General features: G+C 72.5%; 54 protein-coding genes (2 of these 54 running past the window's edge). 21 read left to right on the top strand and 33 right to left on the bottom strand.

The annotated features are described in order from the left end of the window. Positions 1–1,175 carry the 5' portion of a proline--tRNA ligase gene (locus ACFP2E_RS18120; protein ID WP_378524254.1) on the bottom strand. Its footprint begins 601 nt before the window's first position, so the window shows 1,175 of its 1,776 coding nt (coding positions 1–1,175); its start codon is at positions 1,173–1,175; its stop codon lies beyond the left edge, outside the window. A 132-nt stretch (positions 1,176–1,307) separates the two neighbouring features. On the opposite strand from ACFP2E_RS18120, the gene ACFP2E_RS18115 reads away from it, so the two are divergent. Further along, the gene (locus ACFP2E_RS18115) at positions 1,308–2,303 is read left to right on the top strand and encodes a hypothetical protein (protein WP_378524255.1); all 996 of its coding nucleotides are present in this window, start codon (positions 1,308–1,310) and stop codon (positions 2,301–2,303) included. A 24-nt stretch (positions 2,304–2,327) separates the two neighbouring features. After that, positions 2,328–3,305 carry a hypothetical protein gene (locus tag ACFP2E_RS18110; protein ID WP_378524256.1) on the top strand — a complete coding sequence of 326 codons (978 nt, stop codon included), beginning with the start codon at positions 2,328–2,330 and terminating at the stop codon, positions 3,303–3,305. Positions 3,306–3,363: 58 nt separating this feature from the next. On the opposite strand, the gene ACFP2E_RS18105 is transcribed toward ACFP2E_RS18110, so the two are convergent. Then, positions 3,364–4,209 carry a GNAT family N-acetyltransferase gene (locus tag ACFP2E_RS18105; protein WP_378524257.1) on the bottom strand — a complete coding sequence of 282 codons (846 nt, stop codon included), beginning with the start codon at positions 4,207–4,209 and terminating at the stop codon, positions 3,364–3,366. A gap of 516 nt (positions 4,210–4,725) precedes the next feature. On the opposite strand from ACFP2E_RS18105, the gene ACFP2E_RS18100 reads away from it, so the two are divergent. Then, positions 4,726–6,108, top strand: coding sequence for an HNH endonuclease (locus tag ACFP2E_RS18100; protein WP_378524258.1), 1,383 nt, complete (start codon positions 4,726–4,728; stop codon positions 6,106–6,108). Between the two features lie 190 nt (positions 6,109–6,298). Here the strand turns inward: ACFP2E_RS18100 and ACFP2E_RS18095 are convergent, their stop codons facing one another. From ACFP2E_RS18095 to ACFP2E_RS18075, 5 genes are read right to left on the bottom strand one after another with little or no spacing between them, the layout of a single operon-like run. Then, complete coding sequence (locus ACFP2E_RS18095) at positions 6,299–6,799, bottom strand: SHOCT domain-containing protein (protein ID WP_378524259.1); 501 nt, start codon at positions 6,797–6,799, stop codon at positions 6,299–6,301. 3 nt (positions 6,800–6,802) lie between these two features. Beyond that, on the bottom strand, positions 6,803–7,954 hold the full coding sequence (ispG, locus tag ACFP2E_RS18090; RefSeq protein ID WP_378524260.1) for a flavodoxin-dependent (E)-4-hydroxy-3-methylbut-2-enyl-diphosphate synthase: 1,152 nt from the start codon (positions 7,952–7,954) through the stop codon (positions 6,803–6,805). After that, complete coding sequence (locus tag ACFP2E_RS18085) at positions 7,951–9,525, bottom strand: hypothetical protein (RefSeq protein WP_378524261.1); 1,575 nt, start codon at positions 9,523–9,525, stop codon at positions 7,951–7,953. The genes ispG and ACFP2E_RS18085 overlap by 4 nt, the downstream gene beginning before the upstream one ends. A gap of 53 nt (positions 9,526–9,578) precedes the next feature. Continuing rightward, positions 9,579–10,946, bottom strand: a complete 1,368-nt coding sequence (locus ACFP2E_RS18080; RefSeq protein ID WP_378524262.1) for a M50 family metallopeptidase — start codon at positions 10,944–10,946, stop codon at positions 9,579–9,581. After that, the gene (locus tag ACFP2E_RS18075; RefSeq protein ID WP_378524263.1) at positions 10,943–12,052 is read right to left on the bottom strand and encodes a 1-deoxy-D-xylulose-5-phosphate reductoisomerase; all 1,110 of its coding nucleotides are present in this window, start codon (positions 12,050–12,052) and stop codon (positions 10,943–10,945) included. The genes ACFP2E_RS18080 and ACFP2E_RS18075 overlap by 4 nt, the downstream gene beginning before the upstream one ends. A gap of 93 nt (positions 12,053–12,145) precedes the next feature. Between ACFP2E_RS18075 and ACFP2E_RS18070 the strand changes: the two genes are divergently transcribed. Further along, a complete protein-coding gene (locus ACFP2E_RS18070; protein WP_378524264.1) occupies positions 12,146–13,573 on the top strand; it encodes a polysaccharide deacetylase family protein in 1,428 nt (475 codons plus the stop codon). Positions 13,574–13,576: 3 nt separating this feature from the next. Here the strand turns inward: ACFP2E_RS18070 and gabT are convergent, their stop codons facing one another. The 4 genes from gabT to ACFP2E_RS18050 form a co-directional block, all read right to left on the bottom strand. After that, entirely contained in the window at positions 13,577–14,938 is a 1,362-nt protein-coding gene (gene gabT, locus ACFP2E_RS18065; RefSeq protein ID WP_378524265.1) for a 4-aminobutyrate--2-oxoglutarate transaminase, read from the bottom strand. After that, on the bottom strand, positions 14,935–16,164 hold the full coding sequence (locus ACFP2E_RS18060; RefSeq protein WP_378524266.1) for a saccharopine dehydrogenase family protein: 1,230 nt from the start codon (positions 16,162–16,164) through the stop codon (positions 14,935–14,937). Before ACFP2E_RS18060 ends, gabT begins: the two co-directional genes overlap by 4 nt. Before the next feature lie 10 nt (positions 16,165–16,174). Then, a complete protein-coding gene (locus ACFP2E_RS18055) occupies positions 16,175–17,608 on the bottom strand; it encodes a gamma-aminobutyraldehyde dehydrogenase (protein WP_378524268.1) in 1,434 nt (477 codons plus the stop codon). A 132-nt stretch (positions 17,609–17,740) separates the two neighbouring features. Next, positions 17,741–18,943 (bottom strand): MFS transporter, encoded by a 1,203-nt coding sequence (locus ACFP2E_RS18050; RefSeq protein ID WP_378524269.1) that lies wholly within the window; start codon positions 18,941–18,943, stop codon positions 17,741–17,743. A 152-nt stretch (positions 18,944–19,095) separates the two neighbouring features. On the opposite strand from ACFP2E_RS18050, the gene ACFP2E_RS18045 reads away from it, so the two are divergent. Then, positions 19,096–19,599 (top strand): MarR family winged helix-turn-helix transcriptional regulator, encoded by a 504-nt coding sequence (locus tag ACFP2E_RS18045; RefSeq protein ID WP_378524270.1) that lies wholly within the window; start codon positions 19,096–19,098, stop codon positions 19,597–19,599. On the opposite strand, the gene ACFP2E_RS18040 is transcribed toward ACFP2E_RS18045, so the two are convergent. Next, entirely contained in the window at positions 19,569–20,591 is a 1,023-nt protein-coding gene (locus ACFP2E_RS18040; RefSeq protein ID WP_378524271.1) for a patatin-like phospholipase family protein, read from the bottom strand. The genes ACFP2E_RS18045 and ACFP2E_RS18040 overlap by 31 nt on opposite strands. A 42-nt stretch (positions 20,592–20,633) precedes the next feature. Beyond that, entirely contained in the window at positions 20,634–22,250 is a 1,617-nt protein-coding gene (locus tag ACFP2E_RS18035) for an amidohydrolase (protein ID WP_378524272.1), read from the bottom strand. Positions 22,251–22,363: 113 nt separating this feature from the next. On the opposite strand from ACFP2E_RS18035, the gene ACFP2E_RS18030 reads away from it, so the two are divergent. Further along, positions 22,364–23,752: an aspartate aminotransferase family protein gene (locus tag ACFP2E_RS18030; RefSeq protein WP_378524273.1), complete on the top strand. Its 1,389-nt coding sequence runs from the start codon at positions 22,364–22,366 to the stop codon at positions 23,750–23,752. A 125-nt stretch (positions 23,753–23,877) separates the two neighbouring features. Here ACFP2E_RS18030 and ACFP2E_RS18025 read toward each other — a convergent pair whose 3' ends face one another. Genes ACFP2E_RS18025 through ACFP2E_RS18005 form a run of 5 tightly spaced genes read right to left on the bottom strand, consistent with a single transcriptional unit; the run spans position 23,878 to position 29,489 of the window. Further along, positions 23,878–25,392, bottom strand: a complete 1,515-nt coding sequence (locus tag ACFP2E_RS18025) for a CoA-acylating methylmalonate-semialdehyde dehydrogenase (protein WP_378524274.1) — start codon at positions 25,390–25,392, stop codon at positions 23,878–23,880. After that, on the bottom strand, positions 25,389–26,195 hold the full coding sequence (locus ACFP2E_RS18020) for an ABC transporter permease (RefSeq protein ID WP_378524275.1): 807 nt from the start codon (positions 26,193–26,195) through the stop codon (positions 25,389–25,391). The genes ACFP2E_RS18025 and ACFP2E_RS18020 overlap by 4 nt, the downstream gene beginning before the upstream one ends. Next, the gene (locus ACFP2E_RS18015) at positions 26,192–27,106 is read right to left on the bottom strand and encodes an ABC transporter permease (protein WP_378524276.1); all 915 of its coding nucleotides are present in this window, start codon (positions 27,104–27,106) and stop codon (positions 26,192–26,194) included. The genes ACFP2E_RS18020 and ACFP2E_RS18015 overlap by 4 nt, the downstream gene beginning before the upstream one ends. Continuing rightward, positions 27,103–28,248: an ABC transporter ATP-binding protein gene (locus ACFP2E_RS18010; RefSeq protein WP_378524277.1), complete on the bottom strand. Its 1,146-nt coding sequence runs from the start codon at positions 28,246–28,248 to the stop codon at positions 27,103–27,105. Before ACFP2E_RS18010 ends, ACFP2E_RS18015 begins: the two co-directional genes overlap by 4 nt. Further along, on the bottom strand, positions 28,248–29,489 hold the full coding sequence (locus ACFP2E_RS18005; RefSeq protein ID WP_378524278.1) for a PotD/PotF family extracellular solute-binding protein: 1,242 nt from the start codon (positions 29,487–29,489) through the stop codon (positions 28,248–28,250). Before ACFP2E_RS18005 ends, ACFP2E_RS18010 begins: the two co-directional genes overlap by 1 nt. A gap of 183 nt (positions 29,490–29,672) precedes the next feature. On the opposite strand from ACFP2E_RS18005, the gene ACFP2E_RS18000 reads away from it, so the two are divergent. The 5 genes from ACFP2E_RS18000 to ACFP2E_RS17980 all read left to right on the top strand — a co-directional run bounded on the left by ACFP2E_RS18000 (position 29,673) and on the right by ACFP2E_RS17980 (position 34,515). Next, positions 29,673–30,146 carry an Lrp/AsnC family transcriptional regulator gene (locus ACFP2E_RS18000; RefSeq protein WP_378524279.1) on the top strand — a complete coding sequence of 158 codons (474 nt, stop codon included), beginning with the start codon at positions 29,673–29,675 and terminating at the stop codon, positions 30,144–30,146. Next, positions 30,131–31,501 carry an NAD(P)/FAD-dependent oxidoreductase gene (locus ACFP2E_RS17995; RefSeq protein WP_378524280.1) on the top strand — a complete coding sequence of 457 codons (1,371 nt, stop codon included), beginning with the start codon at positions 30,131–30,133 and terminating at the stop codon, positions 31,499–31,501. The genes ACFP2E_RS18000 and ACFP2E_RS17995 overlap by 16 nt, the downstream gene beginning before the upstream one ends. Positions 31,502–31,543: 42 nt before the next feature. After that, on the top strand, positions 31,544–32,305 hold the full coding sequence (ddaH, locus tag ACFP2E_RS17990) for a dimethylargininase (protein WP_378524281.1): 762 nt from the start codon (positions 31,544–31,546) through the stop codon (positions 32,303–32,305). A 160-nt stretch (positions 32,306–32,465) separates the two neighbouring features. After that, positions 32,466–33,386, top strand: a complete 921-nt coding sequence (locus ACFP2E_RS17985) for a serine protein kinase RIO (RefSeq protein ID WP_378524283.1) — start codon at positions 32,466–32,468, stop codon at positions 33,384–33,386. Positions 33,387–33,408: 22 nt separating this feature from the next. Next, the gene (locus tag ACFP2E_RS17980; RefSeq protein ID WP_378524284.1) at positions 33,409–34,515 is read left to right on the top strand and encodes an LOG family protein; all 1,107 of its coding nucleotides are present in this window, start codon (positions 33,409–33,411) and stop codon (positions 34,513–34,515) included. A 51-nt stretch (positions 34,516–34,566) separates the two neighbouring features. Here the strand turns inward: ACFP2E_RS17980 and rlmN are convergent, their stop codons facing one another. Beyond that, a complete protein-coding gene (gene rlmN / locus ACFP2E_RS17975; protein WP_378524285.1) occupies positions 34,567–35,730 on the bottom strand; it encodes a 23S rRNA (adenine(2503)-C(2))-methyltransferase RlmN in 1,164 nt (387 codons plus the stop codon). A gap of 70 nt (positions 35,731–35,800) precedes the next feature. Continuing rightward, on the bottom strand, positions 35,801–36,157 hold the full coding sequence (locus tag ACFP2E_RS17970) for a hypothetical protein (RefSeq protein ID WP_378524286.1): 357 nt from the start codon (positions 36,155–36,157) through the stop codon (positions 35,801–35,803). Positions 36,158–36,202: 45 nt separating this feature from the next. On the opposite strand from ACFP2E_RS17970, the gene ACFP2E_RS17965 reads away from it, so the two are divergent. Continuing rightward, positions 36,203–37,183, top strand: coding sequence for a CorA family divalent cation transporter (locus ACFP2E_RS17965; RefSeq protein WP_378524287.1), 981 nt, complete (start codon positions 36,203–36,205; stop codon positions 37,181–37,183). Here ACFP2E_RS17965 and ACFP2E_RS17960 read toward each other — a convergent pair whose 3' ends face one another. The 7 genes from ACFP2E_RS17960 to ACFP2E_RS17930 all read right to left on the bottom strand — a co-directional run bounded on the left by ACFP2E_RS17960 (position 37,184) and on the right by ACFP2E_RS17930 (position 43,951). Continuing rightward, the gene (locus ACFP2E_RS17960) at positions 37,184–37,696 is read right to left on the bottom strand and encodes a histidine phosphatase family protein (RefSeq protein ID WP_378524288.1); all 513 of its coding nucleotides are present in this window, start codon (positions 37,694–37,696) and stop codon (positions 37,184–37,186) included. A gap of 11 nt (positions 37,697–37,707) precedes the next feature. Then, positions 37,708–38,571: a phosphatidate cytidylyltransferase gene (locus ACFP2E_RS17955; protein ID WP_378524289.1), complete on the bottom strand. Its 864-nt coding sequence runs from the start codon at positions 38,569–38,571 to the stop codon at positions 37,708–37,710. A gap of 22 nt (positions 38,572–38,593) precedes the next feature. Beyond that, the gene (frr, locus tag ACFP2E_RS17950; protein ID WP_378524464.1) at positions 38,594–39,148 is read right to left on the bottom strand and encodes a ribosome recycling factor; all 555 of its coding nucleotides are present in this window, start codon (positions 39,146–39,148) and stop codon (positions 38,594–38,596) included. Between the two features lie 42 nt (positions 39,149–39,190). After that, entirely contained in the window at positions 39,191–39,907 is a 717-nt protein-coding gene (pyrH, locus tag ACFP2E_RS17945; protein WP_378524290.1) for a UMP kinase, read from the bottom strand. 151 nt (positions 39,908–40,058) lie between these two features. Further along, positions 40,059–40,871 carry a translation elongation factor Ts gene (gene tsf / locus ACFP2E_RS17940; RefSeq protein ID WP_378524291.1) on the bottom strand — a complete coding sequence of 271 codons (813 nt, stop codon included), beginning with the start codon at positions 40,869–40,871 and terminating at the stop codon, positions 40,059–40,061. Positions 40,872–40,961: 90 nt separating this feature from the next. After that, positions 40,962–42,074, bottom strand: a complete 1,113-nt coding sequence (gene rpsB, locus ACFP2E_RS17935) for a 30S ribosomal protein S2 (protein ID WP_378524292.1) — start codon at positions 42,072–42,074, stop codon at positions 40,962–40,964. A gap of 356 nt (positions 42,075–42,430) precedes the next feature. Then, entirely contained in the window at positions 42,431–43,951 is a 1,521-nt protein-coding gene (locus ACFP2E_RS17930; RefSeq protein ID WP_378524293.1) for an LVIVD repeat-containing protein, read from the bottom strand. A 169-nt stretch (positions 43,952–44,120) separates the two neighbouring features. Between ACFP2E_RS17930 and ACFP2E_RS17925 the strand changes: the two genes are divergently transcribed. Then, on the top strand, positions 44,121–44,807 hold the full coding sequence (locus tag ACFP2E_RS17925) for a DUF305 domain-containing protein (protein ID WP_378524294.1): 687 nt from the start codon (positions 44,121–44,123) through the stop codon (positions 44,805–44,807). A 118-nt stretch (positions 44,808–44,925) separates the two neighbouring features. Further along, positions 44,926–45,516: a M23 family metallopeptidase gene (locus ACFP2E_RS17920; protein WP_378524295.1), complete on the top strand. Its 591-nt coding sequence runs from the start codon at positions 44,926–44,928 to the stop codon at positions 45,514–45,516. 16 nt (positions 45,517–45,532) lie between these two features. On the opposite strand, the gene ACFP2E_RS17915 is transcribed toward ACFP2E_RS17920, so the two are convergent. The 4 genes from ACFP2E_RS17915 to ACFP2E_RS17900 all read right to left on the bottom strand — a co-directional run bounded on the left by ACFP2E_RS17915 (position 45,533) and on the right by ACFP2E_RS17900 (position 49,717). Continuing rightward, positions 45,533–46,429 (bottom strand): tyrosine recombinase XerC, encoded by an 897-nt coding sequence (locus ACFP2E_RS17915; RefSeq protein WP_378524465.1) that lies wholly within the window; start codon positions 46,427–46,429, stop codon positions 45,533–45,535. 125 nt (positions 46,430–46,554) lie between these two features. Beyond that, the gene (gene dprA / locus ACFP2E_RS17910; RefSeq protein WP_378524297.1) at positions 46,555–47,745 is read right to left on the bottom strand and encodes a DNA-processing protein DprA; all 1,191 of its coding nucleotides are present in this window, start codon (positions 47,743–47,745) and stop codon (positions 46,555–46,557) included. Next, on the bottom strand, positions 47,742–49,331 hold the full coding sequence (locus tag ACFP2E_RS17905; RefSeq protein WP_378524298.1) for a YifB family Mg chelatase-like AAA ATPase: 1,590 nt from the start codon (positions 49,329–49,331) through the stop codon (positions 47,742–47,744). The genes dprA and ACFP2E_RS17905 overlap by 4 nt, the downstream gene beginning before the upstream one ends. Further along, complete coding sequence (locus tag ACFP2E_RS17900) at positions 49,331–49,717, bottom strand: YraN family protein (RefSeq protein WP_378524299.1); 387 nt, start codon at positions 49,715–49,717, stop codon at positions 49,331–49,333. The genes ACFP2E_RS17905 and ACFP2E_RS17900 overlap by 1 nt, the downstream gene beginning before the upstream one ends. A 251-nt stretch (positions 49,718–49,968) precedes the next feature. Here ACFP2E_RS17900 and ACFP2E_RS17895 point away from each other — a divergent pair, with 251 nt between their 5' ends. From ACFP2E_RS17895 to ACFP2E_RS17865, 7 genes are all read left to right on the top strand, one after another. Then, positions 49,969–50,397: a TadE/TadG family type IV pilus assembly protein gene (locus ACFP2E_RS17895; protein ID WP_378524300.1), complete on the top strand. Its 429-nt coding sequence runs from the start codon at positions 49,969–49,971 to the stop codon at positions 50,395–50,397. After that, a complete protein-coding gene (locus ACFP2E_RS17890) occupies positions 50,394–51,815 on the top strand; it encodes a pilus assembly protein TadG-related protein (protein WP_378524301.1) in 1,422 nt (473 codons plus the stop codon). The genes ACFP2E_RS17895 and ACFP2E_RS17890 overlap by 4 nt, the downstream gene beginning before the upstream one ends. Positions 51,816–51,854: 39 nt before the next feature. Further along, the gene (locus tag ACFP2E_RS17885; RefSeq protein ID WP_378524302.1) at positions 51,855–52,676 is read left to right on the top strand and encodes a mechanosensitive ion channel family protein; all 822 of its coding nucleotides are present in this window, start codon (positions 51,855–51,857) and stop codon (positions 52,674–52,676) included. 129 nt (positions 52,677–52,805) lie between these two features. Further along, on the top strand, positions 52,806–52,964 hold the full coding sequence (locus ACFP2E_RS17880; protein WP_378524303.1) for a hypothetical protein: 159 nt from the start codon (positions 52,806–52,808) through the stop codon (positions 52,962–52,964). Continuing rightward, a complete protein-coding gene (locus ACFP2E_RS17875) occupies positions 52,964–53,563 on the top strand; it encodes a PRC-barrel domain-containing protein (protein ID WP_378524304.1) in 600 nt (199 codons plus the stop codon). The genes ACFP2E_RS17880 and ACFP2E_RS17875 overlap by 1 nt, the downstream gene beginning before the upstream one ends. Next, positions 53,563–53,994 carry a PRC-barrel domain-containing protein gene (locus ACFP2E_RS17870; RefSeq protein WP_378524305.1) on the top strand — a complete coding sequence of 144 codons (432 nt, stop codon included), beginning with the start codon at positions 53,563–53,565 and terminating at the stop codon, positions 53,992–53,994. The genes ACFP2E_RS17875 and ACFP2E_RS17870 overlap by 1 nt, the downstream gene beginning before the upstream one ends. Before the next feature lie 42 nt (positions 53,995–54,036). Beyond that, a complete protein-coding gene (locus ACFP2E_RS17865) occupies positions 54,037–54,426 on the top strand; it encodes a YccF domain-containing protein (protein ID WP_378524306.1) in 390 nt (129 codons plus the stop codon). Between the two features lie 7 nt (positions 54,427–54,433). On the opposite strand, the gene ACFP2E_RS17860 is transcribed toward ACFP2E_RS17865, so the two are convergent. After that, positions 54,434–54,706 carry a hypothetical protein gene (locus ACFP2E_RS17860; RefSeq protein ID WP_378524307.1) on the bottom strand — a complete coding sequence of 91 codons (273 nt, stop codon included), beginning with the start codon at positions 54,704–54,706 and terminating at the stop codon, positions 54,434–54,436. Between the two features lie 31 nt (positions 54,707–54,737). After that, on the bottom strand, positions 54,738–55,576 hold the 3' end of the coding sequence (locus ACFP2E_RS17855) for a pilus assembly protein TadG-related protein (protein ID WP_378524308.1). It continues 982 nt past the right edge of the window; 839 of the gene's 1,821 nt are visible here — the last part of the coding sequence; the start codon falls outside the window, past its right edge — the gene reads right to left on this strand; it ends in the stop codon at positions 54,738–54,740.

Genomic DNA, 55,576 nt, shown 5'->3' with positions numbered 1-55,576 from the left:
GCGACCAGGTCGATGACGTGGCTGCCGTCGACGTCGGCGCCGGTGACCCAGCGGGTGCCCTCGACGACGCGCGGGTCGACGAGGTAGCGGATGCCGGTGGCGTTCTTCTCCCCCAGCACGCCGGGGCCGATGTAGCCCTTCGTGAGCGCGGGGAACGCGGCGAAGTCCTTCTCGTCGAAGGGCTGCACCTCGGTGGGCTCCATCTGGCCCTCGAGCCGCTTCTGGTCGACCTCGCGGTCACCGGGCAGGCCGATCGCGATGGGCTCGCGGGTGCCGTCGGGGTGCTTGAGCATGACGAGCACGTTCTTGAGCGTGTCCGCCGCCGCCCAGGGGCGGTCCGCGCGCGGGAACTTCTCGTTGAGGTGGTCGACCAGCGTCTCGATGGTCGGGGTGTCCGGCGTCTGCTCGGCGTGCGCGGCGGGCGCGTCGTCGTACGCGATCGGCTGGGGCGCGGGCACCTGGACGGCCTCGACGTTCGCGGCGTAGTCGCAGGAGGTGCAGCGGACGTAGGTGTCCTCGCCGACCTCGGCCTTGGCGAGGAACTCCTCCGACATCGAGCCGCCCATGGCGCCCGAGGTGGCCTTGACGATGACGTACTCGAAGCCGAGCCGGTCGAAGATCCGGATGTAGGCGTCGCGGTGGGCGTCGTAGCTGCGCTGCAGCCCCTCGTCGTCGACGTCGAACGAGTAGGAGTCCTTCATGACGAACTCGCGGCCGCGGAGCAGGCCGGCGCGCGGCCGGGCCTCGTCGCGGTACTTCGTCTGGATCTGGTAGATCGAGAGCGGCAGGTCCTTGTACGACGAGTAGAGGTCCCTCACGACGAGCGTGAACATCTCCTCGTGGGTGGGGCCGAGCAGGTAGTCGGCGCCCTTGCGGTCCTGGAGCCGGAAGATGCCGTCGCCGTACTCCGTCCAGCGGCCGGTCGCCTCGTAGGGCTCCTTCGGCAGCAGCGCGGGGAACGACAGCTCCTGGGCGCCGATCCCGTCCATCTCCTCGCGGATGATGTCCTCGATCCTGCGCAGCACCTTCAGGCCCAGCGGCAGCCAGGTGTAGATGCCGGGGGCGGCGCGGCGGATGTAGCCGGCGCGGACGAGCAGCCGGTGGCTCGGCACCTCAGCGTCCGCCGGGTCCTCCCGCAGGGTCCGCACGAACAGGCTCGACATCCGCATGATCATGCGGAGAAGGGTACGGGTCGCCGTCAGGTGCTCGCGAACCAGTTGCGTGCGGGAGACAACCTTTGTGTCCCGGGTGGCGTCTCAGTGTCGACAGGGCCGGAACGGCCGGCCACGACCTCCTCGGGAGACCCTGTGAAGACGCACCGCCTGCGAGCCACGACCATCGCCCTCACCGCTCTGGTGTCGGCCGGCTCCGCACTGCTCACCGCCCCACCGGCCCAGGCCGCGCCCACGACCGACATCAGGCCGGCGGCCCTCGACCGGGGCGAGCCCGGGCAGGTGGCGCACGTCGACGGCAGCGACCTCGTCATCGGCGACCGGCGCTACGGGTTCGGGGACAAGCAGGTGCAGTTCCTCGGGTACGCGCGCGCCCGTCAGCTCACCCACTACATGGTCGCCGTCCACGGCGCCGGTGGCGAGAAGCGCGACAAGGTCGTCCGGGTGGCGCCGGACGGCGACCGTCGGGTCGTCCTGAGCGGTCGGTCGCTGCACGAGCCGGCCATCTCCTCCGACGGGGTGCACCTGTTCGACGTCGACTACCGCCGCGGCGACCGCACCGTGATCCACGCCTGGAGCTCGCGCGACGGCTCGCCCGTCGCCTCGAAGAGCCTCACCGGCACCGCCAGCGTCCTCGACGCCCACGAGGGGAAGGCGGTCCTCGGCGTCTCCGCGCCGGACCGCACGATCTCGTGGGACCTGTCGTCGGGCGCCACGAAGCAGGTCTCCGGGCGTACCGGCTACCAGGCCAGCATCGAGAAGGACCGCCTCGCGGTCCTGACCGGCGACCCCTACCGGGGCGGGTGCTCGGTGGTCTCCACGCTGCGCCGGCCCGACCAGCAGCTGTGGCGCAGCTGCGAGCAGGGGGTGGCGACGTTCTCGCCCACCGGCGACCGGATCCTGACGACCCACCTTGCCGCCGACGGCCTCGGGCCGAACGAGTACCAGCTGCGGGAGGTGACCGGTGACCTCGTCCGCTCCTTCACGACGTACTACTTCGGTGCGGTGGCGTGGGAGGCCGACGAGGTCCTGCTCCTCGACGCCCACGGCGAGCGGAAGTCGGCCTGGGTGCGCTGCACCGACGCCGGCGACTGCGAGCGCGCCGGGAAGCTGCGAGCGACCAGCAACTGATCCGACCACCCCGGAGGAGGGGCCATGAAGAGGACTATCCTTGGCGGCGGTGCCGCCGTGGCAGCGCTGGCGGCCACGCTGCTCGGGGGGCTGGTCTCCCCCGTCGCGGCGGCCGTGCCCGACACCGAGATCCGCCCTGCGCGGCTGGAGCGTGGCGCGAACGGCGCGGTCCCCCACGTCGACGGCCGGCGGCTGGTCGACGGGGACCTGAGCTTCCGGTTCGGCCGGGCCGAGCTGCGCTACCTGGGTCGCACCGGCGGCGACTACGTCGTCGCCCGGTGGGGCGGGCAGAGCGCCACGAACCGGAAGGTGATCCGGGTCTCCCCGGCAGGGGAGCGCACGACCTTGCTCAGCGACAAGCCGGTCTGGGAGATGAGGCTGTCCGCCGATGGGCAGCACCTGCTCAAGTCCCGGTGGATCAGCCGCGACCACCGGTCGGTCATCCGGCTGTGGAGCGCGGTCGACGGCTCCCCCGCCGGCCGACGCGGGTTCCGCGGCGTCGCCGAGATCCTGGGGGCGGACGCAGGACGGGTGCTGCTGACCATCGCGAGGCCGGACCGGACGCTGTGGTGGGACACCGCGGACGGGTCGACGAGTCGGGTGTCGGACCGGGCGGCGTACACGGCCGACCTCCGCAACGACCGGCTCGCGGTCATGGACGGCGACCCCTACCGGGGTGGCTGCTCGGTCCTGTCGACCATCTCGGACCCGTCGACGACCATCTGGCGCAGCTGCGACCGTGCGGTGGCGGGGTTCGCCCCGGGGGGCGACCGGCTCGTCACCGTCCACCTGCTGTCCGACGGGCTGGGGCCCGGCGAGCTGCAGCTCCACGAGGGTGACGGCACCGCGCTGGCGCGCTACACGGCGTACTGGTTCAGCGGCTGGACCTGGGAGGGCGACCACCTGCTCATGGAGGCGCACAGCCGACGGAAGGTCGCGTGGGTTCGGTGCGTGCTCGACGAGTGCGAGCGGGCCGGACGGCTGCGCGCGAGCAACCCCTGACCACCCGCCCCGAGCGCGGGGAAGGGCCCCGGGTCGCGCCCAGGTGCGACCCGGGGCCTCAGAACATCACGGTTGCGAAGGTGCCCGTCTGCCGGAAGCCGACCTTCTCGTAGACCGCCCGCGCGGCGTCGTTGTAGTCGTTGACGTAGAGCGAGACCACCGGAGCGATCTCCCGTCGCACCATCTCGACGACGGCGGCCATGCCGCCGACGGCCAGTCCCTCGCCCCTCCGCTCCGGCGGCACCCAGACACCCTGGATCTGGGCGGCGTACGGCGTCGCGCACGCGACCTCCGCCTTGAACAGCAGTCGGTCGCCCTCGAACCGGGCGAACGACCAGCCGCGGGCGACGAGCTGGCTCACACGGGCGCGGTAGAGGTCCGCTCCCCCGCCGTACTCCGGGGAGATGCCGACCTCCTCGGTGTACATCGCGACGCACGCCGGGTAGAGCGTGTCGACATCCTCGCGGGTGGTGCGGCGGACCTCGGGGTCCGGCTCCACCCCGGGCGCCTCGCCGATCTCGAGGTGGGGCTGGTCCCAGCGGGTGTCGCGGGGCCGGCCCCAGAGGCCCGCGACCTCCGACCAGAACGCGCGGACGGGGACGGCCGGTCCGACGATTGTCGAGATGGACCGGCCGCGCGCGACCGCCCGCTCGGCGAAGGCGCGGGCGTCGTCCTCGTCGCAGCAGACCGGGACGAGGTTCGCCCCGACATGGCAGGCCGCGACCAGCTCGCCGTCGCGGTAGCGGCCCCAGACCTCGCCACCCAGCCATCTCGGCTCCAGCTGCGTGCTGCACGCGCGGTACTCGGCGAAGGCGTTCACCACGGGGTCGCGGCGCGCCAGCCGCAGGAAGTCGTCCAGGTCGGCCCTGCCGAGGACGCGCACCCCGTGGCGAGTGGAAAGCACGTCTGGAGCCTACGCGGACGCGGCGCACTCCCGCACCGACGTCGCCGGACGCGGCTGGGCTACGCCCATCGAGTTCCCGTGGCACCGGTGGTTGAGGGGCGAGCGCGGCGACCCCACGCCGGTCGAGCCCGTGGAGACCCAGCGACGTGGGCAGCGCAGTGAACCCACGCCGGTCGAGCCCGTCGAGACCCCGAAAGGTACGCAGGGCAACGAGGTACGCCGGTCGAGCTCGTCGAGACCACAGCGGTTCGGTGGTCGAGTAGCGAGCGCAGCCAGCGTGTCGAGACCCCTTGTCGACTCGCGGCTGCTTCGTGCCCCGGTCGCCCTGATCGGGTCACGTGGTCGCCCGCCGCTTCGGTTGCGGTACCACTCGCGCCTGCTTTCTGGCTCGCGGTCTGCTGGGGTCGACAGCTGTGGTTGCGGTCCGAGAATCTTTACCTTTTTGGTTTGTGGAATCGGGCTCAACCGCGGGCTCTTTGGGCCGGTTGTGTCGGTGGTCGCTGCTTGAGTGGACCCATGACAGCGACCACGGTCACCACCGCACCGGGCGACAGCCCGGTCGAGGTGCTGGCCTTCGCCCGCGAGCAGCGGGCGTCGGCGAACCGGTCGGAGGCGAACCTCCTGGTCGCGGCCGTGGAGTGGGCGGTCCAGCATCCCGCGGAGTCGCTGGTCGAGGCGGCGGGGTTCGAGCTCGACGGGTCCGAGACGGCGGTCCCGATCGCCGGCGAGGGCACCCCGCTGATCACCGAGTTCTGCGTCGCCGAGTGGGCCGCCTCGCTCGGCATGTCGACCGACGCCGGTCGCGCGTTCCTGGGTGAGGCGGTCGAGGTGCGCTACCGGCTCCCGCGGCTCTACCGCCGCGTGGTGCGCGGGGACCTGCCGGCCTGGCGGGCCCGGCACGTCGCGCGCCACACCATCGCGCTCAACCCCGACGCGGCGGAGTTCGTGGACCGTCACGTCGCGCACGTGGCGCACAAGATCGGCCTCGCGCGGCTCAAGGACCTGGTCGACGAGGCGATCGCCCGCCACGACCGGGACCTGGCGCAGGAACGCTTCGGCAGAGCGGCCGACCACCGGTCCTTCGACATCCACCTCGACCAGGCCACGCTGGACGGCACCGTCGACGTGCACGGTGTCCTCGACGCCGCCGACGCGATGGATCTCGAGCACGCGGTCGCCGACCTCGCCACCCAGCTCCGCCACCTCGGGTCCGAGGAGTCCCTTGACGTGCGCCGGTCCAAGGCCGTGGGTGAGCTCGCTCGCGGGGCACAGACCCTCGACCTCACCGGCAGCGATGAGGAAGAGACGGAGTCAGGCTCTCCGCGGCGGTTGCACCGACGCCCCACCCGCCGCCGCAGGATCAGCCTCGTCATCCACGTGTCCGAGGACGCCGTGGTCGGTACCGGCCCGCTGGGCCGGGTCGAGGGACTGCGCTGCCCGGTGACGACCGACCAGATCCGGACCTGGCTCGCGGCATCCGACGCCCAGATCGTCGTGAAGCCGGTGGTCGATCCGTCCGGCTGCGCGCCCGTGGGGGCCTACGAGGTGCCCGACCGGCTCGCGGACCTGGTCGACGACCGCGACCACCACTGCGTCTTCCCCTGGTGCACCCGCAAGGCCAAGGGCTGCGACCACGACCACGTCATCCCGCACGGCGAGCGGGGCGGCCCGACGTGCCGGTGCAACCTCGCCGCCCTGTGTCGCAAGCACCACCGGCTCAAGACCCACGGCGGCTGGACCCACACCCACGTCGACGACGGCGTCTTCCTCTGGCGCTCACCGCACGGCCACACCTACCTGCGCGACGAGACCGGCACCCGCGACGTCACCCCCGACCCCGACGCGTGTCGGCAGCGGCTGATCGACGCTCACCGCGCCGGGACTCCACCCGAGCAGTAGCTGCCCCGCCCCACACCCCGCCAGGCACCACTCGGCGGGGACACGGGCATGCCACCACCCCGCCTGCCAGGGGTCTCGACGGGCTCGACCGGCGTGCATCACCGCCCTGCCCCCCTCGCTCCGGAAGTGGCGCCGGGTCTCGACGGGCTCGACCGCCGTGTGGACGCCGCCCCAGGCCGGCGGCAGGTGGTCAGAGGGAGTCGAGGATCGCCCTGCGGCTGGCGGTGTACTCGTCGTCGGTGACCAGGCCCTGGTCACGGAGGCGGCCGAGCTCCTCGAGGCGTTCGGAGACCGTCGCCTTCGCAGACTCAGGGGTGGGCGGGGTGGCGGTCGCGTCCTGCCGTCGCAAGCTCGAGGCGAGATACGTGGCCTCGAGGCCGTCGTCGGTGAGGAGAGCCATGGTGGCCGCGTCGCGCTCGCTCATGCCGGCCTCGCGCGCCATCCGGCTGGCGGTGCTGGCCTTCCAGATCATGCCGCCGATCGCGGCTACGAAGGCGAGCACGAACAGGATGGCGAACGCGCCGCCGGGGTCACCCGGGGTGCCCGGGTAGGACACCTCCCAGCCGCCGTCGTTGGTCTGGGTGCAGGTCGGCAGCTGCCCCTCGTCGTTCATCCGCGCGCACTTCTTGGGCAGGTTGTCCGTCATCCTGCCCACGGACACCGCGCCCGTGCTGTCCCCCGAGATCGTCATGGCCTACGACACCGTGACCGAGGCGCCGGACCCGTCGACGGTCTCCATGCCCTCGGCGATGCGCATGGCCTCCTCGATGAGGGTCTCGACGATCTTCGACTCCGGCACGGTCTTGATGACCTCGCCCTTGACGAAGATCTGGCCCTTGCCGTTTCCGGAGGCGACGCCGAGGTCGGCCTCGCGGGCCTCGCCGGGCCCGTTCACGACGCAGCCCATGACGGCGACCCGCAGCGGCACCTCGAGGCCCTCGAGCCCGGCGGTCACCTCGTCGGCGAGCTTGTAGACGTCGACCTGGGCGCGGCCGCACGACGGGCACGACACGATCTCGAGTCGGCGAGGCCGCAGGTTCAGCGACTCCAGGATCTGCAGGCCGACCTTGACCTCCTCCACCGGCGGCGCCGACAGCGAGACGCGGATCGTGTCGCCGATGCCCTTGGCCAGCAGGTGGCCGAACGCCACGGACGACTTGATGGTGCCCTGGAAGGCGGGGCCTGCCTCGGTGACGCCGAGGTGCAGCGGCCAGTCGCCCGCCTCGGCGAGCATCTCGTAGGCGCGCACCATCACGACCGGGTCGTTGTGCTTCACCGAGATCTTGAAGTCGTGGAAGTCGTGCTCCTCGAAGAGGCTCGCCTCCCACACCGCCGACTCGACGAGCGCCTCGGGTGTCGCCTTGCCGTACTTCTCCAGCAGCCGCTTGTCGAGGCTGCCCGCGTTGACGCCGATCCGGATGCTGGTGCCGCGGTCCTTGGCGGCCTTCGCGATCTCCTTGACCTGGTCGTCGAACTTCCGGATGTTGCCGGGGTTGACGCGTACGGCGGCGCAGCCGGCGTCGATCGCCGCGAAGACGTACTTCGGCTGGAAGTGGATGTCGGCGATGACCGGGATCTGCGAGTGCTGCGCGATCTGCGGCAGCGCGTCGGCGTCGTCCTGGCTGGGGCAGGCCACCCGCACGATGTCGCAACCCGACGCGGTCAGCTCCGCGATCTGCTGCAGCGTGGTGTTGACGTCCGCCGTCAGCGTGGTCGTCATCGACTGCACCGAGATCGGGTGGTCGCTGCCCACGCCGACCTTCCCGACCTTGATCTGACGGGTCTTGCGGCGCGGGGCCAGCACCGGCGGCGGCGCTTCGGGCATGCCCAGGCTGATGGCGGTCATGGGCTCAGGCTACTGGTGCGCCGCGCGGGCCCTGCGGCCTGAGGGTCGGCCTCGCCGCCGGCCGTGGCGCGGGCCACCGCGGCGAGGGTCTCGGCGCCCACCGACTCGTCCACCCACCAGTGCCAGCCCACCGTGCTGCCCACCTCGACGTACCCGTCCGCGAGCGTCGGCTCGAGCCACTCCGGGTCGATCGTGCCGACGGCGATCACGGTGGGCCGGCGCTCCGCGATGTCCTCGGCGAGGCCCGCCAGCCCGCCCGGCCAGGTGTCGTCGACGTAGTCCTCGAGGCCGAGCGAGAACATCTGGTGCGGGTAGGGGTTGGTGGCCCCGGCGAGCACCAGCGGGTGGGGCGCCTCGATCGAGACGATGGTGGCGTCGGCCGGCAGCGCCTCGAGGACGGCCGCGGTCTCCCGCCGCTGGATCTCGAGGATGTCGTCGCGCGTGGTGACGGTGTACTGCAGCGCGGCCCCTGCCGCGACCAGCGACCACGCGACCGCGACGGCGACCGCGGCCCGGTCGCCGGCCCACCGCTGCACCTCGCGCGTGACGACCCCGATGCCGAGGATCGTCGCCGGCAGCACGAAGAAGATGTCCGGGAACCCGTTGAACGCCTTGAGGGACCACAGCAGGCCGGCCACCAGGCCCGCGGCCATCGCGACCACCAGCCACCCCTCGGGCGTACGTCGGGTCGGCCGCACCAGCACGGCGACGGCCGCGACCAGCAGCGCCACGGCGCCGGCCACCATCGACCACAGGAACCGGCCGTAGGCGTCGTTCAGCATCTCCTCGACCGCCTCCCAGTCGGTTCCGATGCCGGGCTGGTCGGTGTACTGCACGTGGATGAGCGCGAAGCAGTCGAGGAAGACCTGCAGCTCGCCGATCGCGGCGTACCAGACCAGGCAGACGGCGAGCGGGACCAGCCCTCCGACGCCGAACCGCAGCAGGGCCCGCACCCGCTCCCCCGACGACAGCGCGACGACGCCGACGACCCCGGCGGCGGCGCCGACGAAGAACGACGGCTGCCACGTCAGCGTCGCCAGCGCGACGAAGGCGCCGGCCCACGCCGGCCGGTGCCGGGCCATCGCCACGAACGCGGCGATCAGGAAGAGCACCAGCGTGGTCTTCTCGCGCGGGCCGTGGGTGGCGTACAGCGCGAAGCCGTGGACCGCGAGCAGCGCGGCCGCGGTCGCCAGCCCGGCGGGACGTGACTGGAGCAGGTCGCGGCCGAGCAGGTAGGCGAGCCAGATGCACCCCGCCGACAGGACCAGGAAGAGCACCCTCATCGTGAGCAGGTCGTCGGTGCCCAGCAGCCGCGCCAGCAGCGCTCCGAGCCCGGGCACCGCGTGGCTGAGCGGACCGGACCGGTTGACCACCCCGACGTACGGCGAGTCGCCCTCGGCGACCTGCTGGCCGGCGTAGGCGTACAGCGCGAGGTCGCGGCTGAGGTAGCCGTCGAAGCCGTTCAGCCAGTAGACGATGACGGCGAGCAGCGCCAGCGCCGGGCCGGCAGGGTCGAGCCGGGCCCCTGTGCGCCGCGTTCGCCGCCGCTCCCCCGTGGGTCGGTCGAGCACGGCGTCCAGTCAAGCGCAGGACGGCCCGCTCGGGAAGGCCTCCCCCGTCGGGGTCAGGTGATGTGCAGCGGGACGACCAGGTCGCCGATGATCAGCACGACGCCCATGACGAGGATCGCGCTCGCCACGACGTAGGCGACCGGCAGCAGCTTGGCCACGTCGACGTACCCGGGGTCCGGCCGGCCGCGCAGCCGGGCGAAGCCACGCCGGAGGGCCTCCCACAGCGCACCGGCGATGTGGCCGCCGTCCAGCGGCAGCAGCGGGATGAAGTTGAACATGCCGATGAAGAAGTTGAAGCCGGCGATCAGCATCAGCAGGAAGACCGCCTTCTCCTTCACGGGGAAGCCCTCGTGGGCGGCGGTCTCGCCGGCGAGCCGGCCGCCGCCGACGATGCTGACCGGGCTCTGCGGGTCGCGCTCCTCGAGGCCGACGATGGCGCGGCCGACGCCGTAGACCTTCACCGGCAGCGTCGCGAGCGCCTCGACGGTCTGCACCGTCATGCCGCCCATCTCCTGCAGCGTGAACAGCGGCCCGCCGGTGACGACCTCGACGTGGCTGCTGGGCGTCACGCCGAGGAAGCCCACCTGGCGCAGCGACAGGTCGGTCTGCGAGGTGGGCCTGGCCTCGACCGTGGTGTTGGTGGTGCCGGACAGCTGCTGCCCGTCGCGCTCGTAGCCGATGACGGCGCGGCCGTCGTCGTTGGCGCGGATGAGGTCGCGGAACTGGTCCCAGCCGGTGACGGCGACGCCGTTGAAGCTGGTGATCTGGTCGCCGGGGCGGAGCCCGGCCTCGTTGGCGGGGGCGACCGGGTCGGACGGCCGGCAGTCTCGGCCCTCCTCGGTGTACGGGATCACGCACTGGGAGACGTCGTCGATGACGGGCGGACCGGCGTCGACCTCGACGCTGCGCTGGCCGTACGTCGCGAAGACGCCCCAGAAGATGAAGAACGCGATGAGGATGTTCACCGTCGGCCCGCCGGCCATGACGATGACCTTCTTCCACCACGGCAGCCGGTAGAAGAGCCGGTCCTCGTCGCCGGGGCTGATGTGCTCGAGCTCGGCGGCGCGGGCGTCGGAGATCAGCTGGGTGAACATCCCGGTGTTGGACCGACGCAGCCGGATGACCCGGTTGCCCTCCTCGTCGTAGACCGGGTGCTCGCGGTCCTCGTCGAGCTCCTCGGCCTCCGGCGGCAGCATCCCGACGATCTTGACGTAGCCGCCGAGCGGGATCGCCTTGATGCCGTACTCGGTCTCCCCGCGGCGCGTGCTCCAGACGGTCGGCCCGAACCCGATGAAGTACTGGGTGACCTTGCCGCCGAACTTCTTCGCCGGGACCAGGTGGCCGAGCTCGTGGAGGCCGATCGACGCGAGGATCGCGACGACGAAGATCAGCACCCCGAGGGTGTAGTAGAGCGCGGTCACCGGTGTCCTTCGAGGATCGTGCGGGCGTGGTCACGGGCCCACGCGTCAGCGGCGACGACGGCGTCGACGGTGAGCCCCTCCTCCGAGGGTACGTCGTGCGCCTCGAGGACGGTGGCCACCGTGGGGACGATCTCCACGAACGGCAGCCGGCCGGAGCGGAAGGCGTCGACGCAGACCTCGTTGGCGGCGTTGTAGACCGCCGGGGCCGTGGCGCCGAGCTCCCCGGCCCGGCGGGCCAGCGAGACGGCGGGGAACGCCTCGTCGTCCAGGGGGAAGAACTCCCAGGTCTCCGGGCGGGTCCAGTCGACCGGCGGCGCCGCGTCGGGCACCCGCTCGGGCCAGGCGAGGCCCAGCGCGATCGGGATCAGCATGGTCGGCGGGCTGGCCTGCACGAGCGTCGAGCCGTCGACGAACTCGACCATGGAGTGCACGACGCTGGTCGGGTGGACGACCACCTCGATGCGGTCGAACGGGATGCCGAACAGCAGGTGGGCCTCGATCACCTCGAGGCCCTTGTTGACCAGCGTGGCCGAGTTGATGGTGACGACCGGCCCCATGTCCCACGTCGGGTGGGCGAGCGCCTCCTCGACGGTGACCCGGGCGAGGTCCTCGCGGCTGCGGCCGCGGAACGGGCCGCCGCTCGCCGTCAGCACGAGCCGTCGCACCTCCTGCTCCGTCCCGCCGCGCAGGCACTGGGCGAGGGCCGAGTGCTCGGAGTCCACGGGGACGATCTGGCCGGGCTCGGCGCGCTCGAGGACGAGCGGGCCGCCGACGATCAGGCTCTCCTTGTTGGCCAGCGCCAGGGTGTTGCCGGCGTCGAGCGCCGCCAGCGTCGGACGCAGCCCGACGGCGCCGGTGATGCCGTTGAGCACCACGTCGCAGGGCCGCGCCGCCGCCTCGGCGGAGGCCTCCTCGCCGAGCCCGTGGAACGCGGGTGCGAACTCCTCGACCTGGCGGGCGAACAGGTCCGGGTTGCCGCCGCCGGCCGTCAGCCCGACCACCCGGAACCGGTCGGGGTTCGCCCGCACCAGGTCGAGCGCCTGCGTCCCGATCGAGCCCGTCGACCCCAGCACCACCACGTCGCGTCGCGTCACCCTCGCCGTCACCGGGGCATTCTCGCAGCCTGCCCCCTCCCCTGATTCGGGGATCCGGCCCCGGACCCCCAGCGGGGCTGGCCGCGCCGGACCGACCCTCCGATCATGGTGCTCCGGCTCGCGCTCGGGTCGCTGCTCGTCGGCGGCCTGCTGGCCGGTGCCCCGGCCGGCGAGGCCGCGACGCCCGTGAGCACGCGCGGCTGCCCGGCCGGCCAGGTGTCGCTGACCTTCGACGACGGGCCGTCGCGCGACGTGACGCCGTCGCTGGTGCGGGTGCTGCGACGGGCGGACGTGCCGGCCACGTTCTTCATGGTCGGCGAGCGCGTCGCCGCCGCGCCCGACGTCGCGCGAGCGGTCGACCGGGCGGGCTTCGTCGTCGCCAACCACACCTACCGCCACGCCGCGATGACCACGCAGTCGAGCGACGCCATTCGCACGACGCTCCGCGCGACCCAGCGAGAGCTGCTGCGCGCCGGGACCCGGCCCACCCGGCTGATGCGGCCGCCGTACGGCGCCATCGACGACCGGGTACGCCGAGCCGTGGCCGACGTGGCCATGGTGCCGGTGCTGTGGGACGTCGACCCGCGCGACTGGGAGGACGTGTCGGGGGCGACGATCGCGTCACGGGTGCTGGCGGGGCTGCGGGTCCGCCAGCGCAACATCGTGCTGCTCCACGACGGCATCCGGAACTCCCCGGCGACGCTGGCGGCGGTGCCCCGCATCGTGGCCGAGGCCCGGCGGCGGGGCTACTGCTTCGTGGCCCTCGACGACGCGGGCAACCCCGGCTTCCGGGTGCCGCGCGCGGACCTGCGGGTCATCGGGGCGCGGGAGGGCAGTGACGCCCGTGCCGTGGTGAGCCTCGGGCGCCACACGCACCGGGCGACGAGCGTGCGGCTCACGACCCGCGAGCTCAGTGCTCGCTCGCCCGCGGACTTCGAGCGGCGTGACGTGGTCGTCCGGTTCCCCGCCGGCGCGACGCGGCGGGTGGTCCGCATCCCACTGGTGCGCGACGGCCTCGACGAGCGGAACGAGCGCTTCGAGCTGCGACTGTCGCGGCCGCGCGGCCTGACGCTCGGCCGCGCCACCGGGGTCGCGCAAGTCGGGGACGCCGACCCGCCGCCGCGGGTCCGGGTCCGGGACGCCGCCGTGGTCGAGCCGACGACCGACCCGGCGGTCGTCGAGGTCGTCGTGTCGCTGGCGGAGCCCAGCGGCCGGACGGTGCGACTGCGGGTGGTCGACGTGGCGGGGACCGCCACCGGCGAGGACCACCTGCCGGTCGACGTTCGTCTGCGCATCCCCGCCGGCCAGCGCCGCGTCGTCGTGCCGGTCACCGTGCTGCCCGACGCGCTGGAGGAGCCGGAGGAGACGTTCGGCCTGCGGATCGTGCGGGCCGAGAACGCCCGCGTCGCCCGCGGCGAGGCCGTCGTCACGATCGGGGTGCCCGAGCCACCGCCCGACCCACCGCCCGACCCACCGCCCGACCCGCCGGTCGAGCCCCCTGCCGACCCCCCGCCCGACCAGCCCCGGCGGTGACCGTCAGGCGGTCGCGGCGAACGCCTCGTCGACGACGTCGAACGCCTCGTGCAGCAGGTCGTCGGAGATCGCCAGCGGCGGCAGGAACCGGAAGACGTTGCCCCAGGTGCCGCAGGTCAGCGTGACCACGCCCTGCTGGTGGCAGTACGCCGACACCGCGGCCGTCCGGGCGGCGTCCGGCTCGACCGTCCCCGGCGCGCACAGCTCGATGGCCATCATCGCACCGCGGCCGCGGACGTCGGCGATGACCGGGTGCCGCTCCTGCAGCGCCCGGAGCCGGGCCTGCACGAGGGCGCCGATCTCGCGCGCCCGAGTGGCGAGGTCGTGGGTCCGCATCTCGTCGATCGCGCCCAGTGCGGCGGCGCAGGCGATCGGGTTGCCGCCGTAGGTCCCGCCGAGGCCGCCGACGTGCACCGCGTCCATGAGCTCGGCGCGGCCGGTGACCGCGGCCAGCGGCAGGCCGCCCGCGATGCCCTTCGCCGTCGTCACCAGGTCGGGCACGACGCCTTCGTGGTCGCAGGCGAACCAGTCGCCCGTCCGGCAGAACCCGGTCTGGATCTCGTCGGCGACGAGCAGCACACCCCGCTCGCGGCACCACTCGGCGAGCGCGGGGAGGAAGCCCGGCGCCGGGACGACGAACCCGCCCTCCCCCTGGATCGGCTCGACCACGACGCAGGCGAGGTTGTCCGGCCCCACCTGCTTGTCGAGGACGTCGAGCGCCCGTGCGGCGGCCTCCGCGCCGGACAGCCCGTCCCGCAGCGGGTAGGACATCGGCGCGCGGTAGACCTCCGGCGCGAACGGCCCGAAACCGTGCTTGTAGGGCATGTTCTTGGCGGTCATCGCCATCGTCAGGTTGGTGCGGCCGTGGTAGCCGTGGTCGAAGACGCCGACCGCGTCCCGTCCGGTCGCGGCCCGCGCGATCTTCACGGCGTTCTCGACGGCCTCCGCGCCGGAGTTGAACAGCGCCGACTTCTTGGGGTGGTCGCCAGGCGTGAGCTCGGCGAGCGCGGCGCAGACGTCCACGTAGCCGTCGTACGGGGTGACCATGAAGCAGGTGTGCGTGAAGGCGGCCGCCTGCGCCTGCACGCCCGCCACGACCGCCGGCGCGCTGTTTCCGATGGTGGTCACGGCGATGCCGGAGCCGAGGTCGATCAGGGTGTTCCCGTCGACGTCGTGCAGCACGCCGCCGCCGGCGGCGACGACGAACACCGGGAGCACGGTCCCGACGCCGTCGGCGACGTGTGCCTTCTTGCGGTCCAGCCGGGCCCGCGACTCGGGGCCGGGGATCTCGGTGACGAGGGTGCGGCGCTGCGGCAGCGTCGGCCCGCCGGGGCCGGCGACCGGGGCGGTCACGTGCAGCGTCACGGCGTCACCTCCTTGATCCCCCACGGGCTGCCGTACTCGGTGAGCAGGTCGAGGAAGGGCACGGCGTCGAACGCCTCGGGGCCGAGCACGCCCGTGCCGGACCAGGTGCCACGGGCGAGCAGCTCCAGCGCGACCACGGGGTTGATCGCGGTCTGCCAGACGACGCACTGGTGGCCGTACTCCAGCATCGACCACTCGTTGTCGACGACGTGGTAGAGGTACGTCGACCTCGGCCCGGTCTCGTTGCCGTCGGCGTCCTTGCCGGTGCCGGTCACCCAGAGGCCGGCGCACGTCTTGCCGCGCATCCGGGGGCCGACGGTCGCCGGGTCGGGCAGCACGGCCGCGACCACGTCGCGCGGGCTCACCTCGACGCCCTTGACGCGCACCTTGTCGGTGCGGTCGAGGCCGAGGGTGTGCAGCACCTTGAGGATGTTGATGAACTCGTCGCCGAGGCCGTACTTGAAGGTCGCCCGCCGGCACTTGATCCACCGCGGCATGAGGAGGACCTCCTCGTGCTCGACGTTGACGCACTCGACCGGCCCGATCCCCTCGGGGAAGTCGAAGACCTCGGGATCGCTGAACGGCGCGGTGGTGTGCCAGTCGCCGTCCTGCCAGACCACCGGCGGGTTGAGGCACTCCTCGATCGTGGTCCACATCGAGAACGACGGCGCGAAGATCTCGTTGCCGTCGTCGTCGGTCACGACGAGGTTGGCGCCGTCGCGGGTGCCGAGCTCGTCGATGTCGGCGAAGAGGTGGTCGGCGGCGTACCGCGCGAACACGTCGGACAGCCCGGGCTCAACGCCGACGCCGACGAGCGCGAGCCGGCCGGCCCCCTCCCAGCGGTCGGCCTGCGCGAACTGCTCGTCGCCGAGCTTCACACCGGGCTTCTCGTACGGCGCCTCCGGGTGGGGCCGGGACAGCGACATGGCCATGTCGAGGTAGTCGGCACCCGCCTCGAACGCCCCCTCGAACACCGGCATGTTGAAGACCGGGTCGACCGCGTTCATGACGTGGGTGACCCGGTGCTCGCGGCACAGCGCGGTGACCGACGCCGCGTCGGACGCGTCCACCTGCGCCGCGACGTACCGCGGGTCGGCGGCGGCCGCGCGCTCGGCCCGGGCGAGGTCGTAGTCGGCGACCACGACCGCCTCGAAGAAGTCGCGGCGGGCCGCGATGGCGCAGAACGCGGAGCCGACGCCGCCGGCCCCCACCAGCAGGATCCTCACGGGGTCCGCCTCACTCACCGATGTAGGACATGACGTGCTTGATGCGGGTGTAGTCCTCGAGGCCGTACATGGAGAGGTCCTTGCCGTAGCCGCTGGACTTGAAGCCGCCGTGCGGCATCTCGGCGACGATCGGGATGTGGGTGTTGATCCACACCGCGCCGAAGTCGAGCTTGCGGGCCATCCTCATGGCGCGGCCGTGGTCCTTGGTCCAGACGCTGGAGGCGAGGCCGTACCTCACGCCGTTGGCCCAGGCGAGCGCCTCGGCCTCGTCGGAGAAGCGCTGCACGGTGATGACGGGGCCGAAGATCTCGTCCTGGATCTGCTCGTCGTCCTGGCGCAGGCCCGAGAGCACCGTCGGCTCGTAGAAGTAGCCCTTCTCGCCCTGGCGCTGGCCGCCGGTCTCGACGTTCGCGTGGTCGGGGAGCCGGTGGACCATGCCGGCGACCCGGGCGAGCTGGTCGACGTTGTTGAGAGGCCCGTAGAGGACGTCCTCGTCGTCGGGCATGCCCGTCCTCGTGTTGCGTGCCTGCTCGGTGAGCGCGGCGACGAAGTCGTCGTGGACGCCGGGCCCTGCGAGGACACGGGTCGCGGCGGTGCAGTCCTGGCCGGCGTTGAAGAAGCCCGCGCCGGCGATGCCCTCCGCGGCGGCCTCGACGTCGGCGTCGTCGAAGACGATGACCGGCGCCTTGCCGCCCAGCTCGAGGTGGACCCGCTTGAGCTGGTCGGCGGCGGAGTGGGCGACCTGGTGGCCGGCGCGGACCGAGCCGGTGATCGCCACGAGCTGCGGGGTGGGGTGCTCGACGAGCGCCTTGCCGGTCTCGCGGTCGCCGGTGACGACGTTGAGCACGCCGGGCGGCAGGAACTCCTGGCAGAGCTCGGCGAGCAGCGTGGACGAGGCCGGGGTGGTGTCGCTGGGCTTGAGGACGACGGTGTTGCCCGCGGCCAGGGCCGGGGCGATCTTCCAGACCATCATCATCAGCGGGTAGTTCCAGGGCGTCACCTGGCCGACGACGCCGATCGGCTCGCGGCGGATGAAGGAGGTGTGGTCCTTCATGTACTCGCCGGCGGCCCGGCCCTCCAGCACGCGGGCGGCGCCCGCGAAGAAGCGGATCTGGTCGATGGCGGGCGGGAGCTCCTCGTCGACGGTGAAGCCGATCGGCTTGCCGGTGTCCTTGGACTCGACCTCGACGAACTCGCGGGCCCGCTCCTCGAGCCGGTCGGCGATCCTCAGCAGCGCCCGCTGCCGCTCGGCCGGGGTGGTCTCGCCCCAGGACTCGAACGCACGCGCCGCCGCGGCGTACGCCTGCTCGATGTCCTCGGGGCCGGATGCCGGCGCGGTCGCGTAGACCTCCCCCGTGGTCGGGTCGATGACGTCGTAGGTCTCCCCCGACGCCGCGTCGACGAGCTTGCCGTCGATGACGTTGCGGAAGGTGGTGTCAGCCATGGGTCGAGCCCCCTCGAGTTCGGATCGCGGTGTCGCCGAGCCTAGTGACGGTACGACGGATCCGGTAGCCCGATCCGCGACATTGCTGCGGATTCTTGACCACCGGACCCGCCGTACCGACGAGGTCAGCGCTCAGGCCACGGCCGTGACCTCCGGGGCAGGCTCGGTTGCGGGGGTCGCGGCGCGGCCGCGGCCGGCGAGGGTCGCCACGGCCAGGACGGCGAGCCCGGCGAGGGTCAGGCCCGAGCCCGCCCAGATCGGCGAGGTGTAGCCGAGGCCGGCGGCAATGGTGACGCCGCCGAGCCAGGCACCGAGCGCGTTGCCGACGTTGAACGCCGCGATGTTGGCGCCGGAGGCCAGCGTGGGGGCATCGCCGGCGTGGCGCATGGTCCGCATCTGCAGGCCCGGCACCAGGCCGAAGCCGAGGATCCCCAGGAGCAGCAGCGAGACGACGGTCGCGACCTTGTTCTCCGCGGTGGCGGCGAACGCGACGAGCACCACGACCACGCCCATGTGCAGCAGCAGCAGCGTGGCGGTGAGGTTGCGGTCGGCGGCGCGAGCGCCGAGGTGGTTGCCGATCACCAGTCCGATGCCGAGCAGGACGAGCAGCGGAGGCACGGACGAGGCGGCGAAGCCGCTGACGCCGGTGAGGATGAAGGCGATGTAGGTGAACGCGCCGAAGACGCCGCCGTAGCCGAGCACGGTGGTGGCCAGCGAGGCCCACACCTGGCCGCGCCGGAACGAGCCCAGCTCGGCGCGCAGTCCGAGGGCGGCACCGGCGGGACGGCGCACGTGGTCGGGGACGAGGACGACCAGGCCCACCAGGGCGACGAGACCGACGAGGGTGATCGCCCAGAAGCCCGAGCGCCAGCCCCACTGCTGGCCGAGGAAGGTGCCGAACGGCACGCCGAGAACGTTGGCGACGGTCAGGCCGGCGAAGACGGTCGCGATGGCGGCACCCTGCCGGGCGGGCGGGACCATGGCGGCCGCGACGACGGCGCCGATGCCGAAGAAGGCGCCGTGGCACAGCGCGGCCACGACCCGGCCCAGCATCATGAGCTCGTAGGTCGGCGCGACCGCGCACAGCAGGTTGCCGATCACGAAGAGCACCATCAGCCCGACCAGCACCCGCTTGCGGTCACGGCGGGCCATGGCCGCGGTGATGGGCACGGCCCCCACCGCCACGCTGAGGGCGTAGCCCGAGATGAGCCAGCCGGCGGCGGCCTCGCTGACCCCGAAGTCGAGCGCGACCTCGGGCAGCAGGCCCATGATGAGGAACTCCGTGAGTCCGATGCCGAAGCCCCCGAGGGCCAGGGCGAGCAGACCGAGAGGCATGTTTGATCCTTTGCGGGGAGAGGTATGTGAGTTGCGTGCGCAATAGTTGCAGACGCGGCATAGATAGTTGCACGCGCCGGATATCGCTGCAAGCTGGATACCCTCGTCAGCCGCCTGTACTCTGGGTGAAACGACTCACCCCGGGAGGTGGCATGGGGATCTCCGACGACGCGGTCGAGGTGCGGGCCCAGGGCTGGCGCACGCTCGCCGCTCTGCACGGCGCCCTCGAGACCGCGCTGGAGAAGGCCCTCCAGGCCGGCCACGACCTGTCGGTCGTGGAGTTCACCGTGCTCGACGCGCTCTCCCGCCAGGACGGGTGGCACATGCGGATGCAGCAGCTCGCCCGGGCCGCCGCACTGTCGAGCAGCGCCGCCACCCGGCTCGTGAGCCGGCTCGAGGACCGCGGCCTGCTGACCCGGGTGCTGTGCCAGGAGGACCGGCGGGGCATCTACACGGAGCTCACCGATGACGGCCGGGCGCTCTACGAGCGGGCGCGCCCCACCCACGACGAGGCGCTGGCCGACGCGCTGGACCGCGCCCACGACGCCCCCGAGCTCGCGCCGCTCGTCGACGCCCTCGCCGAGCTGGGCGGCGCCGGCCGCACCCCGACGCCCCGACGACGCCCTCAGCGGCAGCGGGCCAGCCAGGCCTCGTAGTCCCAGGTCTTCAGGAACGCCAGCGCGGCCTCGCGGCCCGCGGCGAGCAACCGGTCGCGGTCGTCGTCGTCGAGGTCGAAGTCGAGGCCGCTGACGTCCGCCGTGTCGACGAAGACCGAGCGGTCGATGTTGCACGGCTCCAGGACGTGCTCGGCCTGGCACGCCTCGATGGCCGTCTGCACCAGCGAGACGCCCAGCGAGAGCGGGCCGCGGACCGGGCGGACCGGCGGCTCCGGCGCGTCCGGCCCGCCCCCGAGGCCCAGCGCGTCGAGCCGCACCCCGATCGTCGGCCACCGGGGCGGCTGCTCGTCGAGCCGGTCGAAGATGCCGATCGGGTAGTTCGCGAGCAGGCCGCCGTCGACGAGGGTCGCCTCGCCGCGCGGGCTGCGGAGCGTGACGGGCTCGAAGAAGAACGGGATGGAGGCCGAGGCGCGCACGGCGTCGGCGACCGGCATCTCGTCGGGGTCGAGGTCGTACTCCGCGTAGTCCCACGGCAGCTGCACCAGCCGCCGCCGGGACAGGTCGCTGGCAGTGACCACCAGCGACCAGCGGTGGTGGACCGCCCCGTCGTCGCCGGCGTCGTCGCGGCGCAGGTCACCGAAGGTCGAGACCCCGAGGTCGCCGAGGACGCCGGTCAGCCAGTCGTGGAGGTACTCGCCCTCGTAGGCGCCTCCCTCGACCACCAGCGACACCCAGTCGGTGAGCAGGCCGAGCGGCCCGAGGTACCTGCCGGGCACGCCCCGGTCGCGGAACCGTACGTAGTCGAGGGTCCGAGCGATGTCCAGCAGCCGGCCGGGCGACTCCCCGCTGCGCTGCAGGCCGGCCAGGACGGCGCCGACGATGGCCCCCGCCGAGGTCCCGGCGATGCGGGGGAAGGTGTAGCCGGCGTCGACCAGCGGCTGGACCGCCCCTACGAGCGCGATGCCCTTCACCCCGCCCCCCTCGAGGACGAGATCGGCGGCCGGACCTGACTGGGAACCCGAGAGACTCATGGGTCCAGCCAAGCAGGCCCCGGGGACATCAGGTCGGGGAGATCAGCCTTCGTGCACCCGCTCCCCCGCGACGTACGTCGCCGTCACCCGCGCGGCCCCGATCTCCTCGGGCGGCCCGGCGAACGGGTCGCGGTCGAGCACGACCAGGTCGGCCGCCGCGCCGGAGCGCAGCACGCCTGCGTCGTCGCGGTGGTTGGCCCACGAGGACCCCGAGGTGTACGCCGCGAAGGCGACGTCGAGCGGCAGCGCCTGCTCCGGCAGGAACGGCTCGGTCCCGGCCCGGCCCGGGTCGCCGTACGCCGTGCGGGTCACCGCCGTGTGCAGCGCGGCGAGCGGGTCGGGTGTGCTGACCGGCCAGTCGCTGCCCGCAACCATCACGGTGCCGGCCCGGTGCAGGTCGCCGAACGGGTACTGCCACCGCGCCCGCTGCTCGCCGAGGAACGGCAGGGTCAGGTGGACCATCTGGTCGTCGAGGCAGGCCCACAGCGCCTGCATGTTCGCGGCCACGCCGAGCTCGGCGAAGCGCGGCACGTCGTCGGGGTGCACGACCTGCAGGTGGGCGATGTGGTGGCGCCGGGTGGGGTCGGTGCCCTCGAAGGCGTCGAGCGCCTCCCGGACGCCGCGGTCGCCGATGGCGTGCACGTGCACCTGGAAGCCGGCGGCGTCGAGCGCGCGGACCGCCTCCCGGAGCCGGGAGGACGTCAGGAACGAGTGGCCGGCGTTGTCGGTCGCGTGGCCGCAGCGGTCGAGGTAGGGCGCGCTCATCGCGGCCGTGAAGTTCTCGGCCACGCCGTCCTGCATGATCTTGACCGTCGTGGCCCGGAACCGGCGGCTGGTGAGCGCCGCACGGCGCTCGACGAGGTCCGCGACCTGCTCCAGCCCGCGGTCCCGCTCCCACCAGAGCGCCCCGACCACGTGCGAGACCAGCGCCCCTGACGCGGCGGCCGCCGCGTAGGTCCCGCCGACGTCGGCGAGCCCGGACCAGGAGCCGACAATGGCGTCCTGCCACGAGGTCACGCCGAGCGAGTGGAGGTAGGACTGCCCTGCGAGCAGCGCGGCGCAGTAGTCGTCGGGCGTCGTCGGCGGCAGCAGCCGCGACACCAGGCCGGTCGCCCCCTCGTGCAGGGTGCCGGTCGGCCGACCGTCCGCGTCGCGCTCGATCCGGCCGTCGGGCGGGTCCGGGGTGTGCTCGTCGATCCCGGCGAGCGCCAGCGCCCGGCTGTTGACCCACGCCCCGTGGTGGTCGCGGTTGGGCAGGAACACCGGCCGGTCGGGCACGACGCTGTCGAGGTCCGCCGCGGTCGGAGTGCCGCCCGGGAACGCGGGCATCGCCCAGCCGCCGCCGACGATCCACTCCGCCTCCGGGTGCGAGGCGGCGTACGACGCCACCGCGGCGAGGTACTCCGCGCGCGTGCCGAGCGCCGAGAGGTCGCAGCGCAGCCGCTCGAGCCCGCCCTGGACCGGGTGCACGTGGGCGTCGACGAACCCGGGCGCGAGCAGGCCGCCGCCGAGGTCCACGGTCGCGTGCGGACCGCGTGCCGCGAGGTCGTCCGGGTCGCCGAGCGCGAGGATCCGCTCCCCCTCGACCAGCAGGCCGGCCGGCCCGCGGTGGCGGTGGCCGTCGAAAAGGGTTCCGTTGCGGAAGAGCACCCGGGTCATGGAGGGATTCCTACCGCCCTGCCGCGCATGGCTGCAACGGATTCCGTTCAATTTGCCGACGAACACCACGGATTCGCTTGCCTGAACCGCGTCGAGCCGCGACCATGGTGCGCATGACCTCGGCTGACAACGCCCACCTGCAGCAGGCTGCCCGTGACCACCTCTGGATGCACTTCACGCGCCACTCGACGTACGACCACGCCGAGGTGCCGGTGATCGTGCGGGGCGAGGGCGCCTACATCTGGGACGCACACGGCAAGCGCTACCTCGACGGCCTGGCCGGGCTCTTCGTGAGCCAGCTCGGCCACGGCCGGACCGAGCTCGCGGACGCCGCCGCGAAGCAGGCACGCGACCTGGCGTTCATGCCGCTGTGGTCCTACGCGCACCCGACGGCCATCGAGCTGGCCGAGCGGGTCGCGGGCTACGCCCCCGGCGACCTCAACCGGGTTTTTTTCACCAGCGGCGGCGGCGAGGCGGTCGAGAGCGCCTGGAAGCTGGCGAAGAACTACTTCAAGCTGACCGGCAAGCCGACCAAGCACAAGGTCGTGAGCCGGGCGATCGCCTACCACGGCACCCCGCAGGGCGCGCTCTCCATCACCGGCCTGCCCGGGATGAAGGCGATGTTCGAGCCGCTGGTGCCCTCCACCTTCCGGGTGCCCAACACCAACTTCTACCGGGCCGCCGAGCACGGCGCCGGCGAGGCCGCCCATGACCTCGAGGCCTTCGGCCGCTGGGCCGCGGACCGGATCGCCGAGGCGATCGAGTTCGAGGGTCCCGACACCGTCGCCGCGGTCTTCCTCGAGCCGGTGCAGAACTCCGGCGGCTGCTTCCCGCCGCCGCCGGGCTACTTCCAGCGGGTCCGCGAGATCTGCGACGAGTACGACGTGCTGCTCGTCTCCGACGAGGTCATCTGCGCGTTCGGTCGGCTCGGCCACATGTTCGCGGCGGAGCGCTACGGCTACCAGCCCGACATCATCACGTGCGCCAAGGGCATCACCTCCGGCTACGCCCCGCTCGGCGCGATGATCGCCACCGACCGGCTGATGGAGCCGTTCCTGCACGGCACCGAGATGTTCGCCCACGGCTACACCTTCGGCGGCCACCCGGTCTCGACCGCGGTCGCGATGGCCAACCTCGACATCTTCGAGAACGAGGGCGTCCTCGAGAACGTCCGCAGCAACGAGGCTGCCTTCCGCGCGACCCTGGAGAAGCTCCGGGACCTGCCGATCGTCGGCGACGTCCGCGGCGACGGGTACTTCTACGGGATCGAGCTCGTCAAGGACAAGACCACCAAGGAGACCTTCAACGACGCGGAGTCGGAGAAGCTGCTGCGTGGCTTCCTGTCCAAGGCGCTCTACGACGAGGGCCTCTACTGCCGCGCAGACGACCGCGGCGACCCGGTCGTCCAGCTCGCTCCCCCGCTGATCTGCGACCAGTCGCACTTCGACGAGATGGAGCAGATCCTGCGCGTCGTCCTCGACAAGGCCGCCACGCTTCTCTGACTTCCAGGGGGTGGGAGCCCGACGAGCTCCGCGGGGCGGGACATGCCCGGGCGTCCCGCGGAGCTCGTAGTGGCTCGTAGTGGCTCGTAGTGGCTCGTAGTGGCTCGTGACGGCCTGTCGCGGGGTCAGGACTGCTGGGGGAAGCCCAGGTCGACCCCGTGGCGGGTGGCCGGGTCGGGCCAACGAGTGGTGACGACCTTGCCGCGCGTGAAGAAGTGGACGCCCTCGACGCCGTGGGCGTGCGAGTCGCCGAAGAGCGAGCTCTTCCAGCCGCCGAACGAGTAGTAGGCGACCGGCACCGGGATCGGCACGTTGACGCCCACCATGCCGACCTCGACCTCGCGCTCGAACCGGCGGGCGGCGCCGCCGTCGGTGGTGAAGATCGCGGTGCCGTTGCCGTAGCGGTTGGCGTTGACGAGCGCGAGCGCGTCGTCGTACGTCGGGACCCGCACCACGGACAGCACCGGCCCGAAGATCTCGTCGTCGTAGACCGGCATCCCCGGCTCGACGTGGTCGAACAGCGTCGGGCCGAGCCAGAACCCGTCGGTGTCGCCGTCCGGCACCACCTCGCGACCGTCGACGACCAGGCTGGCACCGGCGGCCACCCCGGCCTCGACGTACGACGCCACCTTGTCGCGGTGCTCCCCCGTCACGAGCGGCCCCATGTCACAGCCACGCCGGCCGTCACCGGTCCGCAGGCCGGCCATCCGCTCGGCCACGAGGGGAACGAGCTCGTCGGCGACCGGGTCGACGGCGACGACGACGGAGATCGCCATGCAGCGCTCGCCCGCCGAGCCGAAGCCGGCGCTGACGGCGGCGTCCGCGACCGACTCGAGGTCCGCGTCGGGCAGCACCACCATGTGGTTCTTGGCGCCGCCGAGCGCCTGGACGCGCTTGCCGTGGCGGGTGCCGTTCTCGTAGACGTACCGCGCCACCGGCGTGGACCCGACGAAGGAGACCGAGGCGACATCCGGGTGCTCGAGCAGCGCGTCGACGGCGACCTTGTCGCCCTGGACGACGTTGAACACGCCCGGCGGCAACCCGGCCTCGGCCCAGCACTCCCCGATCAGCAGCGAGGCGGACGGGTCCTTCTCCGACGGCTTCAGCACCACGGCGTTGCCGCACGCGACGGCCAACGGCACGAACCACAGCGGCACCATCGCCGGGAAGTTGAACGGGGAGATCACCGCCACCACGCCCAGCGGCTGGCGCAGCGAGTGCACGTCGACCCCGGTCGAGGCGCCGTCGCTGTAGGACCCCTTGAGCAGGTGGGGCGCGCCGCACGCGAACTCGGCGACCTCGAGCCCGCGCTGCACCTCGCCCAGCGCGTCGTCGAGGACCTTGCCGTGCTCGGCGGTGATGGCGGCCGCGATCTCCTCGCGCCGGCGCACCAGCGCCTCGCGGAAGCCGAAGAGCACCGCCGTACGTCGGGCGAGGGACGCCTCGGCCCACTCCCGCCCGGCGGCACGCGCCTCGGCGACGAGAGCGTCCACCTCGGCGCCGCTGGCGAGCGCCACCTGCGCCCGGACCCGTCCGGTGGCGGGGTCGTAGACGTCCCCGCACCGCTCCGCGTCGCCCGGCCAGCGCCGACCCTGCCGCCAGTGACCGATCGTCTGCCCGTGAGGGGCGGGGCCGCTCATCGCGCCCTCGCCCGGCGCCGGCCCAGCAGCTCGCTGCCGAGGACGAGGCTGAGCGCGAGCACGAACATGGCCGTGCCGACGACGTTGATCTGCGGCGGGATGCCCCTCTGCGCCGCACCCCAGACGAACATCGGGAAGGTGACCTCCTGGCCGGCGTTGAGGTTGGTGATGATGAAGTCGTCGAACGACAGCGAGAAGCTCAGCAGCCCCGCAGCCAGGATGCCCGGGAAGACCAGCGGGAACGTCACCCGCCAGAAGGTCTGCCACTCGTTGGCGTAGAGGTCCATCGCCGCCTGCTCCAGCCGCGGGTCGAGGCCGGCGAGCCGCGCCTTCACCGTCACCACGACGAAGCTCAGGCAGAACATGATGTGGGAGACGAGGATCGTCCAGAAGCCCAGCGCCCCGGCGAGGTTGGCGGAGACGAACAGGGCGAGGAGCGAGGAGCCCATCACGATCTCCGGCGACGCCATCGGCAGGAACGTGAAGACGTTCACCGTCGCGCGGCCGCGGAACCGGTGCCGCACGAGGGCGAAGGCCATGAGCGTCCCCAGCAGGGTGGCCCCGATGGTCGCGAGCAGCCCGATCTGGATCGACAGCACGACCGCCTCGCACATCCCGTTGGGCTCGCACGGGTTGAGCCAGTTGTCGAGGGTGAAGCCGTCGAACTGGTAGCTGTTGCGCGACTGCGGGGCGTTGAACGACATCAGCACGACCACGAAGATCGGCACGCTCAGGTAGAGCAGCACGAGCAGCCCGAGGCCGAGGACGAGGTGCTCGCCGATCCACCGGCCGACGCGGGTCACAGCAGGTCCTCCGTCCCGGCGCGCCGGATGTAGAGCAGCACCAGCACGACGATGATCGCCATCAGGGTGACCGACAGCGCCGCCGCCTCCGGGTAGCTGCCGCCGTCGAAGAGGTTCTGGATGACGTTGCCGATCATCTGGGTGCTGGTCGTGCCGAGCAGCTCGGCGTTGATGTAGTCGCCGGCCGACGGGATGAACGTCAACAGGGTGCCGGCCACCAGGCCCGGCATCGACAGCGGCAGGGTCACCGTCCGGAAGGTCGTGAACGGCGACGCGTAGAGGTCGGCGCCCGCCTCGTGGAGCCGCGGGTCGACCTTCTCCAGCGACGCGTAGAGCGGCAGCACCATGAACGGCAGGAAGTTGTAGGTCAGGCCGGTCACGACCGCCAGCGGCGTCGCGAGCAGCCGGCCGTCCTCGTCGAGCAGCTGCAGGAACTGCAGCACGTCGACCACCCAGCCCTGGTCGGCCAGCAGGAACTGCCACGACAGGGTGCGGATCAGGAACGAGGTGAAGAACGGCGCGATGACGGCCACCAGCATCAGGTTCTTCCACCGGCCTGCCTTGAACGCGATCGCGTAGGCCAGCGGGTAGCCGAGCAGGATGCAGGCGATGGTGGCGATGCCGGCGTACAGCAGCGACCGCAGCAGGTGGGAGCGGTACTCCACGAGCACCGAGGCGTAGTTGGCGACCTCGCCGGTCATCCGGTAGCCGATCTCCAGCGACCCCGACGGGTCGTAGAGGGACGTGCTGACCAGCGTGAACAGCGGGACGACGAAGAAGAGGCCCAGCCAGAGGCCCGGCGGGAGCAGCAGCAGGTAGGCGATCCGCGCCGAGCGGCGGCCCTCGGCCGGTGGGGGCGCCGCCTGTGCCTGACCGTCGGCTGCCCGACGGGTGGGGAGGTGCAGGCTCATCCGAGGTCCTCGCGCTCCACCCCGGCGGTCGCGTCCTGGTCGGCGCCGAGCAGGAAGGTGTGCTCGGGGCGCCAGTGGAGGTCGACCGCCTCACCGACGGTGAAGCCCTCCCGCGCGCCGGTGTTCTGCTCGAAGACCATCAGCTCCTGCCCCCAGGGCATGCGCGCGAGGTACTGCGTGCTGACGCCGACGAAGGACACGTCGGTGACCACGCCACCGCGGAGCACGTTCGGGTCGTCGGCCGACTCGTCACCGGTGCGCGAGAGGAAGATCTTCTCCGGCCGGACGCCGACCCAGACCTCGCCCTGGCGCTGGCTCGCGCGCTCGTGGGGCGCCAGCAGCAGCGAGCCCTCGACCTTCACCCGCACGTCCTGGCCGTTGGCCGCGGCCACCTCGCCGCGGATGAGGTTGGACTGCCCCAGGAAGTTCGCCACGAACGTGGTGCGCGGGTGCTCGTAGAGCTCGGCCGGAGGGCCCATCTGCTCGATCACGCCGCCGTTCATCACCGCGACCGTGTCGGCCATGGTCATGGCCTCCTCCTGGTCGTGGGTGACGTGGACGAAGGTGATGCCGACCTCGGTCTGGATCCGCTTGAGCTCGATCTGCATCTGGCGGCGCAGCTTCAGGTCGAGCGCGCCGAGCGGCTCGTCGAGCAGCAGCACCTGTGGCCGGTTGATCAGCGCCCGGGCCAGCGCCACGCGCTGCTGCTGGCCGCCGGAGAGCTGGGCCGGCTTGCGGCCGGCGAGCCCGTGGAGCTCGACGAGCTCGAGCATCTCCCTGACGGCCGCATCGACGTCCTTGCGCCCCTGCCGGCGGAGCCCGAACGCGACGTTGTCCGCGATCGTCATGTGCGGGAACAGGGCGTAGTTCTGGAAGACGGTGTTGACCGGGCGGCGGTAGGGCTTCAGGTCGGTGATCGGCTCCCCCGCCAGCGAGATCGAGCCCGCCGTGGGGTGCTCGAGCCCGGCGATCATCCGCAGCGTCGTGGTCTTGCCGCAGCCCGACGGGCCGAGGAGCGCGAAGAACGACCCTGCCGGCACATCGAGGTCGAGGTCGTCGACGGCGACGAAGTGGCCGAACCGCTTGGTCAGCCCGCGGAGGACGAGGTCACCGCGTCCGGTCGTCCCGGTCAGCTCGGCCATCAGGCACCGATCACCGCGTTGAACTGCTTGTCGTACTGCTCGCGCGTCTTCGTGTCGAGCGGCATGAACGCGAAGGTCTGCGCCAGGTCCTCCTCAGACGGGAAGATCAGCGGGTTGCCCACCAGCGACGGGTCGACCTGCTCCATGGCCTCCTCGGCTCCCTCGACGGGGCAGATGTAGTTGACCCACGCCGCCAGCCGGGCCGCGACCTCGGGGTCGTAGTAGTAGTTCATGAGCTCCATGGCGTTGGCGCGGTGCTCGGCCTGGTTGGGGACCATCATGTTGTCGCTCCACAGCGACAGGCCCTCGGTCGGCCGGACGAACTTGATCTCCGGGTTGTCGTACTGCATCGCGACCACGTCGCCGGACCACGCCTCGGCGGCCACGAGGTCGCCGTTCGCCAGGCCGCGGGTGTACTCGTTGCCGGTGAACTGGCGGATCTGCTCGGAGGCGACGATCTCCTCGAGGCGCTCGAGCGCGGCGTTCCAGTCGTCCTCGCTGAAGTCGTTGGGGTCGGCGCCCACCAGCTTCAGCACGAAGCCCATCGTGTCGCCCATCTCGCTGAGCAGGCTCACGCGGCCGGCGAGGTCGGGCCGGGTCACGAGCTCCTCGAAGCTGCTGACCTCGCCGGTCAGCTTCGAGTTGTAGGCGATGCCGGTCAGGCCGCTCTGCCACGGCACGGAGTGCTGGCGGCCGGGGTCCCAGGCCGGGTCGCGGAGGCTCTCGGTGAGGTTGGCCTCGACGTTGGGCATGGCCGACATGTCGAGCTCCTGGATCCAGCCGAGACTGATCATCCGGGCCGCCATCCAGTCGGTCATCACGATGATGTCGCGCCCGATCGGCTCGCACGCGCCGAGCTGGTTGCGGATCTTGGCGAAGAACTGGTTGTTGTCGTTGATGTCGGTCTGGTAGGTGACCTGGATCCCCGTCTGCGACTGGAAGTCGTCGAGCGTGGGGTACTTCTTGCCCTTCTCGTCGAGGTAGAGGGGCCAGTTGGAGAACACCAGCTGCTTCTCGGTGTCACTGCGGTCGGTGCTCTGGCAGGTCTCCTCGGACTGCACCGTCCCCTCTGTGCCGCAGGCGGCGAGCAACGAGCCGGAGCCCAGCACCACCGCCGACAGCCCGGCGCCGCGCAGGAAGCCGCGCCGCGAGAAGCCGCCGGAGGAGCCGAGCTCGTGGGCGATGCGGGCCGCGAGCCGGTCGGCCGCGTCGGCCCCGGCACGGGGGTGCCTGATGGTCATGTTGCGTCCTCCTCCAGTCACCAGACCCTGCTCCGCAGGCCTGTGGCGTTCGGATCGTGTCACGGCTCGGGGGCCGCTACAAGCGATTCCGTCGGTGTGCATCCATATTGCAACGAAATCAGGTACCGCGCAGCGACTCGCGGATGCTTGCCCGGAGGTCAGGCTACTGACACGATTCGCGCCATGAGCCGGAACAGCGACCGCTCGCCGCAGCCTCTCGACGAGGTCTCCAAGGCGATCATCGAGCAGCTGCAGCAGGACGGCAGGCGTTCCTACGCCTCGATCGGCAAGGTCGTCGGGCTCTCCGAGGCCGCGGTCCGGCAGCGGGTGCAGCGGCTCATCGACAACGGCGTGATGCAGGTGGTCGCCGTCACCGACCCGCTCGAGCTCGGCTTCGCCCGCCAGGCCATGGTCGGTATCCGGGTCACCGGGCCGCTGGAGCCGGTCGCGGACAAGCTCGCCGAGCTCGACGCCGTCGACTACGTCGTCGTCACCGCCGGCTCCTACGACATCCTCGCCGAGCTGGTCTGCGAGAGCGACGAGGCGCTGCTCGACCTCATCTCCGGCCAGATCCGCAGCATCGAGGGCGTGGTCTCGACCGAGACGTTCATGTACCTCCAGCTGCGCAAGCAGACCTACTCGTGGGGCGTGCGCTGAGCACCAGCCTGTGGGCGGACACTGCGCCGGCTGTCGCGCCCCGGCCGCCGCTGCGCGGCCACGTCGACGCCGACGTGGCCGTCGTCGGCGCGGGCTTCACCGGGCTCTGGACCGCCTACTACCTCGCGCGGGCCCGGCCGGACCTGCGGGTGGTCGTCCTCGAGGCGCAGACCGCCGGCTTCGGCGCGTCCGGCCGCAACGGCGGCTGGTGCTCAGCGCTCTTCCCGGCCGGCCCCGCCACGCTGGCCCGGTGGGCCGGGCGCGAGGCCGCCGTGGCGCAGCACGCCGCCATGCGGGCCACCGTCGACGAGGTGGGCCGCGTCCTCGGGACGGAGGGGATCGACGCCCACTGGGCGAAGGGCGGCAGCGTCTCCCTGGCCCGCTCCCCCGCACAGCTGGCGCGGGCCCGCGAGGAGGTCGTGGCCGCCCGCCGCTGGGGCCGCGGGCCCGACGACCTGCGCCTGCTCGGCGCGCAGGAGGCCACCGCGATGGTCGGGGCCACCCGGGTGCTGGGCGGCACCTTCACCCCCGACTGCGCCGCCGTCCACCCCCTCCGGCTGGTGCGCGGCCTCGCCGACGTGGTGACCGCGGCCGGCGTCACCCTCCACGAGCACTCCCCGGTGCAGGAGATCGTCCCGGGCCGGGTCACCACCGACCACGGCAGCGTCACCGCCGGGACGGTCGTCCGCGCCACCGAGGGCTTCACCGCCACGCTTCCCGGCCACCGCCGCACCGTCGTCCCGGTCTACTCCCTCGTCATCGCCACCGAGCCGCTCCCCGACGAGCTGTGGGAGCGGATCGGGCTGGCCGGTCGGCCGACGTTCGCCGACCACCGGCACCTCGTGATCTACGGCCAGCGCACCGCCGACGGGAGGCTGGTCTTCGGCGGCCGGGGCGCGCCGTACCACTTCGGCTCGCGCGTCCGGCCGGCCTACGACACCGAGGAGCGGGTCTTCGACCGGCTCCGCGAGACCCTCGTCGACCTGTTCCCGGCCCTCGCCGACGTCCGCATCACCCACCGGTGGGGCGGCCCGCTCGGCATCCCGCGCGACTGGTGCGCGTCGGTGGGGCTCGACCCGGCGACCCGGCTGGCGTGGGCGGGCGGGTACGTCGGCGACGGCGTCGCCACCTCCAACCTCGCCGGTCGCACCCTGCGCGACCTCGTGCTCGGCGAGGACACCGCGCTCACCCGGCTGCCGTGGGTGGGCCACCGCTCGCGCGACTGGGAGCCGGAGCCGCTGCGCTGGCTGGGGATCAACGCCGGGCTGCGCGCCACCGCGCTCGCCGACGCGGAGGAGCAGCGGACCGGCCGGCCGAGCGTCGTCGGCCGTCTCGTGCACCGGCTGCTCGGCTGAGACCGCCCCGCGACCGCCGTTCCCGGCTGGCAGGATCCCTCCATGCCCCGCGCCCTCGTCCGCCGCCCCAGCCCCCGCCTCGCCGACGGCCTGGTCACCCACATCGACCGGCGCCCGGTCGACCCGGACCTCGCGCTCGACCAGTGGCGGCAGTACGTCGCGGCGCTCGAGAAGGCCGGCTGGGAGACGGTCGAGGTGCCACCGGCCGACGACTGCCCCGACGCCGCCTTCGTGGAGGACACGGTCGTGGTCTACGGCGACCTCGCCGTCATCAGCCGGCCCGGCGCCGACGAGCGCAAGCCCGAGACGGCCGGGACCGAGACGACCCTCGCCGGGCTCGGCTACCGGATCGCCCGCATCGAGGCGCCTGGCACGCTCGACGGCGGGGACGTCCTCAAGCACGACGGCACCGTCTGGGTCGGCCTTGGCGGTCGCACCAACCAGGCGGGGGTCGACCAGCTCGCGGCGCTGCTGGCTCCGCTGGGCGCCACCGTGGTCGGCGTCCCCGTCAGCAAGGTGCTCCACCTGAAGTCGGCCGTGACCGCCCTGCCCGACGGGACCGTCCTCGGCTACGAGCCGCTGGTGGACGACCCTGACGCCTGGGACAGGTTCCTCGCCGTGCCCGAGGAGCCGGGGGCCCACGTCGTGCTGCTCGACGGCGAGACGGTCCTGATGTCCTCCGGGGCCCCGCGCACCCGCGCCCTTCTCGAGGAGCGCGGGCTCGAGGTCGTCACCGTCGACATCTCCGAGTTCGAGAAGCTCGAGGGCTGCGTGACCTGCCTGTCGGTGCGGCTGCGCGGATAAACCCGTTGCGCCGCCCCGGCGGCGCCCACCACGATGGCTCCCGAACGACGTGTGCCGGACGCACCCGATGCGTCCCGAGGAGAGGAGCGTGACATGACGACGACTGTCCGTGGCCTGCCCACAGTCCATCTCCTCTTCCACGTACGGAGCACCTCTCGCGATGACGCACGACCTCTCGCAGGACCCGCAGCACCTCTCTGACCCTCGAACCCACGCTGTCGACGACCGGCTCGCAGGGATCGACCCCGCCTTCGTCTTCGACTTCCACGCCCTCGACGAGCCCGAGGGCGACGGCCGGCGCTGGTCGACCTGGCTCGACGTCGAGCCGCTGTGCCGCGGCCCGGAGCCGCGGCCCGACTGGGTCGTCACCTCCCGCTCCGCGGTCGACACCGACCTCGGCGTCCTGAAGACCGGCAAGGAGGCCGACGCCCACCTGCTCGAGCGCGCCGTCCCCGAGGCGCCGGACGCGCCCGGGCAGTCGGTGGTGATGGTCGCCAAGCGCTACCGGGGCGAGGAGTCCCGGTCGTTCCACCGCTCCTCCGCCTACACCGAGGGGCGCCGGACCCGGAACACCCGCGACACCCGCGCCCTGGCCAGGAAGAGCGCGCACGGCAGGGCCGTCGCCGCCGGGCAGTGGGCCTGGGCGGAGTGGGAGGCGCTCAAGCGGCTGTGGACGCTGGGCGTCCCCGTCCCCTACCCGGTCCAGCTCGACGGCACCGAGCTGCTGATGGAGTGGATCACCGTCGAGGACGACGAGGGCGTCCGGTCCGCGCCGCGGCTGGCCCAGGTGCGCCCGGAGCGCGCGCTCCTCGAGTCGTACTACGAGCAGCTGCGCGAGGTGATGGCCACCCTCGTCCAGGCCGGGATCGTGCACGGCGACCTGTCGCCGTACAACACGCTCGCGGCCGGGGACCGGCTCGTGGTCATCGACCTGCCGCAGGTGGTCGACCTCGTCGGTAACGCGCACGGGATGGACTTCCTGCTCCGGGACTGCACGAACATGTGCGCCTGGTTCCGGGCGCGGGGCCTCGACGTCGACGAGCACGACCTGTTCGGCGAGCTGATGGCGCACGCGTTCTGACGCGTGCCCTAGGTTCGCTCCCATGTGGGAGAGCCGGGGACGGGTCGTCGAGGTGGGGTCGCTCGCGGAGCTGGACGCACGGCTGGCGCGCGGCGCCCGGTCGCTCGAGGGCTGGCGCGTGGCGTCGGTCGACCTGACCGACCGGGGCGACGTGCTCGCGGCGTGCGACGTCGCGGGGGCGACCTTCCTCGGCTGCCGGTTCGCGCTCGGGGTCGAGGCGGTGCTCGAGGCGCGGGGCGCCCTCGTGTTCCCCGAGCTCGCCGCCTCGCCCGTCGACCCGTACCGCTCCCGGCTCTACTCCCCCGCCGACCTGTACGACGCCCCGGCCTACCGCGACTCGTTCGACGCCCGGGCCTACGCCTGGTTCCGGACCACCGAGGACGACGACGCACTGCTCGCCCGGGCGCTGCACGACCACGCGGTGGACCGCGCCCTCGACGCGTGGACGGCCGGGCGGCGCCTGGTCGGCGTCATGGGCGGCCACGCCGTCCGCCGCGGCTCCCCGGCGTACGCCTCGGCCGCGCGGCTCGGCCGCACCCTGGGCGACGCGCACGTGGTCGCCACCGGCGGCGGGCCGGGCGCGATGGAGGCGGCGAACCTCGGCGCCTACCTCGCCGCCGAGCACGAGTCGGCGCTCGACCGCGCGCTGGCCGACCTCGCCGCCGTCCCCGGCTTCCGGCCGTCGGTCGACGCGTGGGTCGGCGCCGCGCGCGGCGTCGCGTCCCGCCACGAGGGCAGCGAGTCGCTCGGCATCCCCACCTGGCACTACGGGCACGAGCCGACCAACCCCTTCGCCACCACGGTGGCGAAGTACTTCCACAACCCGACCCGCGAGGCGATCCTGCTCCAGCTCTGCGAGGCCGGGATCGTCTTCCTGCCGGGCGCCGCGGGCACCGTGCAGGAGGTCTTCCAGGACGCCTGCGAGAACTACTACGCCGACCCCTCGTCGGTGGCGCCGATGATCCTGCTCGGGCGCCGGTACTGGACCGAGGAGCTGCCGGTCTGGCCGCTGCTGCAGGCCCTCGGCCGCGGCCGCCCGATGGAGCAGCACCTGCACCTGGCGGACTCGGTCGAGGAGGTGCGGGACCTGCTCGGCGCGAGCCCGCCCGGGACGGTCAGCTCTCCGTAGCCGGCTGATTGCTCCCTCGCAGCTCGACCGCTCCGCTGGCGCTCCGCGCTCTCACGCTTCGGTCGCGGCCAGCTGGCCGCAGGCGCCGTCGATCTCCCGGCCCCGGGTGTCCCGCACGGTGGTGGGGATCCCCTTGGCCTCGAGGCGGCGGACGAACTCGCGCTCGTCGGCCGGGTCCGACGCGGTCCACTTCGACCCCGGCGTGGGGTTGAGCGGGATCAGGTTGACGTGCACCCAGCCCCAGTCACCGTACGAGTTGAGGACGTCGGCGAGCAGGTCCGCGCGCCAGGCCTGGTCGTTGATGCCGCGCATCATGGCGTACTCGATGGAGACACGACGCTTGGTGGTGCGCGCGTAGTTCCAGGCCGACTCGACGGTCTCGGCGACCGAGAACCGGGTGTTGATCGGCACCAGCTCGTTGCGCAGCTCGTCGTCGGGCGCGTGCAGCGACAGCGCGAGGGTGACGGGGATGCCCTCCTCCGCCAGCTGGTTGATCCGCGGCACGAGGCCGACGGTGGAGACCGTGACGCCGCGGGCCGACATGCCGAGGCCGTCGGGGGTCGGGTCGGTGAGCCGGCGGACGGCGCCGATGACCGCCTTGTAGTTGGCGAGCGGCTCGCCCATGCCCATGAAGACCACGTTGGACACGCGGCCGGGCCCACCCGGGACCTCGCCGCGCGCGAGGGCGCGGGCCCCGGCGACGACCTGCTCGACGATCTCGGCGGTGGACATGTTCCGCTGCAGGCCGCCCTGGCCCGTGGCGCAGAACGGGCAGGCCATGCCGCAGCCGGCCTGGCTGGAGACGCACATCGTCGCCCGGTCGGGGTAGCGCATCAGCACCGACTCGACCAGCGCGCCGTCGAAGAGCTTCCACAGCGTCTTGCGGGTGGTGCCCTTGTCGGCCTCCATGGTCCGCAGCGGCGTCATCAGCGGGGGCAGCAGGCTGGTCACGAGCTCGTCCCGCTGGGCGGCGGGGAGGTCGGTCATCTCGGCCGGGTCGTCGACGAGGCGGCCGAAGTAGTGGGTCGACAGCTGCCGGGCCCGGAAGCCGGGCAGGCCCAGCGACGAGACGAGCTCGGCCCGGCCGGCCGGGTCGAGGTCGGCGAGGTGTCGCGGCGGCTTCCGGCGGCCGCGCGGCTCGTCGAAGACGAGCGGCAGCGGGGCGGCGCCGGCGGACTCGGAGGTGGGCTCGGAGCCGGGTTCGGGGGTGGACATCCGAGCCATCATCCCATCCGGCGCGGCGCGGCCGAAACCGTCGCGCCCGCTCCCCCGCCCGGCGGCGGCGTCAGCCGTCGTAGCGGACCATGAAGTAGAGCACCAGCGACGCTACCCCGAGCACCACCAGCGCAGTGAGGACGAGGCCGAGGAGGAAGTACAGGCCGAACCTCCGGGTGCGCGGCACCGCGACCAGCGCCGCCGGGATGACGAGCGTGAGCAGCACGTACGGGAAGAGCTCCTCGGCCCGCTCGTAGGGCAGCAGCAGCCGCAGCAGCGCGGCGAAGCCGCCGGGCACGACCGTGACGAAGAGCATGCCGGTGAAGAACCCGGTGAGCGCCGTGAACGTCGGGTGGTCGCGGTGCCACCAGTCCAGCGGCGCGTCCGGGTCGCGCCCCGGGTCGCGGGTGCTCTGCTCGGTGCTCATCGTGGTGATCTTGGCAGACGTCGCCGGAATCGCCACGCTGGACACGTGGACATCTGGTTCGTGGACGCCGCGGGGGCGCACCGCCACGGACCCCCGGACCTCGAGGACCTGCTCGCCAGGGGCGACGGCTTCACCTGGATCGACGTGCCGACGTTCGACGACGACGCCGAGGGGGTGCTGCGCCGGCTGGGGTGCCACGAGATGGTCGTCGAGGCCTGCCGTCGCCGGAACTACGTGCCGACCGTCCACGGGTACGGCGACCACGTGTTCGTGACCACCCAGTCGCCGTTCCGTGGTCCCGCGGGCCACGTCCACCTGCTCGAGCTCGACCAGCTGGTGGCCGACCGCCACCTCGTCACGGTGCACGGCCCCATCAACCCCGACGTCGAGCTCGAGCACGCGCTCGTCGAGACGCAGGGGGTGCTCGCCCGGATCCAGGGCGGGCGGCTGCGCCCCACCTCACCCCTCGAGGTCTGCTACGCGGTCACCTCGGCGGTGGCCCGGCGGCAGAGTGCGATGGTCCGGGAGGTGGCGGCCCGCCTGCCGGGCCTGGAGCGGCAGGTGCTCGACCAGCAGCTCCGGGACCCCGAGAGCCTGCTGGAGACGATGTTCCTGGTGCGCCACGAGCTGACGACCACGCGCACGATGGCGGCGCAGTGCCACGACATCTGGGAGCGGCTCGGCGAGATCCGGCCCGACCTCGATCCGCGTCAGGCCGGGCAGGTCCGCGACCTCGCCGACCAGTTCGCCCGGGTCCGCTCCCTGGCGGACGGGGAGTCGCAGTTCCTCTCCGGGGTGATCGAGCTCTACCAGACCAAGGTCCACACCAAGATGACCGTGGCGATGGAGCGGCTCGCGGTGATTGCCGCGGTCACGCTACCCATCACCGCGCTCGCCTCGATCTACGGCATGAACCTCATCGTCAACGACGAGACCCGTTTCCTGCTGCTGGCCGGCGTCCTCGCGGTCATGGCGGGGATCAGCTTCCTGCTGCTGCGCTGGGCGAGGCGCCAGGGCTGGTGGTGATCACCCGTCCACGACCAGCAGGTCGGGCATGGCCAGACGCTCCCACGCGGACAGGTCGGGCGGCCGACCGGTCAGCTCGGAGACCAGCAACGTCCACGCGGTCCCGTGGCCGACCAGCACCAGCTCGTCGTCCGGGTGGGCCGACCGGATCCCGCTGACCGCGCGGACCACGCGGGCCCGGCAGTCCGCGATCGGCTCCCAGCCGTCGTACGCCGCCGCTGCCGGTACCGCGAAGGCGCGCCGCACGGCGCCCGGGAAGTCGTCGAACCACTCGGTGCTGTCGCGGACGTGCTCGCGCAGCCCGTCGACGACCCCGACCTCGACCTCGGTGAGCAGCTGGGCCGTCTGGGTGGCCTTGGGCTCCGGTGAGCAGAACCAGAGGGCGTTCCCGGGGAGCCGTCCCGACTCGCGCAGCGCCCAGACGTCGTCGAAGCCCGTCGGGTCGAGCTCCCAGTCATGGGCGGGCACGCCGGTGCGTACGAGGGGGCGGCCGTGCCGGACGAGGTGGAGCAAGTCCCGCGCGCTCAGAAGACCGCGTAGTGGAGCAGCAGCCAGATGGGGGCGATCGTGGCCAGCAGCGAGTCGAGCCGGTCCATCAGCCCGCCGTGGCCGGGGATGACCTGGCTCATGTCCTTGACACCCAGGTCCCGCTTGATGACCGACTCGCACAGGTCGCCCAGCGTGGCCATCACGACCGCGATCAGGCCCAGGGCGACCCCCACCCACCACTCGCCGTCCAGCAGCCACACGACGAGCGCGATGCCCGCGGCGACGCACGAGACGAGCGAGCCGGCGAAGCCCTCCCACGACTTCTTCGGCGAGATCACCGGCGCCATCGGGTGACGACCGAACAGCACGCCTGCGGCGTAGCCGCCGATGTCGGAGGCGATCGTGACGAGGACGAAGGCGATGATGCCGCGGACGCCCTCGTCGAAGCGCTCGAAGCCGGTGGCGCCGCCCTCTGCGAGGAGCAGCGCCACGAACGAGCCGAGGAACGGCACGTAGATCAGCGTGAACACCGAGGCGGTGGCGTCGCGCACGTACCCGTCGACACCCCGGTTGAGCAGCCAGAGCATGATCGCGAGGGCCGTGACCGCGGTGGCGGTGACGAGCGCCGGGGCGCCGTAGAAGTAGGCGACGACCACCATGACCACGCCGCCGACCATCAGCGGCTGCTCGGGCAGGTCGATCCCCTTGACCTCGAACCCCTTGTGGAGCTCCCAGACCGCCACGACCACCGCCGCGGCCACGATGAGCATGAACGCGGTCTTCCAGAACACCAGGGACGCTGCGATGGCAGACAGCAGCACCACGGCGGAGCCGATGGCGGCAGGCAGGTTGCGCCCGGCCCGGCCGTGGTCCTGAGCAGGCGCGGAGGAGGTGGTCATCGGGGAGGGGTTGTCGGGTCGGTCAGACCTCGAGCAGCTCGGCTTCCTTGTTCTTGAGGAGCTCGTCGATGGCGTCGGTGTGCTTCTTGGTCATCGCGTCGAGGCGCTTCTCGGCACCGGTGACGTCGTCCTGGCCGACCTCGCCGTCCTTCTCGAGCTTCTCGAGGTGCTGCTTGGCGGTACGCCGCAGGTTGCGCACCGCGACCCGGCCCTCCTCGGCCTTGGCCTTGGCGACCTTGATGTACTCCTTGCGGCGCTCCTCCGTCAGCTCGGGGAACACGCAGCGGATGACCTTGCCGTCGTCGGCGGGGTTCACGCCGAGGTCGGAGTCGCGGATCGCCTTCTCGATGTTCTTCATCGCGCCCTGGTCGTAGGGCGAGATGAGGATGACCCGCGCCTCGGGGGCGGTGAACGACGCGAGCTGCTGCAGCGGCGTCGGGGAGCCGTAGTAGTCGACGGTGATCTTGTTGAACATGCTGGGGTGCGCGCGCCCGGCACGGATGGCGGCGAACTCCTCACGCGTCGCGTCGACCGACTTGTCCATCTTGCCGTCGGCCTCGTTGAGGATGTCGTTGATCACGCGCTGCTCCTTGCTCGTCCTGTGTCTGTCGACGGCACCTCACACATCGCGGGCGACCGTCGTCCCGATCTTCTCACCTGCGACGACCCGGGCGATGTTGCCCTCCTCGGACAGGTTGAAGACGATCATGTCGATGTCGTTGTCGCGGCACAGGCTCACGGACGTCGCGTCGGCGACCTTGAGCCCGCGCGTCAGGAACTCGTCGTAGCTGAGCTGGTCGAACTTGACCGCCTCGGGGTGCTTCGCCGGGTCGGCGTCGTACACGCCGTCGACGCCCTGCTTGCCCATGAGGATGACCTGGGCGCCGATCTCGAGCGCGCGCTGCGCGGCGACGGTGTCCGTGGAGAAGTACGGCATGCCAGCGCCGGCGCCGAAGATGACGACGCGGCCCTTCTCGAGGTGGCGCATGGCGCGACGCGGGATGTAGGGCTCCGCGACCTGGCCCATCGTGATCGCCGTCTGCACCCGGGTCTCGACGCCCTGCTTCTCGAGGAAGTCCTGCAGCGCGAGGCAGTTCATGACCGTGCCGAGCATGCCCATGTAGTCGGCCCGGGAGCGGTCCATGCCGCGCTGCTGCAGCTCGGCACCGCGGAAGAAGTTGCCGCCGCCGACGACCACGGCGACCTGCACGCCGGTCCGGACCACCGCGGAGATCTCGCGGGCGATGCCGTTGACCACGTCGGGGTCGACCCCGACCTTGCCGCCTCCGAAGACCTCGCCGGAGAGCTTGAGCAGGACACGCCGGTATGCCGTCACGTGGTGGGTTCCCTTCGGGTGGTGGAGCGGGCGGGGCGGTACGAACGAGAAGGCCGGCCCGCTGACCCTGCTGCTGCGAGGATCATGCGGACCGGCCTCCTGGAGTCTGCGGGCGGTCGGTCACCGACCGGCCACCCGGAACCCTACTTCGTCAGGCGCCGACCTCGAAACGGGCGAAGCGCTTGAGGGTGGTGCCGGACTCGTCGAGGACAGCCTTGACGGTCTTCTTGTTCTCGGTGACCGACGGCTGCTCGAGGAGGACGACCTCCTTGAAGAAGCCGTTGAGGCGGCCCTCGGTGATCTTGGCGATCGCCTGCTCGGGCTTGCCCTCCTCGCGGGAGGTCGCCTCGGCGATCTCGCGCTCCTTGGCGACGATGTCCGCGGGGACCTCGTCGCGGGTGAGGTACTGCGGGCGCATCGCGGCGACCTGCATGGCCGCGCCCTTGGCGGCGTCCTCGTTGCCGTCGTACTCGACGAGCACGCCGACGGCGGGCGGCAGGTCGGCCGCACGCTTGTGCATGTAGGCGACGACCGGGCCGTCGAAGTGGGCCACGCGGCCCAGCTCGATCTTCTCACCGATGGTGATGGCGAGGTCCTCGACGACCTCACCGACGGTCTTCTCGCCGAGCGAGACGGCCTTCAGGGAGTCGACGTCGCCGGCCTTCGCCTCGTCGGCGGCGGCGGCGATGCGCTGCGCGGCGGCGACGAAGTCGTCACCCTTGGCCACGAAGTCGGTCTCGCACTTGAGCTCGACCAGCGCGCCACCGGAGGTGGCGACGAGGCCGGCGGAGGCCTCGCGCTCGGCACCGCGCTTGGCGGCCTTGGCGGCGCCCTTGACGCGGAGGAGCTCGACGGCCTTGTCGAAGTCGCCCTCGGTCTCCTCGAGCGCCTTCTTGCAGTCCATCATGCCGGCGCCGGTGAGCTCGCGGAGCTTCTTGACGTCGGCCGCGGAGAAGTTAGCCATGGTCCTTCTTCCTGGGGAAACGTGTCGGATCGGTGGTCGATCGGGGTCGGCGGGCCGCGGAAGTCCGCGGCCCGCCGGAAGAGGTGAGGCTCAGGCCTCGGCCTTGGCCTCGGCGTTCACGAAGCCGGCGGCCTCGGCGGCCTCGGCGCTCTTGAACCACACGTCGGCGTTGGTCCGGCCGTACCACGGGCTGCTGGGGGCGTGGAACTTCTTCGACGCCTTGTTGCCCTTGACCTCGAAGCCCTCGGGGGCCGAGCCGTCCTCGAGCGGGGCGGCGGAGTCGGCGCCGAAATCGCCGGCGGCGGCCTCGGTGGACTCGGTCGACTCGGAGGCGGCAGCCTCGGTGGACTCGGAGGACGCACCCGTCGACTCGGAGGCCGGGGCCTCGGCGGTCGCGTCACCACCGGTCGCCTCGACGGCGGCCTTGTCCGCGTCGCCACCCAGGAGCTCGCGCTCCCACTCGGCCAGCGGCTCCTCGGCGCCCGGAGCGGTGGTCTCACCGGTCTTGGCGCCCGAGCGGGCGATGAGGCCCTCGGCGACGGCGTCGGCGACCACGCGGGTCAGCAGGCCGACCGCGCGGATGGCGTCGTCGTTGCCCGGGATCGGGAAGTCGACCTCGTCGGGGTCGCAGTTGGTGTCGAGGATGCCGATGATCGGGATCCGCAGCTTGCGGGCCTCCTCGACCGCCAGGTGCTCCTTCTTGGTGTCGACGACCCACACCGCGGCGGGGGTGCGGCTCATCTCGCGGATGCCGCCGAGGGTCTTCTCCAGCTTGTCGCGCTCGCGCTTGAGCTGCAGGAGCTCCTTCTTGGTGCGGCCCGAGCCGGCGACGTTGTCGAAGTCGAGCTCGTCGAGCTCCTTCAGGCGGTTGATCCGCTGGTGCACGGTCTGGAAGTTGGTGAGCATGCCGCCCAGCCAGCGCTGGTTGACGTAGGGCATGCCGACGCGGGTCGCCTGCTCGGCGATCGCCTCCTGGGCCTGCTTCTTGGTGCCCACGAACATCACGGTGCCGCCCTTGGCGACGGTCTCCTTGATGAAGGCGTACGAGCGGTCGATGTAGGCCAGCGACTGCTGCAGGTCGATGATGTAGATGCCGTTGCGCTCGGTCATGATGAAGCGCTTCATCTTCGGGTTCCAGCGACGGGTCTGGTGTCCGAAGTGGACGCCGCTCTCGAGGAGCTGGCGCATGGTCACGACTGCCATGGGTGTCTCTTCTCCTGTGTGGAGGCCGCGCCCGTCGTGCCCGGCCTTGACGCAGGCCGGACCGGGAGCGACGCTCCGGTCGTTTTCAGTTCCTGCGGCCGACGGGTGCCGGCCGCCCTGACGCCCGCGCGCGACCCGACCCGGCGAACCGGGACCGAGGGCCACGCCCCCGGGTGCTCGGGGTCCGGAGAGGACCCCGTCCGTGGTGTGCGGGCGTGCGAAGTCAATCCACACGGATGGCCACACGGATTGCTCGGCTCAGCGTAGTCCACCGCCGCGGCGGCGGCGAATCCGCGACCCCCCGCGCGACGAGGCCCCGGACCCTGCCGGGTCCGGGGCCTCTCAGGCGCGCGGTCTCAGTTGTAGGACGGCTGGGACTGCGGGTTGAACGTGTCCATCGTGACGCCGTACGCCGTCTTGGCGCGCGGGTCGTCGAGCTTCAGCACGTCGAAGCCCTGCTGGATGTCGTTGGAGTAGATGTAGCCGTTGTACCAGTACGCCGACCACGACCCGGCGACCGTGAGCTTGTCGGTCGAGACCGGTCCCCGGTCGAACCACGCGATCTCGCGCGGGTTCGTCGAGTCGGTGAAGTCGAAGACGGAGATGCCGCCCTGGTACCACGCCTGGACCATCCAGTCGCGGCCCTTGACCGGGATCAGCGAGCCGTTGTGGGCCACGCAGTTCTCGGTGTTGGACTGGGTCCGCGGGATCTTGTAGTAGCTGCCGAAGACCAGCTCGCCGTCGACGATGTCGTAGATGCCGTTGGCGCCCTTGGTGTCCCCCACGGTCGGGTTGCAGGTGGCGGCGCCGCCACCGCCGAGCTCATCGGTGAAGACGACCTTCGTGCCCTTGTTGTTGAAGGTGGCGGAGTGCCAGAAGGCGAAGTTCTCCTGGTCCTGCACCCGCTCGGTCACCACGGGGTTGGCCCGGTCGGTGATGTCGAGCAGGATGCCGTCACCCATGCACGCACCCGCTGCGATGTCCTTGCTCGGGTAGGCCGTGATGTCGTGGCAGCCGGCGGTCGCGCGGGAGTAGCCGGTCCCGTCGCTGCCACCGTCCGGGAAAAGGACCGGGGTCCCGACCAGGGCCGCATCGGCCGGCGACGCCACCGGGATCTTCACGATGCTGATCTTGTCGTGCGGCGGCTGGCAGTCGGGGAAGCTGGCGTTCGGGTTGTAGGACGAGACGTACACGAACAGCTCCCGACCGTCCTTGGTCGGCGCGAGCGTGTGGGTGTGGGAGCCGCAGTCGGTCTCGACGGAGGCGACGTACGCCGGGTCAGCCGGGTTGCTGATATCGAAGACCCGGACGCCCTCCCAGGACTCCTTCACCGACGCCGACTGCGTCGTGCTGGCGCACGAGTCGTCGTTGCGGCTGGAGTCCACGCTCAGAACGAGGATGTCGCCCCAGACGGAGACGTCGTTCTGGGAGCCGGGGCACAGGAACTGCTTGACCACGGCCGGCTCGGCCGGGTCGGACAGGTCGTAGACCGTGAACCCGTCGTAGTTGCCGGCGTAGGCGTACTTGCCCTTGAAGGCGAGGTCGCTGTTCGTGCCCAGCAGGGGCGCCTGCTTCGGGATGTTGTGGACCAGGCTCAGGTTCGGACTGCTCGCCATCTCGCCCGGCGCCAGCTCGGCCCCGCTGTCGTCCATCGACGCGAAGTCGGCGCCGGGGAGGCAGGCGCTGGCGAAGTTGTCCTGGGCCCGCTCGAGCATCCGCTCGAGGCCGGGCGGGCACACCTCGGCCTTCGGGCTCTCGCCCTCCTCCGCACCCGAGGGGGTGACGATGCCGGCGAGGCCGAGCGCGACGCCGGTCGCGAGGCCAAGGCGGAGCCAGGCGGACTTCCGGCCGGCCGGCCGCCTCGTGGTTCTGAGCATGGGGAGGAGCCCTTTCGTCGCTGACGGAGCGCGGGCTTGCGCACGGTCAGGAATGTCGTACCTTTTCCCGCGAAACGTCCGGAAGAGGTTGCGGCCCGCACCTTTCTGCAATGCAGATTTGTGAGGCGACGCAGCCGGTCAGGCCGGGCCCGAGGCTCAGGAGATGCCTGTGAGCGGTGTGCGTGTCCCCCGTCCGGTCCGCTCCGTCGTGGCCGCGGGCACAGTGCTCGTCGCGCTGGCCGCCTGCAGCGGTCCCGCCGACGACCCGGCGACGGGAGCAGAGGCGGGGCGGGAGGCACCCGTGGTGCAGCCCGGAGGGCCCGGTGAGCCGACCGCTCTGATCGACCCGGCCGACGTCGACCCGGAGGACCCCTGGAACCACGCGGACGTGGCGTTCATGCAGATGATGATCTGGCACCATGCCCAGGCGCTGGAGATGTCGGACCTGGCGGCCGACCGGGCGGGGAGCCCCCAGGTCCGTGCCCTCGCCGAGCGGATCCGGGCAGCCCAGGGACCCGAGATCATGAGCATGGCCGCCTGGCTCGACGAGCGGGGGATGGAGGTGCCCCGCGCCGATCAGGACGCCGAGTCGTGGGACCACGCCGCGCACGGCCACGACGGCATGGCGGGGATGCTGACCGACGCCGAGATGGAGCAGCTGGCGGCTGCCAGCGGCTCGGAGTTCGACCGGCTCTTCCTCGAGGGCATGATCGGCCACCACGAGGGGGCCCTGGAGATGGCGGACCACGTGACCGTCGAGGGCGAGGACTTCCGGGTCAGCGAGCTGGCCGCCGACGTCTCGGTCAGCCAGGCCGCCGAGATCGGCCGCATGGAGGAGCTGCTCCGGCGGGTGTGACCCGGGCCCCGTGAGCAGGGGCCCACGTCGCGTCCACAGCCGCGGTCCCCTCCCGCACTGTCCCCAGCCCGGCCGCCGACGGCGACGCGTCGTGTGTGGTCGGCGGCAGGCTGCCGCCATGCCCTCACCGCCACTCCTGACCGGGCTGTTCGGGCTGTTCGGAGCCGGGCTCCCCGGGCTCGCCCTCGTCGTCATGGGCCCGGCGGCCTCCCCCTGGCCGTCGACGCCCGTCGGGCCCGGGGAGCCCTCCCCCGCCGTCGCGGCTCCCGCCGCCGGGGCGGTGACAGGCACGCCGGCCCCAGCGGGCGTCTGGCCGCTCCGGACCCGTCCCGAGGTCCACGCCGGGTTCTCCCCGCCGCTGACGGCCTGGGGCGCCGGCCACCGGGGCGTCGACCTGGTCGGCGAGCCCGGACAGCCGGTCCGCGCCGCGCTGCCGGGCCGGGTCAGCTGGGCGGGGCCACTGGCCGGGCGGGGCGTCGTCGTGGTCGACCACGGCGCGACCCGGACGACGTACGAGCCGGTGACCGCGGAGGTCCCGGTCGGCGCGTCCGTCGCGGCCGGCGACCGGCTCGGGACGCTCGCTGCACCGGGTTCGCACTGCGCGCCCCGGACCTGTCTGCACTGGGGCTGGATCAGGGGCGAGACCTACCTCGACCCGCTGCGGCTGGTCGGGCTGGGACCGGTGCGGCTGCTGCCGCTGTGGCGGTGAGCCGGAGGCAGGCCCGTCACGCCCGTGGGTGCGCCTGCCGGTAGGCGCTGCGGAGCCGGTCGGTGGTCACGTGGGTGTAGAGCTGGGTCGTGGCCAGCGATGCGTGGCCCAGCAGCTCCTGCACCGACCTGAGGTCGGCGCCGCCCTCCAGCAGGTGGGTGGCGGCGGTGTGGCGCAGCCCGTGGGGGCCGATGTCGGGCGCGCCCGGCACGTCCGCGATGCGGCGGTGCACCAGGGTCCGGACGGCGCGCTGGTCGATCCGTCCGCCGCGGACGCCGAGGAACAGCGCCGGCCCCGACCCCTCCACCGCGAGCCGGGGACGACCACGACGGGTCCAGAAGTCGAGTGCACGGGCCGCGGGGCGACCGAAGGGCACCGTGCGCTCCTTGCGGCCCTTGCCGAGCACCCGCACCACGTTGCGCTCCCGGTCGACGTCGTCGAGGTCGAGCCCGACGAGCTCACCGACCCGGATGCCCGTGGCGTAGAGCAGCTCGAGCATGGCGACGTCGCGCAGACCGACCGCGCTGCCGTCGTCGGCCAGCGCCGTGGCGGCGCGGATGAGCTCGTCGGCCTCGTCGGTCCTGAGCACCGGCGGCAGGGTGCGGCGGGCACGCGGCGAACCGAGGCTGGCGCCGACGTCGTGGGGAGTGCGCCCGGTCCGGGCCAGCCAGGCCGTGAACACCCGGGCGGCGGTGGCGCGGCGCGCGATCGTGGTGCGCGCGCGACCGCTGGTCTGCAGCCGCGCCAGCCAGCTCCGCAGGGCCCGCAGGTCGAGGTCGGCGAGGTCCTCGAGCCCCATCCGCCGTGCGTGCTCGAGCAGCCCCGCGACGTCGGCGAGGTAGGCGCGGACGGTGTGCGGCGTGAGGTCCCGCTCGCCCGCGAGGTGGCGCTCGTAGTCGCCGAGCACGCGCATGAACGCCTCGGGCAGCTCCTCCTGGCCGTCCGGTTCGTCCGGCTCGTCCGGCCGCTCGTGCTCCGGGGACGGCTCGCTGGACATGTCGCGAGTCTAGGAGCGGGTTGCCCCGTCCCCGCGGACCGTCACCGCGCGGCGCCGGACAGCCTCCAGCCGTCGGACGAGCACTCGACGAGGCCGCGGCCGAGCAACCCCTGGAGGGTGGAACCGACCTCGAGCAGCGCCATCCCGGCGGTGCGGGCGATGGAGTCGGGAAGCGCCGGCCGCTGCGCCGGGACCGCGTCGAGCACCTGCTGCTGCCGCCGGGTCAGCCGGTCGCGCGGGCGCTCGGCGTCCCGGGCGGGCTCGAGCAGCCCCTCCCCCGCGGCGCCGAGCAGCTCGGCGACCTCCGCGGCGGAGGTGACCAGCGTCGCCGCACCGGAGCGGATGAGCTGGTGCACGCCCTCGGAAGGGGCGCTGGTCACCGGGCCCGGGACCCCCATCAGCGGCCGGTGGAGCCGGCTCGCCCAGTTGGCGGTGTTGAGCGCGCCGCTGCGCACCGCGGCTTCCACCACCACGGTGCCGACCGCGAGGGCCGCGATGAGCCGGTTGCGGGCCAGGAAGCGCAGCCGGGTCGGGCTGCAGCCGGGTGCCAGCTCGGAGACCACGGCGCCGTGCCGGGCGAGGTGGTCGAGCAGGTCGCGGTGGGCCGCCGGGTATGCCCGGTCGACGCCGCACGCGAGCACGGCAACGGACTCGCCGCCCATCGCCAGCGCTCCGCGGTGGGCGGCCTGGTCGATGCCGAACGCCGCCCCCGAGACGACGCAGTGGCCGCGACGTGCGAGCCCGGCCGCCAGGTCGCCGGCGAGGTCGGTGCCGTAGGTGGTGGCCGACCGGGCGCCGACGACGGCGACCGGACGAGCGAGCTCGTGGAGCCGAAGCGGCCCCCGCACCCACAGCCCGAGCGGTGGGCCGCCCCGGTCCTGGACGGCCGGCGCGGCAGTCAGGTCGTCGAGCCCGGGCGGCCACTCCGGGTCGCCCGGGATCACGAACCGGATGCCCTGCCGGTCGGCCCGCTCGAGGTCGCGGGCCGGGTCGCTGGTCTCCAGTCGGGCGGCGACGTCGCGCACCATCTGGCGCCGCTCGGCCTCGCCGTCCGGGTCCGTCGGGTCCGGCGCGGGGGCCGCGGGGGTCGGACCGTCCTCGCCTGCGCAGAGCATCTCGTGGACCGCGACCGCGCCGATCTGCGCCACGGAGACGGCGAGCCGAGGAGCGCCGGGCTCGCCGAGGCGCCCCAGCGCAACTCGTGCCAGACGCTCGGCTTCCCGGGGGCTCACCCGGCCCGCCTCTCGAGGGCGGCGAGGTCGAGGGCGTCCCCGCGGCGCAGGGCGATCGCGGTCCGGACGTGCTCGACCCGGGGCTGGTCCTCGTCACGGAGATCGGCGAGGGTCCAGGCCAGCCGGTGGACGCGGGTGGCGCCGCGCCGGCTGAGCCGGCCGTCGTAGACCTGGTCCTCGAGCAGCAGCTGCCCCTCGTCGCCCAGCGGCCACTCGCGCCGCAGCAGGGGTCCCGGAGCCTGCCCGTTGAGGCGCCAGCTGCGGTCGGCGTACCGCGCGGCCTGCCGGGCGCGCGCGACCTCCACGCGGGCCCGGACGTCCACCGATGGCTCCGGGCGGTGGAACGGGTCGCGGGCCTCGTGCCGCCGCAGCGGCACGAGGTGGCGGGTGATGTCGATGCGGTCGGTCACCGGTCCGCTGACCCGCCGCCGGTAGTCGCGCCGCTGCACCTCGTGGCACTGGCAGCGGCTCAGGCTCGGGTCGGGGTGGTAGTTGCCGCACGGGCACGGGTTGGCAGCCATGACGACCATCCCGCGGGCCGGGAACGTCGCGGTGTCCTCGCCCCGCGCGATGGTGACCTCACCGCTCTCGAGCGGCTGGCGCAGCGCCTCGATGGCGTCGGTCCGGAACAGCGGGAACTCGTCGAGGAAGAGCACCCCGCAGTGTGCGCGGCTCACCTCCCCCGGGCGGACCCCGCCGGTGCCGCCGCCCAGCAGGGCGACCTTGCTGGCGTCGTGGTGCGGCGCGGAGAACGGCGGCCGCACCAGCATCCCGTCGTCGGGCTCCAGCGCACCGGCCAGCGAGTGGATCGCGGTCAGCTCCAGCGACTCCTGCGGGGTCAGGTCCGGCAGGATCGTCGGGATGCGCTCGGCGAGGGTGGTCTTGCCCGCGCCCTTGGGCCCCGACAGCAGCAAGTGGTGGCCGCCGGCTGCGGCCACCTCGACGGCGAACCTGGCGTCGGCCATGCCGAGCAGGTCGGCCATGTCGACCTCCGCCATCCGCTCCTGGCCCCGCCACGCCAGCATCCGCAGCCCCGACATCGGGGCGACCGGGGGCGCCGTGGGCACCGGCTCGCCACGGAGCTCGGCCACGACCTGGGCCAGGGACCGCATGCCGAGGACTGTCAGGCCCGGCACCATCGCCGCCTCCGCCGCCTGCGGCTCGGGGACGAACACGCGGTTGATGCCGCGTGTCGACGCCGCCAGCGCCATCGGCAGGACGCCCGGGACCGATCGCAGCCCGCCCGTCAGCGTGAGCTCGCCGAGGAAGACGGTGCCCGACAGCGACGCCGCGGGCACGACGTCGGCCGCGGCCAGGACGGCAACGGCGATCGCTAGGTCGAAGTGGGTGCCGCGCTTCGGCAGGTCGGCCGGCGAGAGCAGCACCGTGATCCGGCGGGTGGTGGGCCAGTCGAGGTTGCTGTTGGTGACGGCCATCCGGCACCGGTCACGCGCCTCGTTGAGCGAGGTGTCGGGCCGACCCACCAGCGTCGTGCCGACCTGCCCCTGGGACACGTCCGCCTGCACGTCGATCAGGTGGCCGAGCGCGCCCTGCATGGACACGGTCTGGGCAGTGGCGTACGTCATCAGACGAGCCCCCTGACGTGGTCGACCTGCGTGGCCCCGGTGAGCGGCCGGACGACGCCGACGAGGTCGATCCGCACCTGGTCCACCGCAACCCCGCGCTCGCGCTGCCACGCGGCGGCGAGCCGGGTCAGCCGGTCCAGCTTGACCGGCGTCACCGCCTCGTGGGGCGTCCCGTGGCTCACTCCGCGCCGGGTCTTCACCTCGCAGAAGACCAGCACCGCGCCGTCGCGGAGGACGAGGTCGATCTCCCCCTCCGCGCACCGCCAGTTGCGGTCGAGCAGCACCATCCCCTGGCCGACGAGGTGGCGGGCCGCGAGCTCCTCGCCGTACACGCCGAGCGCCCGTCGGGCGGCCGCGCCCCGCGCGGCCCGTTCTCCGGTAGTCATGGCACCACGGTTGCGCCGCCGGCCGACCGTCCCGCGTTCCCGGACCTCCACCTGTGGAGCTCCAGGGCGCAAACCCGCCCTGTGCACGACAACCGGGCCGGTGCAGCGGCCGGCAACGGTCCCGAAGGTCCCGGTGGCGTGGACCACCGTCTTTGCCGTACTGCCCAATATTGGGGACGCCAGACATGGCCCCCTGCAGCCCTTCGGCGACCTCCCCAAGGTGGGGGAAGCCGTGTGGGGACGGAGGGGACATGAGGAGTGGACCGCGTCGCGAAGGACGTGAGCGGGGAGCGGCAGCCACGGAGTTCGCGCTCGTGGTGGTGCCGTTCCTGCTGCTCGTCTTCGGCAGCATCGAGTTCGGCTGGGCCATCAACAAGGACGTGCTGGTCAACAACGCAGCCCGTGAGGGCGCCCGCGAGGGCAGCCTCAACCCGACCGCCGCCGACGTCGAGTCCGTGGTGCGCTCGTCCCTGTCGGGCACCGCTCCGGGCGACATCTCGGTCTCGGTGACCTGCCGACGCCCCGGCGGCGCCGCCTGCTCGAGCATGTCCGACGCCGAGTCCGGAGGCGCCGTGGTCGTCACCGTGGACGTGCGCCACGACTGGGTCACGCCGTTCGGCGCGGTCTTCTCCTCGAGCGGCATCACGCTCTCCAAGACCACGGAGATGAGGATCGAATGAGGCTGCGCACGATTCGACGCCGGCGCGCCGACGACGAGCGGGGCGCCATCGCGGTCCTCTCGGCGATGGTGATGGTGCTGATGCTCGGCTTCGCCGCGCTCGCGGTGGACGTCTCGGACCACGTCAACGAGCGCCAGGAGCTCCACGACACCCTCGACATGGCCGCCCATGCCGGGGCCGGCATGCTCCCCGACGACGGCAACGGCGCCCGGGCCGCGGCCCTGGCCTACGCCGCCCGCATCGACCCGTCGGCGACGCCCGACATCGACTTCTTCTGCGTCGTCGGCTCGGTCGGCACCGCGCCGGCGTGGACGGTCAACACCACGCACGTCCCGACCACCTGCAACCCGGGACCGCCGCCGTACATCCCGGTCACCTACCCGGGCCTGCGGTGCAACGCCACCATCTGCGCGATCCCGTGCGTCCCCGCCGAGGGCGACCGCTGCAACACGCTGCGGGCCCGCGACGAGAAGGACGTGCCCTTCGCGTTCGCCCCCGTCATCGGCGTCGACCAGGGCAGCACCGGCACGCTGACCTCCGTCGCGTGCCAGGGCACCTGCGGCACGACACCGCCGACCCCGATCGACTTCGTCGTCGTGGGCGACCGTACCGGCAGCATGGGCAGCGCCATCACGTCCCTGGAGGACGCGATCGAGAACCTGCTCGAGTTCCTCACCCCGACCCAGCACCGCGTCGCGCTCGGCACGATCGGGCGCAGCTCGTCGACGGCTCCGGCGGGGTGCCCGAGCCAGCCGAGCACCTCCCGGAGCTCGGGTCCCTGGACTCCGGTCGGCTTCAGCGACACCTACGACCTCAGCGACGTCGTGCCACCCAGCGTCCCGCCCTCGCTCAACATGCTCGACCCGGTGACACGGGCGGTCGACTGCCTCGGCAACCAGAACTCCTCGACGGGGACGTACCTGGCCGCACCGATGCGCGCGGCACGCCAGCTGCTCAGCGGCCCCACGGCCCGCCCTGCCCCGACCAAGAAGGCCATCATCTTCATGACCGACGGCGAGCCGAACGAGAGCTCGGACCCCGGCGGCTCGGACCCGTACAGCAGCAACGGCGTGACCGCCTGCAACAACGCCGTCGGCCAGGCGAACTCCGCCAAGTCGCAGGGAATCCTGGTGGTGACCATCGCCTTCCGGCTGGAGAACGTCCGCTGCGAGGGCAGCGGTACGCCGCTGGTGACGGAGAAGCTCGCACAGATGGCGTCACCGGAGCCGGACGGCACGCCGAGCCTCGACGACGGCGGCGGTGTCGGCCCGGGCTGCAACACGGCCGCCGAGGTGGCGGGCGAGAACAGCGACGGCGACTTCTTCTTCTGCACCCCCGACGCGAGCCAGCTGTCCCCGATCTTCCAGTCCGCAGCCTCCTCCGTGGTGGAGAGCACCCGCCTGATCCGACTTCCCTGATCGCCCTCAGGGCACTCGCGCGGCTGGCACCATGGGGGCATGGTCGACGACGTGAGCCTGGCCGACGTCGTCGTGGCGCTGTCGGTGTTCACGGCATCGCTGGTGCTCGCGGTGCTCGTACGCGTCCTGCTGGTCCGCCTGGTCGACCGGGGCGACTCCGACCGCCATGTCGGGCGGGTGCTCGGACGCTTCCTGTCCATCGTGGTGGTCGCCGTCGGCATCGTCTACGCGCTCGGCGCCGCCGGGGTGCGCGTCGGGCCGCTGATCGGGGCACTCGGCCTCGGCGGCATCGCGGTGGCGTTCGCGGCCCAGGACATCCTCGAGAACTTCATCGCGGGCGTGCTGCTCCAGGTCCGGCGGCCGTTCCGGGTCGGCGACCAGATCTGCAGCGAGGACTACGAGGGGACGGTCGACGACGTCAACCTGCGCACGGTGAAGCTGACGACCTACGACGGGCTCACCGTCTACCTGCCCAACGCGAGCGTGCTGCGCGCGCCGATCGTGAACTACACGCGGACTCCGAGCAGCCGTACCTCGGTGACCGTCGGGGTCGCCTACGACACCGACCTGGAGACCGCCCGACGGGTGCTCCTGCAGGCGTGCCGCGAGGCCGACGGGGTGCAGCAGGAACCGCCCCCCGAGGTGTGGGTGGAGGAGTTCGGGGACTCCTCGATCAACATTGCCGTGCGCTACTGGCACGCCTCGGACATCGGCAGCCGCTGGCGCGCGAGGAACGCCATGGCCGTCGCGATCAAGGGACACCTCGACCGCGCCGGCATCACCATCCCCTTCCCGCAGCGGACGCTCTGGTTCGGACCAGGCAGCACCACGCTGCGGGTGCAGGGCACCGAGGACGGCTGACCTCCGGCCCGAACGACGGGCGAGACGCGCGACCACGATCCGGACAGGCCGGTCCCGACATCGGCGTACGCTGGGTGGACGCACGGAGTGGGCCGACGCCGTCGAGGAACGAGCAAGGGGAGGTGGCCCATGGAGTGGTGGGGCTGGTTGATCGTGGTCCTGGTCGTCCTGCTGGTGCTGGCGGGAGGGGTGCTGGCCGTGCAGGCGCGGCGGCGACGCGGTGGCGTGATCATCGACCCCTCCGGCCCCCCGGGCCCCGGCGGGTCCCGGAAGGCGGGCGACTCCTGATGAGCCTGCTGATGCGCGCGAGCGAGATCCACGCACGCCCGGTGGTCACGATGGGCGGCGAGGACGTCGCGCAGGTCAAGGACATCGTCTACTCCCCCGGGGGCGGCGAGGTGCACGGCTTCACCCTCGCCGGCCGCGGGATGCTGGCGGGTCCTCTCGACCGTGGAATCCGGTGGAGCGACGTGCACGCACTGGGCGGCGACGCGCTGATGGTCGCCGACGAGGAAGCCCTCCAGCCGCTCGACGTGCTGCTCGGCGACGCCGGAGGCGGTGACGGCCACGGCGGCGGCGACATCCTCGGGTCGCAGGTGCTCACCGACGACGGCACGGTGCTCGGCAAGGTCGTCGACGTCATCGTGGGCGTGCTCGACTCGAGCAGGGGCGCCGGTCACTGCGACGTGGTCGGCTACGAGATCGAGGCGTCCGACGCGGTGGCGCCGCAGGGCGGCACGATGCTGGTCCCGCTGCCGGACACCCTCGCCGCGTCAGCGGAGCACCTCATGGTGCCCGCGAGCGCCCGCGACTTCGTCCGTCACGACATGGCCGGGTTCGGAGCCGCGGTGGAGGAGTTCCGCAGCCAGCTGGAAGGGCGGCAGTGATGAAGTTCTCCGAGGCGCACGGCACCAAGATCGTGAGCACCGAGACGGCCGAGACCGTGGGTGAGGTCGACGGCTTCGTCGTCGACCCCTCCGACCACGCGGTGCGAGCGTTGCGGGTGAGGAAGTCCAACGCCGGCAACACCTTGGCCTGGTCCGACATCCGCGCCTTCGGTGTGGACGCCGTCACGGTCGACCGGGGGGAACGGATCCGTGACGCCGGTGGCGACGTCTCCGACCTGCTCGGCAAGGAGCGGCAGATCCTCGGCAAGAGGGTGCTGACCACGGGCGGCGAGGAGCTCGGGTCGGTCAGCGACATCGACTTCGACCCAGACTCGGGCGAGGTGACGTCCCTCGTCTGCGGGGATGGCGACGTCGCCGGGGCCCGGCTCGTCGGCGTCGGGTCCTACGCAGTCGTCGTGCAGCGGTCCTGAAGCCGCCACCCGAACGGGCGGCGGGGCACCTAGGCTGGCCGGGTGCGGACCCTCGGCAACATCCTGTGGCTGGTGCTGGCCGGCTGGTGGCTGGCGCTCGCCTACGTGCTCGCAGGGATCCTCGCGTTCGTCCTGATCATCACGATCCCCTTCGGGATCGCGGCGTTCCGTCTTGCCGGGTTCGTGCTGTGGCCGTTCGGACGCACCACCGTGTGGCGCCGCGACGCCGGGGTCGGCTCGGTCGTGGGCAACGTGCTGTGGGTGATCTTCTTCGGCTGGGAGCTCGCACTGGCGCACCTCGTCGCCGGCACCCTGCTGTGCCTGACCGTCATCGGGATCCCGCTCGGTCTCGGGGCCTGGAAGCAGGTGCCGCTGGCGCTGCTGCCCCTGGGGCGTCAGGTCGTCCCGGTCGCGTCCACGCAGCGCTACTAGCCCAGATCTACCGGGCCCGGATCCTGTCGGCCGCCACCCGCAGGTCACGGAAGTCCACGACCGCCAGTCGCGCAGCCCGCACGAGCTCGGGGAGCCCGGACGCTCCGACCACGAAGATGTCGTCGATGACCGAGTCACTCGGCGTCGGCTCCCCGTAGCAGTCGTGCCAGGCCAGCTCCACCAGCTCCAGGACGTCGAGCGCCGCCTCGGCCTGCGCGCCGAACGCCAGGCGTGCGCGTGGTGCGCGCAGCGCCCGGCGTTCGGCTCGTCCCACCACCATGGAGCCAGTGTGGACCCGGTCCGGTCGATCGTCAGTCGATCAGCCGGACGATCGGCGTCCCCACACCCAGGAAGTCGATGGTGGGCATGTCGCCGTCCACCGGCAGGGCGTCGATGTTGAAGAAGACCACGGTGATCTTGGTGATGTCGTTCTGTGGAACCCACAGGCCGTTGTCCGCCGTGGCAGTCCGGGAGCCCCTGATCGCCGCGGACGTCGCCTGCTCGTCGGTGATGAACGCCGGCCGGAAGTCGATCAGCGAGTAGCGGGCCGACCCACCGTTGGTCGGCTCCACGGCCAGCACAGGCACCCAGAAGAACCGCGGCGAGGAGTAGATGTCCTGGTGGAGCTTGGGCCCGCCGTTGTAGTTGCGGTGGGTGATGTCCGCCAGCGACGTCGTGCCGTCGGTCAGGTAGCAGGTGAGCACGTCGTTGTTGATCGAGTAGTTGGTGTTCCCGATCCGGACGGTCCGGTTGCTGGAGCCGCCGTTCGGGTCGCAGCCCGACCGGGTGCCGGCCGTGCGCAGCAGGCCGGGGTCTCCGCCCTGCCCGACGATCATCCCCTGGGTGGCCGCGTTGGCCGGCAGGCCCGTGTCGGTGTCGACGCAGTTGGTGCCGCGCCGCAGGACGGCCGGCGACGTCGAGGAGGCCACGGCACCGAGCAGGCCGTGGACGCAGGTCCCCGCGAGGCCCGGGTTGTCGACGGCCCACTGGTGCACCGTGGGCGTCAGCGGCGGCTGGAGCCCCTTGATGATGTTGCGGGCGATCCAGTTGCTGGGGTTGGTGTCCGTGCGCGGGAGCTTGAGTGTCCCGAAGTTGCCGCTGCTGGAGCCGCTCACGCACTCCAGGACGGGGTCGCCGACCCGCAGCGGGA

The organism is Nocardioides sp. GCM10027114, from assembly GCF_042659625.1.
Taxonomy (GTDB): Bacteria; Actinomycetota; Actinomycetes; order Propionibacteriales; family Nocardioidaceae; genus Nocardioides.
This window is presented reverse-complemented; position numbering and strand designations above follow the sequence as displayed.

Excerpts from the sequence above, each read along its gene's own strand:
- ACFP2E_RS17885 (WP_378524302.1), top strand. The coding sequence starts at position 51,855 with ATGGTCGACGACGTGAGCCTGGCCGACGTCGTCGTGGCGCTGTCGGTG.
- ACFP2E_RS17970 (WP_378524286.1), bottom strand. The coding sequence starts at position 36,157 with ATGAGCACCGAGCAGAGCACCCGCGACCCGGGGCGCGACCCGGACGCG.
- ACFP2E_RS18045 (WP_378524270.1), top strand. The coding sequence starts at position 19,096 with ATGGGGATCTCCGACGACGCGGTCGAGGTGCGGGCCCAGGGCTGGCGC.
- ACFP2E_RS18025 (WP_378524274.1), bottom strand. The coding sequence starts at position 25,392 with ATGAGCGGCCCCGCCCCTCACGGGCAGACGATCGGTCACTGGCGGCAG.
- ddaH (WP_378524281.1), top strand. The coding sequence starts at position 31,544 with ATGCCCCGCGCCCTCGTCCGCCGCCCCAGCCCCCGCCTCGCCGACGGC.
- ACFP2E_RS17875 (WP_378524304.1), top strand. The coding sequence starts at position 52,964 with ATGAGCCTGCTGATGCGCGCGAGCGAGATCCACGCACGCCCGGTGGTC.
- ACFP2E_RS18055 (WP_378524268.1), bottom strand. The coding sequence starts at position 17,608 with ATGGCTGACACCACCTTCCGCAACGTCATCGACGGCAAGCTCGTCGAC.
- ACFP2E_RS17900 (WP_378524299.1), bottom strand. The coding sequence starts at position 49,717 with ATGACTACCGGAGAACGGGCCGCGCGGGGCGCGGCCGCCCGACGGGCG.
- ACFP2E_RS18010 (WP_378524277.1), bottom strand. The coding sequence starts at position 28,248 with ATGGCCGAGCTGACCGGGACGACCGGACGCGGTGACCTCGTCCTCCGC.
- ACFP2E_RS17980 (WP_378524284.1), top strand. The coding sequence starts at position 33,409 with ATGTGGGAGAGCCGGGGACGGGTCGTCGAGGTGGGGTCGCTCGCGGAG.
- tsf (WP_378524291.1), bottom strand. The coding sequence starts at position 40,871 with ATGGCTAACTTCTCCGCGGCCGACGTCAAGAAGCTCCGCGAGCTCACC.
- ACFP2E_RS17985 (WP_378524283.1), top strand. The coding sequence starts at position 32,466 with ATGACGCACGACCTCTCGCAGGACCCGCAGCACCTCTCTGACCCTCGA.
- rlmN (WP_378524285.1), bottom strand. The coding sequence starts at position 35,730 with ATGTCCACCCCCGAACCCGGCTCCGAGCCCACCTCCGAGTCCGCCGGC.
- ACFP2E_RS18095 (WP_378524259.1), bottom strand. The coding sequence starts at position 6,799 with ATGACGATCTCGGGGGACAGCACGGGCGCGGTGTCCGTGGGCAGGATG.
- ACFP2E_RS18015 (WP_378524276.1), bottom strand. The coding sequence starts at position 27,106 with ATGAGCCTGCACCTCCCCACCCGTCGGGCAGCCGACGGTCAGGCACAG.
- ispG (WP_378524260.1), bottom strand. The coding sequence starts at position 7,954 with ATGACCGCCATCAGCCTGGGCATGCCCGAAGCGCCGCCGCCGGTGCTG.
- ACFP2E_RS17895 (WP_378524300.1), top strand. The coding sequence starts at position 49,969 with ATGAGGAGTGGACCGCGTCGCGAAGGACGTGAGCGGGGAGCGGCAGCC.
- ACFP2E_RS17870 (WP_378524305.1), top strand. The coding sequence starts at position 53,563 with ATGAAGTTCTCCGAGGCGCACGGCACCAAGATCGTGAGCACCGAGACG.
- ACFP2E_RS18005 (WP_378524278.1), bottom strand. The coding sequence starts at position 29,489 with ATGACCATCAGGCACCCCCGTGCCGGGGCCGACGCGGCCGACCGGCTC.
- ACFP2E_RS17920 (WP_378524295.1), top strand. The coding sequence starts at position 44,926 with ATGCCCTCACCGCCACTCCTGACCGGGCTGTTCGGGCTGTTCGGAGCC.
- ACFP2E_RS17955 (WP_378524289.1), bottom strand. The coding sequence starts at position 38,571 with ATGACCACCTCCTCCGCGCCTGCTCAGGACCACGGCCGGGCCGGGCGC.
- ACFP2E_RS18100 (WP_378524258.1), top strand. The coding sequence starts at position 4,726 with ATGACAGCGACCACGGTCACCACCGCACCGGGCGACAGCCCGGTCGAG.
- ACFP2E_RS17880 (WP_378524303.1), top strand. The coding sequence starts at position 52,806 with ATGGAGTGGTGGGGCTGGTTGATCGTGGTCCTGGTCGTCCTGCTGGTG.
- ACFP2E_RS17930 (WP_378524293.1), bottom strand. The coding sequence starts at position 43,951 with ATGCTCAGAACCACGAGGCGGCCGGCCGGCCGGAAGTCCGCCTGGCTC.
- ACFP2E_RS18000 (WP_378524279.1), top strand. The coding sequence starts at position 29,673 with ATGAGCCGGAACAGCGACCGCTCGCCGCAGCCTCTCGACGAGGTCTCC.
- ACFP2E_RS18030 (WP_378524273.1), top strand. The coding sequence starts at position 22,364 with ATGACCTCGGCTGACAACGCCCACCTGCAGCAGGCTGCCCGTGACCAC.
- rpsB (WP_378524292.1), bottom strand. The coding sequence starts at position 42,074 with ATGGCAGTCGTGACCATGCGCCAGCTCCTCGAGAGCGGCGTCCACTTC.
- ACFP2E_RS17860 (WP_378524307.1), bottom strand. The coding sequence starts at position 54,706 with ATGGTGGTGGGACGAGCCGAACGCCGGGCGCTGCGCGCACCACGCGCA.
- ACFP2E_RS17905 (WP_378524298.1), bottom strand. The coding sequence starts at position 49,331 with ATGACGTACGCCACTGCCCAGACCGTGTCCATGCAGGGCGCGCTCGGC.
- ACFP2E_RS18035 (WP_378524272.1), bottom strand. The coding sequence starts at position 22,250 with ATGACCCGGGTGCTCTTCCGCAACGGAACCCTTTTCGACGGCCACCGC.
- ACFP2E_RS17890 (WP_378524301.1), top strand. The coding sequence starts at position 50,394 with ATGAGGCTGCGCACGATTCGACGCCGGCGCGCCGACGACGAGCGGGGC.
- ACFP2E_RS18070 (WP_378524264.1), top strand. The coding sequence starts at position 12,146 with ATGGTGCTCCGGCTCGCGCTCGGGTCGCTGCTCGTCGGCGGCCTGCTG.
- ACFP2E_RS18050 (WP_378524269.1), bottom strand. The coding sequence starts at position 18,943 with ATGCCTCTCGGTCTGCTCGCCCTGGCCCTCGGGGGCTTCGGCATCGGA.
- ACFP2E_RS17915 (WP_378524465.1), bottom strand. The coding sequence starts at position 46,429 with ATGCGCGTGCTCGGCGACTACGAGCGCCACCTCGCGGGCGAGCGGGAC.
- ACFP2E_RS18110 (WP_378524256.1), top strand. The coding sequence starts at position 2,328 with ATGAAGAGGACTATCCTTGGCGGCGGTGCCGCCGTGGCAGCGCTGGCG.
- ACFP2E_RS18040 (WP_378524271.1), bottom strand. The coding sequence starts at position 20,591 with ATGAGTCTCTCGGGTTCCCAGTCAGGTCCGGCCGCCGATCTCGTCCTC.